The 57,671-nt window shown below is 53.5% G+C and carries 41 protein-coding genes (2 of these 41 cut by a window edge); 28 read left to right on the top strand and 13 right to left on the bottom strand.

The window, feature by feature from the left end; genetic code table 11:
- Window positions 1–812, bottom strand: partial view of a TolC family outer membrane protein gene (locus BJJ97_RS21010; protein WP_095995229.1) — the 5' portion only. The gene continues 541 nt to the left of window position 1, outside the view; the window shows 812 of its 1,353 coding nt (coding positions 1–812); the start codon lies at window positions 810–812; the stop codon falls past the left edge of the window.
- 381 nt (window positions 813–1,193) lie between these two features.
- Here BJJ97_RS21010 and BJJ97_RS21005 point away from each other — a divergent pair, with 381 nt between their 5' ends.
- Entirely contained in the window at window positions 1,194–13,937 is a 12,744-nt protein-coding gene (locus BJJ97_RS21005) for an Ig-like domain-containing protein (protein ID WP_095995228.1), read from the top strand.
- Window positions 13,938–13,996: 59 nt separating this feature from the next.
- Complete coding sequence (locus tag BJJ97_RS21000; protein ID WP_014916239.1) at window positions 13,997–14,341, top strand: hypothetical protein; 345 nt, start codon at window positions 13,997–13,999, stop codon at window positions 14,339–14,341.
- A 183-nt stretch (window positions 14,342–14,524) separates the two neighbouring features.
- Here BJJ97_RS21000 and lapD read toward each other — a convergent pair whose 3' ends face one another.
- Together lapD and lapG are read right to left on the bottom strand one after the other, a co-directional pair.
- Window positions 14,525–16,477, bottom strand: a complete 1,953-nt coding sequence (lapD, locus tag BJJ97_RS20995) for a cyclic di-GMP receptor LapD (RefSeq protein ID WP_095995227.1) — start codon at window positions 16,475–16,477, stop codon at window positions 14,525–14,527.
- A gap of 9 nt (window positions 16,478–16,486) precedes the next feature.
- A complete protein-coding gene (gene lapG / locus BJJ97_RS20990; RefSeq protein WP_039487577.1) occupies window positions 16,487–17,176 on the bottom strand; it encodes a cysteine protease LapG in 690 nt (229 codons plus the stop codon).
- 154 nt (window positions 17,177–17,330) lie between these two features.
- Here lapG and murQ point away from each other — a divergent pair, with 154 nt between their 5' ends.
- The 3 genes from murQ to tadA all read left to right on the top strand — a co-directional run bounded on the left by murQ (window position 17,331) and on the right by tadA (window position 19,675).
- Window positions 17,331–18,257 carry an N-acetylmuramic acid 6-phosphate etherase gene (gene murQ, locus BJJ97_RS20985; RefSeq protein ID WP_095995226.1) on the top strand — a complete coding sequence of 309 codons (927 nt, stop codon included), beginning with the start codon at window positions 17,331–17,333 and terminating at the stop codon, window positions 18,255–18,257.
- A gap of 31 nt (window positions 18,258–18,288) precedes the next feature.
- A complete protein-coding gene (gene yfhb, locus BJJ97_RS20980; protein WP_095995225.1) occupies window positions 18,289–18,927 on the top strand; it encodes a phosphatidylglycerophosphatase C in 639 nt (212 codons plus the stop codon).
- A 262-nt stretch (window positions 18,928–19,189) separates the two neighbouring features.
- A complete protein-coding gene (gene tadA / locus BJJ97_RS20970) occupies window positions 19,190–19,675 on the top strand; it encodes a tRNA adenosine(34) deaminase TadA (protein WP_264372096.1) in 486 nt (161 codons plus the stop codon).
- A 41-nt stretch (window positions 19,676–19,716) separates the two neighbouring features.
- Here the strand turns inward: tadA and mltF are convergent, their stop codons facing one another.
- Window positions 19,717–21,225, bottom strand: a complete 1,509-nt coding sequence (gene mltF, locus BJJ97_RS20965) for a membrane-bound lytic murein transglycosylase MltF (RefSeq protein ID WP_095995223.1) — start codon at window positions 21,223–21,225, stop codon at window positions 19,717–19,719.
- 216 nt (window positions 21,226–21,441) lie between these two features.
- Between mltF and purL the strand changes: the two genes are divergently transcribed.
- From purL to glnB, 5 genes are all read left to right on the top strand, one after another.
- Window positions 21,442–25,329 carry a phosphoribosylformylglycinamidine synthase gene (purL, locus tag BJJ97_RS20960; protein ID WP_095995222.1) on the top strand — a complete coding sequence of 1,296 codons (3,888 nt, stop codon included), beginning with the start codon at window positions 21,442–21,444 and terminating at the stop codon, window positions 25,327–25,329.
- 705 nt (window positions 25,330–26,034) lie between these two features.
- Window positions 26,035–27,471 (top strand): sensor histidine kinase, encoded by a 1,437-nt coding sequence (locus BJJ97_RS20955; protein WP_095995221.1) that lies wholly within the window; start codon window positions 26,035–26,037, stop codon window positions 27,469–27,471.
- Window positions 27,472–27,489: 18 nt separating this feature from the next.
- Window positions 27,490–28,341, top strand: coding sequence for a two-component system QseEF-associated lipoprotein QseG (gene qseG / locus BJJ97_RS20950; RefSeq protein WP_095995220.1), 852 nt, complete (start codon window positions 27,490–27,492; stop codon window positions 28,339–28,341).
- Entirely contained in the window at window positions 28,338–29,675 is a 1,338-nt protein-coding gene (gene glrR / locus BJJ97_RS20945; protein WP_010280116.1) for a two-component system response regulator GlrR, read from the top strand. The genes qseG and glrR overlap by 4 nt, the downstream gene beginning before the upstream one ends.
- A gap of 107 nt (window positions 29,676–29,782) precedes the next feature.
- The gene (gene glnB / locus BJJ97_RS20940; protein WP_005970202.1) at window positions 29,783–30,121 is read left to right on the top strand and encodes a nitrogen regulatory protein P-II; all 339 of its coding nucleotides are present in this window, start codon (window positions 29,783–29,785) and stop codon (window positions 30,119–30,121) included.
- Between the two features lie 78 nt (window positions 30,122–30,199).
- Here glnB and pemA read toward each other — a convergent pair whose 3' ends face one another.
- From pemA to hmpA, 3 genes are all read right to left on the bottom strand, one after another.
- Window positions 30,200–31,306 (bottom strand): pectinesterase PemA, encoded by a 1,107-nt coding sequence (gene pemA, locus BJJ97_RS20935; RefSeq protein WP_095995219.1) that lies wholly within the window; start codon window positions 31,304–31,306, stop codon window positions 30,200–30,202.
- A 95-nt stretch (window positions 31,307–31,401) separates the two neighbouring features.
- Window positions 31,402–33,060, bottom strand: a complete 1,659-nt coding sequence (gene paeY / locus BJJ97_RS20930) for a pectin acetylesterase PaeY (protein ID WP_095995218.1) — start codon at window positions 33,058–33,060, stop codon at window positions 31,402–31,404.
- A gap of 358 nt (window positions 33,061–33,418) precedes the next feature.
- Complete coding sequence (gene hmpA, locus BJJ97_RS20925; RefSeq protein ID WP_095995217.1) at window positions 33,419–34,609, bottom strand: NO-inducible flavohemoprotein; 1,191 nt, start codon at window positions 34,607–34,609, stop codon at window positions 33,419–33,421.
- A gap of 360 nt (window positions 34,610–34,969) precedes the next feature.
- Between hmpA and glyA the strand changes: the two genes are divergently transcribed.
- From glyA to BJJ97_RS20890, 7 genes are all read left to right on the top strand, one after another.
- On the top strand, window positions 34,970–36,223 hold the full coding sequence (gene glyA, locus BJJ97_RS20920) for a serine hydroxymethyltransferase (protein WP_014916229.1): 1,254 nt from the start codon (window positions 34,970–34,972) through the stop codon (window positions 36,221–36,223).
- Between the two features lie 309 nt (window positions 36,224–36,532).
- Complete coding sequence (locus BJJ97_RS20915; protein ID WP_095995216.1) at window positions 36,533–37,693, top strand: 3-phenylpropionate MFS transporter; 1,161 nt, start codon at window positions 36,533–36,535, stop codon at window positions 37,691–37,693.
- Between the two features lie 43 nt (window positions 37,694–37,736).
- Window positions 37,737–38,396, top strand: coding sequence for a DUF1007 family protein (locus BJJ97_RS20910; protein ID WP_095995215.1), 660 nt, complete (start codon window positions 37,737–37,739; stop codon window positions 38,394–38,396).
- Complete coding sequence (locus BJJ97_RS20905) at window positions 38,387–39,487, top strand: nickel/cobalt transporter (protein ID WP_095995214.1); 1,101 nt, start codon at window positions 38,387–38,389, stop codon at window positions 39,485–39,487. The genes BJJ97_RS20910 and BJJ97_RS20905 overlap by 10 nt, the downstream gene beginning before the upstream one ends.
- Window positions 39,488–39,605: 118 nt before the next feature.
- Window positions 39,606–40,733, top strand: coding sequence for an ABC transporter substrate-binding protein (locus BJJ97_RS20900; protein ID WP_095995213.1), 1,128 nt, complete (start codon window positions 39,606–39,608; stop codon window positions 40,731–40,733).
- A 448-nt stretch (window positions 40,734–41,181) separates the two neighbouring features.
- A complete protein-coding gene (locus tag BJJ97_RS20895; protein ID WP_095995212.1) occupies window positions 41,182–42,849 on the top strand; it encodes a methyl-accepting chemotaxis protein in 1,668 nt (555 codons plus the stop codon).
- Between the two features lie 84 nt (window positions 42,850–42,933).
- Entirely contained in the window at window positions 42,934–43,257 is a 324-nt protein-coding gene (locus BJJ97_RS20890; RefSeq protein ID WP_095995211.1) for a hypothetical protein, read from the top strand.
- Between the two features lie 125 nt (window positions 43,258–43,382).
- On the opposite strand, the gene BJJ97_RS20885 is transcribed toward BJJ97_RS20890, so the two are convergent.
- The 4 genes from BJJ97_RS20885 to suhB all read right to left on the bottom strand — a co-directional run bounded on the left by BJJ97_RS20885 (window position 43,383) and on the right by suhB (window position 47,363).
- Window positions 43,383–44,183 carry an ABC transporter ATP-binding protein gene (locus tag BJJ97_RS20885; RefSeq protein WP_095700243.1) on the bottom strand — a complete coding sequence of 267 codons (801 nt, stop codon included), beginning with the start codon at window positions 44,181–44,183 and terminating at the stop codon, window positions 43,383–43,385.
- Entirely contained in the window at window positions 44,180–45,163 is a 984-nt protein-coding gene (locus tag BJJ97_RS20880) for a FecCD family ABC transporter permease (protein ID WP_370529541.1), read from the bottom strand. The genes BJJ97_RS20885 and BJJ97_RS20880 overlap by 4 nt, the downstream gene beginning before the upstream one ends.
- A 105-nt stretch (window positions 45,164–45,268) precedes the next feature.
- Window positions 45,269–46,387, bottom strand: coding sequence for an ABC transporter substrate-binding protein (locus BJJ97_RS20875; protein ID WP_095995210.1), 1,119 nt, complete (start codon window positions 46,385–46,387; stop codon window positions 45,269–45,271).
- A gap of 172 nt (window positions 46,388–46,559) precedes the next feature.
- On the bottom strand, window positions 46,560–47,363 hold the full coding sequence (gene suhB, locus BJJ97_RS20870) for an inositol-1-monophosphatase (protein WP_039486077.1): 804 nt from the start codon (window positions 47,361–47,363) through the stop codon (window positions 46,560–46,562).
- A gap of 135 nt (window positions 47,364–47,498) precedes the next feature.
- Between suhB and trmJ the strand changes: the two genes are divergently transcribed.
- From trmJ to sseB, 11 genes are all read left to right on the top strand, one after another.
- The gene (gene trmJ, locus BJJ97_RS20865) at window positions 47,499–48,224 is read left to right on the top strand and encodes a tRNA (cytosine(32)/uridine(32)-2'-O)-methyltransferase TrmJ (protein ID WP_095700240.1); all 726 of its coding nucleotides are present in this window, start codon (window positions 47,499–47,501) and stop codon (window positions 48,222–48,224) included.
- Window positions 48,225–48,343: 119 nt separating this feature from the next.
- Window positions 48,344–48,838: a Fe-S cluster assembly transcriptional regulator IscR gene (iscR, locus tag BJJ97_RS20860; RefSeq protein ID WP_039306127.1), complete on the top strand. Its 495-nt coding sequence runs from the start codon at window positions 48,344–48,346 to the stop codon at window positions 48,836–48,838.
- Window positions 48,839–49,088: 250 nt separating this feature from the next.
- Entirely contained in the window at window positions 49,089–50,303 is a 1,215-nt protein-coding gene (locus BJJ97_RS20855; RefSeq protein WP_095995209.1) for an IscS subfamily cysteine desulfurase, read from the top strand.
- A 24-nt stretch (window positions 50,304–50,327) separates the two neighbouring features.
- The gene (gene iscU, locus BJJ97_RS20850; protein ID WP_005970177.1) at window positions 50,328–50,714 is read left to right on the top strand and encodes a Fe-S cluster assembly scaffold IscU; all 387 of its coding nucleotides are present in this window, start codon (window positions 50,328–50,330) and stop codon (window positions 50,712–50,714) included.
- 80 nt (window positions 50,715–50,794) lie between these two features.
- On the top strand, window positions 50,795–51,118 hold the full coding sequence (gene iscA, locus BJJ97_RS20845; RefSeq protein WP_014916217.1) for an iron-sulfur cluster assembly protein IscA: 324 nt from the start codon (window positions 50,795–50,797) through the stop codon (window positions 51,116–51,118).
- A 71-nt stretch (window positions 51,119–51,189) separates the two neighbouring features.
- Window positions 51,190–51,708: a co-chaperone HscB gene (gene hscB, locus BJJ97_RS20840; RefSeq protein ID WP_095995208.1), complete on the top strand. Its 519-nt coding sequence runs from the start codon at window positions 51,190–51,192 to the stop codon at window positions 51,706–51,708.
- A 75-nt stretch (window positions 51,709–51,783) separates the two neighbouring features.
- Entirely contained in the window at window positions 51,784–53,634 is a 1,851-nt protein-coding gene (hscA, locus tag BJJ97_RS20835) for a Fe-S protein assembly chaperone HscA (RefSeq protein ID WP_095995207.1), read from the top strand.
- Between the two features lies 1 nt (window position 53,635).
- Window positions 53,636–53,971, top strand: coding sequence for an ISC system 2Fe-2S type ferredoxin (fdx, locus tag BJJ97_RS20830; protein WP_095700236.1), 336 nt, complete (start codon window positions 53,636–53,638; stop codon window positions 53,969–53,971).
- Window positions 53,972–53,992: 21 nt separating this feature from the next.
- Complete coding sequence (iscX, locus tag BJJ97_RS20825) at window positions 53,993–54,193, top strand: Fe-S cluster assembly protein IscX (protein WP_095995206.1); 201 nt, start codon at window positions 53,993–53,995, stop codon at window positions 54,191–54,193.
- Window positions 54,194–54,407: 214 nt separating this feature from the next.
- Window positions 54,408–55,715 (top strand): aminopeptidase PepB, encoded by a 1,308-nt coding sequence (gene pepB, locus BJJ97_RS20820; protein ID WP_095995205.1) that lies wholly within the window; start codon window positions 54,408–54,410, stop codon window positions 55,713–55,715.
- A 52-nt stretch (window positions 55,716–55,767) separates the two neighbouring features.
- The gene (gene sseB, locus BJJ97_RS20815) at window positions 55,768–56,562 is read left to right on the top strand and encodes an enhanced serine sensitivity protein SseB (protein WP_095700234.1); all 795 of its coding nucleotides are present in this window, start codon (window positions 55,768–55,770) and stop codon (window positions 56,560–56,562) included.
- Window positions 56,563–56,598: 36 nt separating this feature from the next.
- Here sseB and BJJ97_RS20810 read toward each other — a convergent pair whose 3' ends face one another.
- Together BJJ97_RS20810 and sseA are read right to left on the bottom strand one after the other, a co-directional pair.
- On the bottom strand, window positions 56,599–57,387 hold the full coding sequence (locus BJJ97_RS20810; protein ID WP_095995204.1) for a MurR/RpiR family transcriptional regulator: 789 nt from the start codon (window positions 57,385–57,387) through the stop codon (window positions 56,599–56,601).
- A 40-nt stretch (window positions 57,388–57,427) separates the two neighbouring features.
- Window positions 57,428–57,671, bottom strand: partial view of a 3-mercaptopyruvate sulfurtransferase gene (gene sseA / locus BJJ97_RS20805; protein WP_095995203.1) — the 3' end only. It continues 626 nt past the right edge of the window; the window shows 244 of its 870 coding nt (coding positions 627–870); the start codon falls outside the window, past its right edge; it ends in the stop codon at window positions 57,428–57,430.

The following is a 57,671-nucleotide window of genomic DNA, read 5'->3' as shown; positions in this document are numbered from 1 at the left end:
AACGTTGATTTTGAAGTCTCATATTGCTGCTGAGTGGCTTCAATATCTGACTCCGCGGATTTCAATGCCGGGCTGTTAGCCAGCATGATGCGCAGCGCGTCTTCCAGCGAGGCGGGGAGTTTTATCGCAGACGCATCGGGCATCACCAAATTCTCTGGTACCTTACCCACAATGCTCATGTAGTTGGTTTTGGCGTCGTCCAGATTGGTTTTTTCTGTCAGCACGTTGTTACGGGCCTGTGCAAGACGTGCTTCAGCCTGGTCCAAATCGGCCAATCGCCCAACGCCTTGTTCGCTGCGCAGCCTGATTTGATCGTAAATGCGCTCATGGCTTGCAAGGTTGGCTTCCGCCAGACGGACAAATTCCTGACGTTGCAGCACACTAAGATAAACCTGAACGGTATCTAATGCCGTTGCCTCACTGGTATTTAATACTTTATAGGCGCGTGAATTGACCGTAGCGCGTTGTCTGCCCACTTCGCTGGAGGTGGCGAAACCATCAAACACCGTCTGGCTTAGATTGATACTTGATTCCTGGCGGCTGAGCTCAACGCGCTTATTGGTGCTGGCGCGTGTTGAGGGGCTATCGGTCTCTTCGCGTCCAACGCCTGCACTTAGCGTGATGGAGGGGAGATATCCGCCTTTTGCCGCACGTAAATCATGTTCGGCAGAAAAACGACTATTAATAGAGGCGCTTACTTCAGGATGCGTATAAAGCGTACTTTTTATGGCGTCCTGAATTGTCTCGGCATGCGTCGCTGTGGAAAAAATGGTAATAAAAGGTAATAAAGCAAAATGGTATCTACGCATCATCAGCAGTTTTCCTTCACAAAAACTTTATTTGTGATTATTCCTATTAAAGTGTTTGAGTGTTATATAAACGCTTAACGAATTGATTTGTTTTTATTCCTTTTATATCAATGTGTTAATTTCATTCCTGACGTGCCTTAATGCGGTAAAAATAAGGCTTACTCTAAATGAGTAAAGTTCTGGAAAGAATATTCCGAATTTTTTATTATATCGGTCATTGAGTCAAGCGTTTGACGCATAACGACAGCACTATCGTAACGCTTTTTTTCATAAAATGTCAGGACGACACACAGCAAATCAACCTTATCAGGATGATAGCAAAAATCTATAGCCGCAATATCGCCACATTATAAAAATAATTATAGATATCAAGGAGAAAGTATTTTGAATGGTGTGATTGGTGTCATTAAGTTCGTTATTGGACAAGTATTTATCGTCGCGCTTGATGGAAGCCAGAGACTGCTAGTTGCTGGCGATCGCGTTTACAGCGGTGAAGAAGTGGTAACTGGCGCTAACGGCGCGGTTTCAATCACATTACCGGATGGCAAAACATTGGATTTGGGGCGTGATAGCCGCTGGAGCGATGTTAGCAATGCGTCCTCTCAGTCCAACGCGGATGTCGCCGATGATGTCGCGGCTATACAAGATGCTATCGCTCAGGGCGCCGACCCAACGCAAGTATTAGAAGCGACTGCCGCTGGTAATGACGACACTGGAGAAGCCGGTGACGGCGGCGGTGGGCATTTCAATCCAACGGTCGTTCTGAATTTGACGGCCGAGGTCGTGACTACTCCGATTGGCTATGATACCGCGGGCTCATCGTTTACTGACCGAGCCTCGTCCGTTCTGGATGGCGTAGATTCATCCACGACGTTGCTGGCTGCGGCAACGGATACTACCGATACCACTCCGCCTTCTGTCACCATTGTCATAAACAGTGATGGCATAGTAAGTTTTGTCTTCACAACACCGCCCGTTGGTTTTGACCTCAGTGATATCACCGTAACAAACGGCTCAGTAACGAATCTGGTGCAGGATCCTAACGATCCAACTCGCTGGACGGCGACATTGACGCCAGCCGCCAATTTTGAGGGAGAAGTCCGCCTCAGCATTCCTGACGGTAGCTACACTAATGCTGCGGGCATTCCTGGCACGGGCGGAAGTGAAGCGATCACAGTCGATACTTTGCCTCCCGTTGCTTCGATCTCTATCGACAATATCACGTCAGATAACGTGGTTAATGCTACTGAGTCTGGTCAGACCATTGCAGTCACCGGTCAGGTCGGTAATGAAGTGAAAGCGGGCGATGCGATCACCGTTACTGTTGGCACCGAAACGTACCAGACGACGGTGAATACCGATGGTAAAACCTGGAGCGTCAACATACCAGGCTCGGTACTTGCTGCGAATGGGGGTATCTCGGCAACGGTCACTACCCGTGATACCGCAGGCAATGTCACCACTGTCAATACGAGTCACACTTACGGTGTGGACACCGTTGCGCCAGTAGCGTCGATCTCTATTGATGATGTCACGTCGGATAACGTGATCAATGCGACTGAGTCCGGTCAGACAATTGCCGTCACCGGTCAGGTGGGCAATGAAGTCAAAGCGGGTGATGCCGTTACCGTTAAAGTCGGTACCGAAACCTATCAGATCACGGTGAATACCGACGGCAAGACCTGGAGCGTTAACGTTCCGGGATCGGTGTTGGCAGCAAACGGTGATGTGAGCGCTACGGTCACGACGCGCGATACTGCGGGTAACTCTACTACTGTCAACACGAATCACACTTATGGCGTCGATACGGTTGCGCCAGTGGCGTCCATCTCTATTGATAATGTCACCAGCGATAACGTGATTAACGCCAGCGAGTCGGGCCAGACGATTGCCGTCACCGGTCAGGTGGGCAATGAAGTCAAAGCAGGTGATGCCGTTACCGTTAAAGTCGGTACCGAGACCTATCAGACCACAGTGAATACCGACGGCAAGACCTGGAGCGTCAACGTTCCGGGATCGGTGCTGGCGGCGAATGGTGATGTGAGTGCGACGGTTACGACGCGTGACACCGCAGGTAACATCACGACAGCCAATACCTCGCACGCTTACGGTGTCGATACCGTTGTGCCGATTGCGTCTATCTCTATCGATGATGTCACGTCCGATAACGTGATCAATGTGACCGAATCCGGCCAGACGATTGCAGTGACGGGTAAAGTCGATAACGACGTCAAAGCGGGTGATGCGATCACGGTTACCGTTGGCACGGAAACGTACCAGACCACCGTGAATACTGACGGTAAAACCTGGAGCGTGAATGTTCCCGGTGCGGCGCTGGCCGCGAATGGCGATGTCAGTGCAACCGTCATCACGCGCGATACTGCAGGCAATGTCACCACGGCCAATACCAGTCACGCTTACGGTGTGGATACGGTTGCACCTGTTGCTTCGATTACTATCGATAACATCACGTCGGATAACGTCATCAACGCCAGCGAGTCCGGTCAGACCATTGCCGTGACGGGTCAGGTCAGCAACGAAGTCAAGGCGGGTGACGCCGTTACGGTGAAAGTCGGTACCGAAACGTACCAGACGACGGTGAATACCGATGGCAAAACCTGGAGCGTCAACGTTCCGGGGGCGGTGCTGGCAGCGAATGGTGATGTGAGTGCGACCGTCACCACGCGTGACACCGCAGGCAATGTCACCACTGCGAATACCAGTCACACATACGGCGTGGATACGGTTGCACCTGTGGCGTCTATCTCTGTTGATAACGTCACATCCGATAACGTGATTAATGCCAGCGAATCCGGCCAGACCATTGCCGTCACGGGGCAGGTCGGCAACGAAGTCAATGCGGGCGATGCGATCACCGTTACCGTCGGCACCGAGACGTACCAGACCACGGTGAATACCGATGGCAAGACCTGGAGTGTGAATGTTCCCGGTTCTGTGCTGGCGGCGAATGGTGATGTGAGTGCGACGGTTACGACGCGTGATACCGCAGGTAATGTCACTACCGCGAACACCAATCACACTTACGGGGTCGATACCGTTGCGCCGGTCGCTTCAATTTCAATTGATAACGTTACCGCTGACAATGTCATCAATGCCAGCGAGTCAGGCCAGACGATCGCCGTTACTGGTCAGGTCGGCAATGAAGTCAAAGCGGGCGATGCGATCACTGTTACCGTTGGCACCGAAACCTACCAGACGACAGTGAATACCGATGGCAAAACCTGGAGCGTCGATGTTCCCGGTTCGGTGCTGGCCGCGAATGGCGATGTGAGTGCGACCGTCACCACGCGCGATACGACTGGTAACGTCACCACCGCCAATACCTCTCATGCTTACGGTGTGGAGACCGTCGCACCAACGGCGTCTATCTCTATCGATAATGTCACGTCAGATAACGTGATTGACGCGAGCGAATCCGGGCAGACCATTGCCGTGACGGGTCAGGTAGGCAACGAAGTCAAAGCGGGCGATGCGGTTACTGTGAAAGTCGGTACCGAAACCTACCAGACGACGGTGAATACCGACGGCAAGACCTGGAGTGTGAATGTTCCAGGATCCGTACTGGCAGCGAATGGTGATGTGAGTGCGACCGTCACCACGCGTGATACCGCGGGCAACGCCACCACGGCCAATACCAGTCACACTTATGGCGTGGATACGGTTGCGCCAGTCGCTTCGATCTCTGTCGATAACATCACCAGCGATAACGTGATTAACGCCAGCGAATCGGGTCAGACCATTGCCGTCACCGGTCAGGTCGGCAACGAAGTCAAAGCGGGCGACGCTATCACCGTCAAAGTCGGCACCGAAACCTACCAGACGACGGTGAATACCGACGGTAAGACCTGGAGCGTTAACGTACCGGGATCGGTGTTGGCCGCTAACGGTGATGTGAGTGCGACGGTCACCACGCGTGATACCGCAGGCAACGCCACCACAGCCAATACGAATCATACTTACGGTGTCGATACCGTCGCACCAGTTGCCTCGATCTCTGTAGATAACATCACATCAGATAACGTGATTAACGCCAGCGAGTCCGGTCAGACGATTGCGGTCACGGGTCAGGTGGGCAACGACGTGAAAGCGGGCGACGCGGTTACCGTTACCATCGGTACCGAGACTTACCAGACGACGGTCAATACCGATGGCAAGGCCTGGAGCGTCAACGTGCCGGGTTCTGTGCTGGCAGCAAACGGTGATGTGAGTGCCACGGTCACGACACGTGATACCGCAGGTAACGCCACCACGGCGAACACCAGTCACGCTTACGGTGTGGATACCGTTGCACCTGTGGCCTCGATCTCTGTCGATAATGTCACGTCGGATAACGTGATTAATGCTACCGAGTCCGGTCAGACCATTGCCGTCACCGGTCAGGTGGGCAATGAGGTCAAAGCGGGCGACGCGATCACCGTTACCGTTGGCACGGAAACCTATCAGACGACCGTCAATACGGACGGCAAAACCTGGAGCGTCAACGTTCCGGGATCCGTGCTGGCAGCAAACGGTGATGTGAGTGCGACCGTCACCACGCGTGACACCGCAGGCAATGTGACTACGGCTAACACCAGTCACGCTTATGGCGTCGATACCGTTGCGCCAACGGCTTCGATCTCTATTGATAACGTCACGTCGGATAACGTGATTAATGCGACCGAGTCCGGTCAGACGATTGCCGTCACCGGTCAGGTCGGTAATGAAGTTAAAGCGGGCGACGCCGTTACCGTCAACGTCGGTACCGAAACGTACCAGACCACGGTGAATACCGACGGCAAAACCTGGAGCGTGAATGTTCCGGGATCGGTGCTGGCCGCCAATGGTGATGTGAGTGCCACGGTCACCACGCGTGATACCGCAGGCAACGCCACCACCGCCAATACGAATCATACTTACGGTGTCGATACCGTCGCACCAGTTGCCTCGATCTCTGTAGATAACATCACATCAGATAACGTGATTAACGCCAGCGAATCGGGTCAGACGATTTCCGTCACCGGTCAGGTCGGCAATGAAGTCAAAGCGGGTGACGCCGTTACCGTCAACGTCGGTACCGAAACGTACCAGACCACGGTGAATACCGACGGCAAAACCTGGAGCGTGAATGTTCCGGGATCGGTGCTGGCCGCCAATGGTGATGTGAGTGCCACGGTCACCACGCGTGATACCGCAGGCAACGCCACCACCGCCAATACTAGTCACGCTTACGGCGTGGATACCGTCACGCCAACCGCATCGATTACTATCGATAACGTCACCGCTGACAATGTCATCAATGCCAGCGAATCGGGTCAGACGATTTCCGTCACCGGTCAGGTCGGCAATGAAGTCAAAGCGGGTGACGCCGTTACCGTCAACGTCGGTACCGAAACGTACCAGACCACGGTGAATACCGACGGCAAAACCTGGAGCGTGAATGTTCCGGGATCGGTGCTGGCCGCCAATGGTGATGTGAGTGCCACGGTCACCACGCGTGATACCGCAGGCAACGCCACCACCGCCAATACTAGTCACGCTTACGGCGTGGATACCGTCACGCCAACCGCATCGATTACTATCGATAACGTCACCGCTGACAATGTCATCAATGCCAGCGAATCGGGTCAGACGATTGCGGTGACGGGTCAGGTCGGCAATGAAGTCAAAGCGGGTGATGCTATCACCGTTACCGTTGGCACCGAAACGTACCAGACCACGGTGAACACCGATGGCAAGACCTGGAGCGTGAACGTTCCGGGGGCGGTGCTGGCAGCAAACGGTGATGTGAGTGCCACGGTCACCACGCGCGATACCGCAGGTAACGTGACCACCGCGAATACCAGCCATGCCTACGGTGTGGATACCGTCGCGCCAACCGCATCGATTACTATCGATAACGTCACCGCTGACAATGTCATCAATGCTACCGAATCGGGTCAGACGATTGCCGTCACCGGTCAGGTCGGCAACGAAGTCAAAGCGGGCGATGCGGTTACCGTCAAAGTCGGCACCGAAACCTATCAGACGACGGTGAACACCGACGGCAAGACCTGGAGCGTGAATGTTCCAGGTTCTGTTTTGGCCGCTAATGGTGATATCTCGGCGACGGTCACCACGCGTGATACGGCAGGTAACGTCACCGCCGCCAATACCTCGCACACTTACGGTGTCGATACGGTTGCGCCAGTAGCCTCGATTGCTATCGACAGTGTCACGTCCGATAACGTAATTAACGCGGCCGAATCCGACCAGACGATTGCGGTCACCGGTCAGGTGGGTAATGAGGTGAAAGCCGGTGATGTGGTCACCGTTAAAGTCGGCACCGAAACGTACCAGACGACGGTGAATACCGATGGCAAAACCTGGAGCGTGAATGTTCCGGGAACCTTGTTGGCCGCCAATGGCGATATCTCGGCAACGGTCACTACCCGTGATACCGCAGGCAATGTCACCACTGTCAATACGAGCCACACTTACGGTGTGGACACCGTTGCGCCAGTAGCGTCGATCTCTATTGATGATGTCACGTCGGATAACGTGATCAATGCGACCGAGTCCGGTCAGACGATTGCCGTGACCGGTCAGGTCGGTAATGAAGTCAAAGCGGGTGACGCTATCACCGTCAAAGTCGGCACCGAAACCTACCAGACGACGGTGAATACCGACGGTAAGACCTGGAGCGTTAACGTACCGGGATCGGTGTTGGCCGCTAACGGTGATGTGAGTGCGACGGTCACCACGCGTGATACCGCAGGCAACGCCACCACAGCCAATACGAATCATACTTATGGTGTCGATACCGTCGCACCAGTTGCCTCGATCTCTGTAGATAACATCACATCAGACAACGTCATCAACGCCACTGAGTCCGGCCAGACGATTGCGGTGACGGGTAAAGTCGATAACGACGTTAAAGCGGGTGATGCGATCACCGTTAAAGTCGGTACCGAAACGTACCAGACCACGGTGAATACCGATGGTAAGACCTGGAGCGTGAATGTTCCAGGCACAGTGCTGGCGGCGAACGGTGATGTGAGTGCGACAGTCACCACCCGTGATACCGCAGGCAACGTCACCACGGCCAATACCAGCCACACTTACGGCGTGGATACTGTCGCGCCTGTTGCTTCAATTTCAATTGATAGCGTCACATCCGATAACGTCATTAATGCTACCGAATCCGGTCAGACGATTGCGGTGACGGGGAAAGTCGGCAACGAAGTCAAGGCGGGTGACGCCGTTACGGTGAAAGTCGGTACCGAGACCTACCAGACGACGGTGAATACGGACGGTAAAACCTGGAGCGTCAACGTTCCGGGCTCTGTATTAGCGGCCAATGGTGATATCTCAGCAACCGTCAGCACGCGCGATACCGCAGGCAATGTCACCACCGCGAATACCAATCACACATACGGCGTGGATACGGTTGCGCCGGTCGCGTCGATTACTATCGATAACGTCACATCCGATAACGTAATTAATACCAGCGAATCCGGCCAGACCATTACGGTGACGGGGCAGGTGGGCAATGAAGTCAAAGCGGGTGACGCCGTTACCGTCAAAGTCGGTACCGAGACATACCAGACGACCGTCAATACCGATGGCAAGACCTGGAGCGTGAATGTTCCTGGCTCTGTGCTGGCAGCGAATAGCGATGTGAGTGCAACCGTCACCACGCGCGATACGGCAGGCAATGTTACGACCGCGAACACCAGCCACGCCTACGGTGTCGATACGGTTGCGCCTGTGGCGTCGATTGCTATCGACAATGTCACGTCGGATAACGTCATTAATGCTACCGAATCCGGTCAGACGATTGCTGTGACGGGGCAGGTTGGCAATGAAGTCAAAGCGGGTGACGCGGTTACGGTCAAAGTCGGCACGGAAACGTACCAAACGACGGTGAATACCGATGGTAAGACCTGGAGCGTGAACGTTCCGGGCGCTGTGCTGGCCGCCAATGGCGATGTAAGTGCAACCGTCACCACGCGCGATACGGCAGGTAACGCCACCACGGCGAACACCAGTCACACTTACGGTGTGGACACCGTTGCGCCAGTGGCGTCGATTGCTATCGATAACGTCACGTCGGATAACGTGATTAATGCCAGTGAGTCCGGCCAGACCATTGCGGTGACGGGCAAAGTCGGCAATGAGGTCAAAGCTGGCGATGCCGTTACCGTTAAAGTCGGTACCGAAACCTATCAGACGACGGTGAATACCGATGGCAAAACCTGGAGCGTCAACGTGCCGGGTTCTGTATTGGCCGCCAATGGTGATGTCAGTGCAACCGTGACCACGCGCGATACCGCAGGTAACGTCACTACTGCGAACACCAATCACACTTACGGTGTGGACACCGTCGCGCCAACTGCATCGATTACTATCGATAACGTCACCGCTGACAATGTCATCAATGCTACCGAATCCGGTCAGACCATTGCCGTGACCGGTCAGGTCGGCAATGAAGTCAAAGCGGGTGATGCGATCACCGTTACCGTTGGCACCGAAACGTACCAGACGACGGTGAATACCGACGGCAAAACCTGGAGCGTGAATGTTCCGGGCACTGTATTAGCGGCCAATGGGGATCTCTCTGCCACTGTCACGACACTTGATGCGGCGGGTAACGTCACCACGGCGAACACCAGTCACGCTTACGGTGTGGATACCGTCGCACCGGTGGCGTCTATCTCTATCGATAATGTCACGTCGGATAACGTCATCAACGCTGCTGAGTCGGGTCAGACCATTGCGGTGACGGGTAAAGTCGATAACGACGTTAAAGCGGGTGATGCGATCACCGTTACCGTCGGCACGGAAACCTATCAGACGACGGTGAATACCGATGGCAAGACCTGGAGCGTCAATGTTCCGGGATCGGTGCTGGCAGCGAACGGTGATGTGAGCGCCACTGTCACCACGCGCGATACGGCGGGCAACGTCACCACCGCCAATACCAGCCACGCTTACGGTGTCGATACGGTTGCACCGGTGGCGTCGATCGCTATCGACAATGTCACGTCGGATAACGTGATCAATGCCAGCGAATCCGGTCAGGCGATTGCGGTCACGGGACAGGTTGGCAATGAAGTGAAAGCGGGTGACGCCGTTACCGTTACCGTCGGTACCGAAACCTACCAGACGACGGTGAACACCGACGGCAAAACCTGGAGCGTGAATGTTTCGGGGTCGGTACTGGCCGCGAACGGTGATGTGAGCGCCACTGTAACCACGCGTGATACCGCGGGCAACGCCACGACCGCGAATACCAATCACACTTACGGTGTGGATACGGTTGCGCCGGTTGCTTCAATTTCAATCGACAACGTCACGTCCGATAACGTGATTAACGCCAGCGAATCCGGTCAGATCATTGCGGTCACGGGACAGGTTGGCAATGAAGTGAAAGCGGGCGATGCGGTTACCGTCAAAGTTGGTACGGAAACCTATCAGACGACCGTCAATACCGACGGCAAGACCTGGAGCGTCAACGTTCCGGGGGCGGTGCTGGCGGCGAATGGCGATGTGAGTGCCACGGTCACCACGCGCGATGCGGCAGGCAATGTTACGACCGCGAACACCAGCCACGCTTACGGCGTGGATACCGTTGCGCCAGTGGCCTCAATCTCTATCGATAACGTCACATCGGATAACGTCATCAATGCTAGCGAATCCGGTCAGACGATAGCCGTGACGGGGAAAGTCGGCAACGAAGTCAAGGCGGGTGACGCCGTTACCGTCAACGTCGGTACTGAAACGTACCAGACGACGGTGAATACCGATGGTAAAACCTGGAGCGTGAATGTTCCGGGCTCGGTGCTGGCAACTAATAGCGATGTGAGTGCCACGGTCACCACGCGCGATACCGCGGGCAACGTCACCACCGCCAATACCAGCCACGCTTATGGTGTCGATACGGTTGCGCCGGTGGCGTCGATTTCTATCGATAATGTCACCAGCGATAACGTGATTAACGCCAGCGAGTCCGGTCAGACGATTGCGGTGACGGGTAAAGTTGGTAATGAAGTGAAAGCGGGCGATGCGGTTACCGTCAAAGTCGGCACCGAGACCTACCAGACCACGGTGAATACCGACGGTAAAACCTGGAGCGTGAATGTTCCCGGTTCGGTACTTGCTGCTAACGGTGATGTCTCTGCTTCGGTCACCACTCGTGATACGGCGGGTAACGCTACTACCGCCAATACCAGCCACACTTACGGTGTGGACACCGTTGCGCCAACCGCATCGATTACTATCGATAACGTCACCGCTGACAATGTCATCAATGCTACCGAATCTGGTCAGACGATTGCGGTCACCGGTCAGGTTGGCAATGAAGTGAAAGCGGGCGATGCGGTTACCGTCAAAGTTGGCACCGAAACGTACCAGACGACCGTGAATACCGATGGCAAGACCTGGAGCGTCAACGTTCCGGGGGCGGTGCTGGCCGCGAACGGTGATGTGAGTGCGACGGTTACGACGCGCGATACCGCAGGTAACGTCACCACCGCGAACACCAATCACACTTACGGCGTCGATACGGTTGCGCCAGTGGCGTCGATCTCTATTGATAACGTCACGTCAGATAACGTGATTAACGCTAATGAATCCAGACAAACGATCTCTGTTACCGGAAAAGTCGGCAATGAGGTTAGGGCGGGCGATAGCGTTACGGTAAAAATTGGCACCGAGACCTACCAGACCACCGTCAATACGGATGGTAAAACCTGGAGTGTGAATGTTCCCGGTTCGGTACTGGCGGCTAACAGTGACATTAGTGCCAGCGTGACCACGCGTGATGCGGCGGGGAATGCCACCACGGCGAATACCCATCATGCATACAGCGTAGATACGACTGCACCAGAAATTGATATTACGAATTTCGCGGGTAACGATGGCTATGTCAGCCAGAGTGAGTCGAAAAACACCCTAGTCAGCGGCACCAGCAACGAGAAGAAGGTCGATCTGGTCTTTACCGATGTTAATGGTAAGTCGGTTACGCTGCATGACGTGCCCGTGACGAACGGAAAATGGCAGACGAATGTCGATCTGAGTACGTTAGCGGAAGGCAAGATTACTGCAGGGGCGACGGCAACCGATGCGGCAGGTAATCAGGCACATGATAACAGTCAGGCCATCATGGATGTTACGCCGCCAGCCGCACACAACAACACGGTGTCTGGTACGGAAGACACGCCGTTGCACATTGGCTGGAGCGATTTGGGTGTATCGAGTGATACCACCAGCATCGTGATTTCTTCTCTGCCGCCTGCTGCCGCTGGCACGCTCTATTTTAATGATAACGGGAGTTGGAAAGCGGTCACCGCTGGACAATCCTTTACGGCTGGCAACACCGATCTACGCTTTACGCCTGCGAGTAATGTTTCTGGCGCAGTGCTGGGGGACATCGCTTACCGACCTGTCGATAGCGCAGGGAACACGGGCGATAAAGCCGCGCTGCATATTGGTATTACGCCAGTCGCCGATGCGCCAGTCGTAAGCCTGAGCACGACCAGCGTTACCACGGCGCCAGCTTCTGCGGAAGTCATTAAGGTGAATGGCGGAAGCGCGAACGGTGGTTTTGACGTACAGAACGGAAAAATCGTCGCGGTGGGCAACGGTGTCCGCGTCTGGCTGACCGAGGGGGATTCGGTCCCTACCGTAGTCGGCAACGGGAAGGTGGCGTACTACAGTCAGGGCAATACCAGCGGGGATGGCAATTACAGCGATATCTTCGTTGTGCACTCCAACAGCGGCTATTTTTATCGTCAGAGCGACTGGGCGGCCGATCGTAAGGATCACCGCGATCTGGATTCATTCAACGGTAACCGGACCAATAATGGCAGCAACGCGCACTCTGACTATGTTTTCGTCATCAAGGAAACGGGCTACACCTATAACGCGACCTATAGCACCAACAACAACGCGAATACGTCGGTCAACACGCTGGATGGGCTGAAGGTTAATTATACCGATAGCAGTGGCAAGTCAGGCTCGTTTACGAGGCAGGTTAGCAACAATATCGAAGGCGTGATCTACAGCGATGGATCGACATATACCCCCGGTACCAATAGCGCAACGGTGGAAAAAGTCCCCGGTCAGGCGGGAAAACAGACCTATACGCTCGATGTTTCAGCGGCATTGACCGACCGCGACGGTAGCGAAACGCTGTCGGGGATTAGGTTGACGGGGATCCCGACGGGAACGGTGCTGACCGACCAGATTAATAACGTGAAGTATACCGTCGGTGCTGATGGTTCATACCTGATTCAAAATGCGCACAACGCCATGACGTTAGCCGGGAAAATCACGCTTGAGGTGCCGGCCGATGCGGGTAAATTGAATGTCGTGGCGCAGGCGACATCGACAGAAATGGGCAACCACGATACGGCGACCGGCTATTCGGCGGAAGGTGCTGAACAGTATGGGCTGAGTGTCGGTGCGGCGGGCAATGATACGATATCCGGCACGTATAATGATGATGTGCTGTTTGGCGATGTCGTGTCGTTCCCTAATATCGACGGTAACGGCATTGTGGCTTTACAGAACTACATCGGCAAACAATTAGGCATGCAAACGGGCGTCCCGACGACGAAAGACATGCATAACTATATTGCTGCGCACAGTTCAGAGTTTGATCTGTCGTCGTCGAAAGGGGGGAATGACATACTCAATGGCGGCGCAGGGGATGATATCCTTTTCGGCCAGGGAGGAAATGACACCCTCTACGGTGGGGCGGGGAATGACCTGCTCTATGGCGGCAGTGGAGACGACATCCTGATTGGCGGCGCGGGGGGCGATACGCTCATCGGCGGGGCGGGTGCGGATACCTTTAAGTGGCAGGCTGGCGATATCGGCAACGATGTGATCAAAGACTTTAATGCCAAAGAGGGTGACCGGATTGATTTAAGCGATCTGGTTGGCGAACTGGAGGAAGGCACTGATATCAGCCGCTATATTCGCATCACCGATAATCATGGTTCACCGACGATTGAAGTGAGCACCGCGGGGAACTTTACGGCGGATAAAGGTGGAACGGTTGCAGTGTCGATTACGTTGGAACACTATAACGGTGCATTGCCGTCGCTTGAAAGTCTGGTCAGCAAGCCAGAACCGTCGAGCTGACGAAAAGGGGGAGCCTGCCCGGCTCCCTTTTTTATCAAAAACTTAAAAGGTCTCCGAACATGTTCTATATCCAGCGCGACAGTGATGGCCACCTGATGAAGGTAGAAAAGAGTCCTTTTCCTGAAATGAACGGCGAACTGTCCGACGATTCGCGTGAGGCGCAGGCTTGGTTCCGCAGTCATCAGGCAGCGATGTCCAGTCTCCAGCAGTTACGGCAAAGCGATCTGGAAATGGTGCGCGTGCTGGAGGATTTAATTCAGGTTTTGATTCAGAAAGGCGTGGTCAGCATTACCGACTTCCCTCAGGCGGCACAGCTGAAGCTGATCAACCGTGCGCAGGCGCGTGAAGCCCTGAATGGCGGATTGAACAAGCTGATTGGCGACGACGAAGAGACTATGTTTTGAAGAATAGTGAATGTTTTAAAAACTTACTGTTTTAACGGCTTGTGTTTTAAAGGCTTACTGCTTTAAAGACATAACGCTTTGAAGCAAAAATCATCCCTTAACGTCCCGTTCAGCCGTTCCGGCTTCTCAATATCGTAGTGAGAAGCCGGGTCGTTAAACGCCGTTAGCCAAAACGATATGGCATCAGATTCTGATCGCTGGCGCTGGTTCACCCAGCAGCCGTCCCATCGCGCCCTGTAATCCCATCTCCTGAAGCACTTTCAGCTCACCGGCGGTTTCAACACGTTCGGCGATAAGCGGCAGGGCAATACTGTTGGTGGCGCGATACAGCGCTTCGATAAACATTTGTTTATCGTCTTCCTGATCGATATTGCGGATGTAGCTGCCATCGACTTTCAGGTAAGCCAGCCCCCATTGCGACAGGTTGCCGATCATATTAAAGCGCCCGCCAAAATGCTGTAGCCCCAGCGCACAGCCATGTTCATTCAGCAGCTTGATTAAGGCTTCCAGTTGGGCGCTGTCTGGCAATTGGTTCTCGTCCAGCTCCAGAATCAATCGTCTGGCAACATCAGGCTGATGCTTCAACGGAGCAAGCAGATCGGCGAGCAGATGAAGATTCAGAACCGTAGTGCCGGACAGGCTCAGCGCCAGATTACCGTCGTGCTGACGAAGATAGTCTAGCACTTCGCGCAGCATGGTTTGATCCAGACGGGTATCCCAGCCAAAGCGTTGAATCCACGGCAGGAAGCGACCAGCGGCGATGCTGTTCCCTTGCTCATCCTGAATACGAGCCAGTACCTTGTGATGCAGTACCTGACTGGGATCGTCACACGCGACGACCGGTTGCAGGAAAAGCTGCAAGCGTTCCTGTTCCAAGATAGGATCGAGCAGGTTAAACCACATATGGCGATCGGTTTCGACCTGTTCGGTACTGACGGACGGAATCTCATGAGGCGCGGTGGTATCGGTATTGCTTTCGGCCCGCGTGAGCGCTTGATCACCCTGAATAAACAGGGATTGCGCGGTGTCGCTGGGGCGGAAAGGCACCATGCCGAATTGGGCGACAGGGGAGACGTCGGTTTCGCCTGTTAGATGCAAGGTTTCGATGTTGCGTGTCAGTTCGCCAATCAGCGCATAGGCTTCTTTATCGACCAGACCGGGGCAGAACAGCGCAAATTCCCCACCACGGATGCGTGCCAGAAGGCTCTCCGCATTGGTATGCTGTTTTTGCATTTTGCGCAGGATATGCCCGACAGAGGCTAATAGGGCATCGGTGCGCTGGCCGCCCAGCCGTTGGTTCATCCCCGCCAGATCCTGTACGCGAATCATGATCAGAAAGCCGGGGGCGGTTTCTTCGTCGGCCAGTTTGTCGTTGAACTGCATGTCAAACGCGCGGCGGTTATTCAATCCGGTTTGAGGATCCTGATAGGCGTCCTGACGTAAACGCTCGCTCCGTTCCGCCTCTTCTTCAAACAGCGTTTTGAGCTTGCTAACCATCAGGTTCATCGCCTGTGCGACGCGGCGGAATTCGGGCGTATTGGGCAAATCCGGCTGGCTAAGGAATTCACGACGGGTAATCGCCAGCGACTGATCGACAATATAATCGAGCGGACGTAGCTGGCGGCGCAGGAACAGCGCGCCGAGTAACACGCCCAGCGTGCCGCAGCCGAGCAGCCACAGGAAAGAGGCCGTACTGCTGCGCCACAGTCGGGTCACCGCGAACATCGGATGGCTGACGACTTCGACTTTTGCCGCCTGTTCCCAGCCGCGCATCACGATGGCTTCGCCCGCGCCGGGTTGCAGGTCCACTAACTGAACAAACCAGCGTGGTACATCAGGGATATCTGGTGACGCGGTGCGCTCCAGCGTGACATTGCTGGTTTTTAAATCCCGCACGCGAATACTGGAAAAATAGCCGCTGTCGAAAATCGAGCTGACCATCAGCTCTACCATTGCCGGATCATCGATATTCGGCGTCAGGGAAAGTCCCAGTGCGGTAGCGGCATCCTGCGCGTGAGAGTGAAGCTGGTTATTGTACTGTTCACGCGAATTTTCCAGGCTGACGAAAAAACTCCCGCTGAAAATAATTAGCACAAACAGGCAGATGGCTATCAGTAATTGTTTGTATAGAGACATAGCCTACCCTTACTCCTCAATTGAAAACCCTTCGGCACGCATTTTGGTTAATACATCCTGCCAGCGTGAAAGTCGTTTACTGTCACTGACTCGTTTGTTGCTGCCGCTGGCGCCCGGCAGCCAGAGACCTCCGCCATTAAAGGCGTACACCGGAACTAAATCATTGCGCTCTGTCGCCGGTTGGATCTTGTCGGTCAGATTGTCCAACACCAGCGGAATTGAGGTTGGCGTGGGATAATAGGTCAGCACCATGTGCGCTTTATTCAGGCGCAGGGCTTTAACATAGGTAATGCGTAATTTGTCCGCTGAGACGCCTAAATGGCGCAGCGTAAAATACTTGGCAAGCGCATAATCTTCGCAGTCCCCGGCACCTTTACGCAGTGCTTCAATCGGCGTAGCCCAGTAATCTTCCTGATTCCAGACGACAATATCATCGCGAAACAGCATACGATCATTGAAAAATTGGTTCACGCTGCTCAGCAGCGCCTTTTCCTCTTTATTGCGGGAATTGACCAACAGCGTCTGCCATTCATCTATTCGGCGGCGAGCATCGGGCGTTGCCGGGCCATAAAGCTGCTCGGTTCGCTGATTAATGGTAATAAAATCCCAGTCCGCACGTAGGGAACCCGCCAGCAGAAACAGCAGACAGCTAATAAAGAAAAGCGTGTAACTGGAGAGTCTGAACCCGGAGAGTCGCACTGAGGTTTCTCTGTTTACCTTGCGAGATGAATATGGAGGGTTAATTCGATGCAGAATAGCGTACTTTCATCGGTCTCAAAAGCAGTATAGTGGTGAAAATGGTTGTTTGTCATAGGCGTGTAGAAAGCGCTGGCACAAAGCATGAGGTAGCAGAATGCGTTCAGATGTGACGGATGGAGAGAACCTTAATTTAGGGAAGCTGGTTTCCGAAACGAGAAACCCGGCGACGATGGTGCTGGATCAGCTCTCTACGCTGGAGATGATGCACGCGTTTAATCAGGAAGATCGGAAAGTACCCGAAGCCATTGCGCAGGTTTTACCCGCGATTGCCGAGGCTGTCGATCTAGCGACGGCGTCGTTGCAGGAAGGCGGGCGGCTGATCTATCTGGGTGCAGGGACCAGCGGCCGTTTGGGCGTGCTGGATGCCTCAGAGTGTCCGCCAACGTTTGGCGTGCCGCACGGGCTGGTTATCGGCCTGATTGCGGGTGGGCCGGGTGCACTGCTGAAGGCGGTTGAAGGTGCGGAAGACGATCCTGCACTCGGTGAGGCGGACTTAAAAGCGCTGAATTTAACCGCAGTGGATATGGTTGTCGGCCTTGCGGCATCAGGCCGGACGCCGTATGTGATTGGTGCCTTGCGCTATGCGCGTGACGTTGGCTGCCGGACGGCGGCGATCTCCTGTAATCCGCATTCACCCATCGCGCAAGAAGCGCAGGTGGCGATTTCTCCGGTGGTTGGCCCGGAGGCGTTAACGGGGTCGACGCGGTTGAAGTCAGGAACGGCGCAAAAACTCGTCCTGAATATGATTTCTACTGGCGTAATGGTTAAGCTGGGAAAGGTGTACCAGAATTTGATGGTCGATGTGAAGGCAACCAACGTGAAGCTGTTGGACCGGGCTTGCCGCATCGTGGTTGAAGCAACGGGGGCCGAGCGGGAAAAGGCGCGGCAGGTGCTGGTACAGGCTGATAATGAAGTTAAGCCTGCGATTCTGATGCTGCTGGCTAATATTGATGTGACAGCTGCGCGTGAGCGCCTGAAACAGCACAACGGTTATCTGCGTGAGGCGCTGATTGGTGGATAAGATTTTCTTGGTGTAAGTCGGGAGAAATGTTTTGAGTGATAAGCGAGAGCAACGCATTGTTTTTTTTGATCTGGATGGCACGTTGCATCAGCAGGACATGTTTGGCAGCTTTTTACGTTTTTTACTTCGTCGGTTGCCGTTAAATCTCGTTCTGGTTGTCCCGCTATTACCGATTATCGGGCTGGGGTTATTGATTCGCGGCCGTGCGGCCCGGTTGCCGATGAGCTGGCTGCTGTGGGCGATTACGTTTGGGCGTGATGAAGACGAGTTGGTTCAACTGGAAAAGCAGTTTGTCGGCGCGTTTCGTCATGATGTCATTCCGTTTCCGCAGGTTCAGCAGCGGCTGAAAACCTACCTTGAAGACAGTGATGCACAGGTCTGGCTGGTGACCGGATCGCCGCAGCGGCTGGTGGAACAGGTCTATCATGATTCGCCTTTTCTGCCCGGCGTTCGCCTGATGGGAAGCCAGATTACACGCCGCTACGGCGGTTGGGTATTAACGCTGCGTTGTCTCGGACATGAAAAAGTAACGCAGATGGAGCAGCGTCTCGGCGCACCGCTCAAGCTCTACAGCGGTTACAGCGACAGCAAACAGGACAATCCGCTACTCTATTTTTGCGAACACCGCTGGCGAGTCACCCCCGACGGTAGCCTGCAACAGCTGGAATAATTTTTTCATTCCTTCATCTGATTTTTTCATCTCTTCATATAGGTATAATGCGCCGCCAAAATATGAATAATAAGGGCCTATTCCAGTAGGCGTTTATTGGCGCAGCCAGTTTGGACTCGGACAGCGCGGAAAAACCGGAGCGTACACGTAGTACGTGAGGATTTTGAGCACTGCCCAGGTTCAAAATGGCAAGTGAAATAGCCCTAATGGGATAGGTTCTAAGTGAGGAAACGTGGGCAACCTGCGTAACGATGAATACTGGATGCGCCATGCATTAGCGCTGGCTCAGCGTGCTCAGGATGAAGGCGAAGTGCCGGTTGGTGCGGTGCTGGTGCTGGATAACGATGCGATCGGCGAAGGGTGGAATCGGCCGATTGGGCATCACGATCCTACCGCGCACGCTGAGATTATGGCGCTGCGGCAGGGAGGGCAGGTGTTGCAGAATTACCGCCTGCTGGAGACGACGCTGTATGTCACGCTGGAGCCGTGCATCATGTGTGCGGGCGCGATGATACACAGCCGTATTGGCCGTTTGGTTTACGGTGCGTCAGATGAGAAAACGGGGGCTGCGGGGTCGCTGGTGGATATTCTGCGCCATCCTGGCATGAATCATCAGATTGTGATTGAATCCGGCATTCTGGCTGATGAATGTTCTGCAACGCTCAGCACGTTCTTTCGCCTACGTCGTGAACAGCATAAAGCCCGTCGTGCCGCAGAAAAAAGCGAGAAAAACGCCGCGCAGGACTAGCGGGGCGTTTTTCCTTCCATACGGATCTATTCCAGTTCTTTTTATTCCGGTACCTTGCTGAGAGGCACGGCCGGATAGCCTTGCGCGATCTGGGTTTGCTGCTGCACTTTGGCTTCTTTTTCTATCAGATAGCCTTCGAGACTCACCATATAACGCCGAATGTTTTCCACGTAGTTATAGGCTTCATGTCCGCGCGCGTAGCCGTAGGTGGTTTGAGTGTAATAGCGCTTCTGGCTCAGCATTGGCAGGCGCATCTTCACATCGACCCAGCTGTCGGGGTTACCCTTCTGTTTCTCGGTCAATTTACGCGCATCAAGCAGATGGGCGTATCCCATATTGTAAGACGCCAGCGCAAACCAGATTTTTTCATCTTCTGGAATAGTGTCCGGCATTTTCTGCATCATGTGCGACATATATTGCGCACCGCCGCGGATACTCTGTTCCGGATCGACTCGGTCGGTGACGTTCAGGCTTTCTGCCGTGTTGCGTGTGAGCATCATCAGCCCGCGCACGCCAGTAGGAGAAGTCGCCAGCGGGTTCCAGTGTGATTCCTGATAAGAGATGGCAGCCAGCAACTTCCAGTCAATATCGGTGGCGTATTTTTCAAATAGCGGGCGCAGATCCGGCAGCGTTTCATCAATCGCGCTCAGGAACGTGGTGGTATCGACATAGTCAAATTCGCCAACGTGACCGAGATACTTCTCCTCCAAACGTGCGAGCGTACCGTCTTCGACAATCTGGCTGAAGAAATCCAGCAGCGCGGCGGACAGGCTGTCATCGTGTGAACGGCGCATATACCAGGTAACTGGCTCTTCATCGCTGAGATCGAAGGCGACGGCAAGCTGCGGATGAATTCGCTGCATCAGGCCGATGGTGACCGAATCACCCAGCGTATAGTCCAGTTTGCCATCGGCAACCTGCTTCAGTAATTCCTGCGTGCTCTGATCGGAAGCTGATTCCCAGCTTAGCTGCGGGTATTTCTCTGCTTTTAGATCGCGCAGGGTAGCAGCATGGGCGGAACCGGATGTGACGACGAGGCGGCCTTGCAGTTTATCCAGCGTTTTTGGGCGGGGTGAACCGAGGCGGTACACCATCTGTTGTGAAATGGAATAGTAGGTTGGGCCGGCACGGAAGCGTTCCAGACGCTCGTGGTTGTAGATCAGCCCGGCAGCCAGCAGGTCGGCATCGTCACCGTCCAGATCGTCGAACAGCTCGTCAAGATTCTTGCGTGACGAGACCACCAGCTTGACGCCGAGGTAATCGGCGAACCGTTTTGCCAGTTCATAGTCCAGACCTGTCGGGGATCCGTTGCTCACGGCATAAGTCAGCGGTGAGTTGACCGTGCTGATACGCAACTCACCGCGTGAGAGGATCTGCCTGAGCTGTACATCCTGACTACTGCGCCAGGGAATGCTAGGCCATAGCGCTAACGCCAGCAGTAACGTGATAATCCCGATGAAAAAATAATTTAATTTTAACGGCTTCAAATAGTTATCTCTCGGCGGCCGTGTGGCCAGGCTGTCTGTAACGGCAGTTTTTTTATACGTCATTTCCCAGAGTGGGGGCATTTTGCTTAACAAACCGCCAGTGTGCAACTTTTATTGATTTGGTCACCGATTAATCACTCGTCGGAAGCGAAGTGAAATTATCGCCACGCAAACGGTTTCGTCCGAGGGAAGGATTCTCTATAATATGCGCGTTTCCCCCCTGTTGTGCCCCATGGCTGTATCGCAGCCAGTGCATCGAAGACGAGAGAACTTTAGATTATGGAAATACTGCGTGGTTCACCTGCTTTATCGGCTTTTCGTATTAATAAATTGCTGGTCCGCTGCAAAGAGCACGTTTTGCCGGTCAGTGATATCTATGCTGAATACGTACATTTCGCCGATGTCAGCGCCCCGTTGAACAACGATGAACAGGCCAAACTGACACGTTTGCTGAAGTATGGTCCTTCTCTCGCGGAGCACGAACCGCAAGGCCATCTGTTACTGGTCACGCCGCGTCCCGGCACGATTTCGCCGTGGTCTTCCAAAGCAACGGATATCGCCCATAATTGTGGACTAAGCAAAGTACTGCGCCTGGAGCGCGGCCTGGCTTTCTATATTCATGCGCCTACGCTGAGCGATGAACAGTGGCAGCAACTGGGGGCACTGCTGCATGACCGGATGATGGAAAGCGTATTTAGCGACCTGAAACAGGCCGAAGCGCTGTTCTCTCATCATCAACCTGCACCTTTCAAACGTATCGAAATTCTGCTGCAAGGGCGTCAGGCACTGGAAGAGGCGAACGTCCGTCTGGGACTGGCATTGGCAGAAGATGAAATTGATTATCTGCTGGAAGCCTTCACCAAACTGGGCCGTAACCCAACCGATATCGAACTGTACATGTTCGCACAGGCTAACTCTGAGCACTGCCGCCACAAGATTTTTAACGCTGATTGGGTGATCGATGGCGTCACTCAGCCGAAGTCACTGTTCAAAATGATCAAAAACACCTTTGAACACACCCCCGATCACGTTCTCTCTGCCTATAAAGATAACGCCGCCGTCATGGAAGGCTCCGCCGTCGGCCGTTTCTACACCGATCCCAACGGGCAATACACTTACCATCAGGAAGATGCACACATCCTGATGAAGGTTGAAACGCATAACCACCCAACCGCCATTTCACCGTGGCCGGGCGCTGCAACAGGATCCGGCGGTGAAATTCGTGACGAAGGCGCGACAGGCCGTGGCTCCAAGCCGAAAGCGGGTCTGGTGGGCTTCTCTGTATCGAACCTGCGCATTCCTGGCTTTGTTCAGCCGTGGGAAGAAGAAGAGTTCGGCAAGCCAGAGCGTATTGTCAGCGCGCTGGATATCATGACCGAAGGCCCATTGGGCGGCGCGGCATTCAACAACGAATTCGGCCGTCCTGCACTGACGGGTTATTTCCGTACTTATGAAGAGCGCGTCGATAGCCACAATGGCACAGAGCTGCGCGGCTACCATAAACCGATCATGCTGGCGGGCGGCATTGGTAACATCCGCGCCGATCACGTCCAAAAAGGCGAAATTATCGTCGGTGCCAAACTGATTGTATTGGGCGGACCGTCCATGAATATCGGTCTGGGCGGCGGTGCAGCCTCTTCTATGGCATCGGGTCAGTCTGATGCGGATCTGGATTTTGCTTCTGTACAGCGCGATAACCCAGAAATGGAACGCCGCTGTCAGGAAGTGATCGACCGCTGCTGGCAATTGGGTGAAGCCAACCCGATCCTGTTTATTCACGATGTTGGCGCGGGCGGTCTGTCCAACGCGATGCCAGAACTGGTGAGTGATGGCGGTCGCGGCGGTCGCTTTGAACTGCGTGATATTCTGAATGACGAGCCGGGCATGAGCCCGCTGGAAGTCTGGTGTAACGAATCGCAGGAGCGCTACGTTCTGGCCGTTGCGCCAGAGCAACTGGCACTGTTTGATGAAATCTGCCGTCGTGAACGTGCGCCTTATGCGGTGATTGGTGAAGCGACGGAAGAACTGCATCTGACGATGAACGATCGTCACTTCAACAACCAGCCTATCGATCTCCCGCTGGATGTGCTGTTAGGCAAAACGCCGAAGATGCTGCGTGACGTTGAGCGCAAACAGGTAGAAGGCACGCCGTTACAGCGTGATGAAATCTATCTGGCAGAAGCGGTCGAGCGCGTGCTGCACTTGCCTGTTGTCGCCGAAAAAACCTTCCTGATCACCATCGGTGACCGCTCTGTTACCGGTATGGTAGCCCGCGATCAGATGGTCGGTCCGTGGCAGGTGCCGGTGGCTGACTGTGCGGTGACCACCGCCAGCCTTGATAGCTATTATGGCGAGGCAATGTCTATCGGTGAACGTGCGCCAGTCGCGCTGCGTAACTTCGCCGCCTCCGCGCGTTTGGCGGTGGGTGAGGCGCTGACGAACATTGCGGCCACGCATATCGGCCCGCTGACTCGCGTGAAGCTGTCTGCGAACTGGATGGCAGCAGCAGGCCACCCGGGCGAAGATGCCGGACTGTACGATGCGGTGAAAGCCGTGGGTGAAGAGCTGTGCCCAGCGCTGGGTCTGACGATTCCGGTGGGTAAAGACTCCATGTCGATGAAAACCCGCTGGCAGGAAGAGGGCGAAGATCGCGCGGTAACCTCGCCGATGTCGCTGGTGATCTCTGCGTTTGCCCGCGTGGAAGACGTACGTAACACGGTAACGCCACAACTGCGTATCGGACAGGATAATGCACTGCTGCTCATCGATTTGGGCGCTGGTAATAAAGCACTGGGCGCTACAGCGCTGGCACAAGTTTATCGTCAGTTGGGTCGTAAAACGGCAGATGTTCATAGCCCTGAGCAGTTGGCAGGCTTCTTTAACGCCATGCAGCAGCTGGTCGCAGATAAAGCGCTTCTGGCCTACCACGACCGTTCAGACGGTGGCCTGCTGGTTACGCTGGCAGAGATGGCGTTTGCTGGCCATTGCGGCGTGACTGTCGATATCGCGTCTCAGGGTGAGGATACGCTGGCGACGCTGTTTAACGAAGAGCTTGGCGCCGTCATTCAGATCCCTGCGGCACGTCGTGCGGAAGTGGAAGCGGTTCTGGCACTGCATGGTCTGGCAGATTGCGTGCATTACCTTGGTCATGCTGAAGAAGGCACGCGTTTCACCATCAATCAGGGTGCAGAAGCGATCTATCAGGAAAGCCGTTCAACGCTGCGTCGCTGGTGGGCTGAAACCAGCTGGCAGATGCAGCGCCTGCGTGATAACCCGCAGTGTGCCGATCAGGAACACATCGCCAGACAGGATGATAACGATCCTGGCCTGAACGTGTCGCTGACCTTCGATCCGAAGGAAGATATTGCTGCACCTTATATCGCTAAGAATGTCCGCCCTAAAGTGGCAGTGCTGCGTGAGCAGGGTGTGAACTCTCACGTAGAAATGGCGGCGGCGTTCCACCGTGCGGGCTTTGATGCCATCGACATCCATATGAGTGACCTGCTGGCGAATCGTCGTAACTTGCAGGATTTCCAGGCGCTGGTTGCATGTGGCGGCTTCTCTTATGGTGATGTGCTGGGCGCGGGTGAAGGCTGGGCTAAATCCATTCTGTTCAACTCTCGCGTTCGTGATGAATTCGCTGAATTCTTCCTGCGTCCTCAGACGCTGGCGTTAGGTGTCTGTAACGGCTGCCAGATGATGTCTAACCTGCGTGAGCTGATTCCGGGTGCCGATCTCTGGCCGCGTTTTGTCCGCAATAAATCCGATCGCTTTGAAGCGCGCTTCAGCTTGGTCGAAGTGGAGAAAAGCCCGTCGCTGTTCATGAATGACATGGCCGGATCGCGCATGCCGATTGCCGTTTCACACGGTGAAGGACAAGTCGAAGTCCGCGACGATGCGCATTTGGCGGCGATTGAAGAACACGGTCTGGTGGCACTGCGTTATATCAACCACTACGGTCAGGTAACCGAGAACTATCCGGCTAACCCGAATGGCTCGCCAAACGGTATTACGGCAGTAACCAGCACCAGTGGTCGGGCAACCGTCATGATGCCGCACCCTGAGCGTGTGTTCCGTACCGTCAGTAACTCCTGGCACCCGGAAGAATGGGGCGAGGATGGCCCGTGGATGCGTATGTTCCGCAATGCGCGTAGACAGCTGGGCTAAGTTAAGGTCAGTGAGATAAAGGGGCTTCGGCCCCTTTTTTACGTCTATTTTCTCAGTTTGTCGTTTTTTTGCGACGGACAGACTTTTTGCTGTCTCTAATTGGTGACATTTAACTATTTGATTTATATGAGTGGTGTGATGGCATCATAAAGCTGTCTGTTTTTAGCGACATAAAGCGTCTCTTTTGCGCGTATTTTCGTTATTTGTATTTCGGGTCATTTGTTTCTTGGTTGGATTTAAAATAAAAATCAATAATAATCATTATCTTAATTTGTTTGTTTTAAGGTTGGCATCATAAGTGCATATTAAGTGTAGTTGCTCATTCAACTGGTTATGATTGCGTTGCTAACTGGCAAACATTTTCGCTCATAACATCTGGAATGATGCCAAAAGAAAGGGTGCCTATCGTCCACCAGACCGATAATCGGGCGTGAAAACGAACGTTATCAAGCATCGGGCGACACGTTGAGTGAGGCACCGCCTATTCAGTTACGCGGCCAGAAGGAGTGATTCTTCTGGCCGCGTGACGTTTTAACCCCGCCACGTCTCCCCAGAGAATCCCCCTGATTGTTTTTACGGCGTGATTTTTGCCGTCCTTACATTGGTATTCATGCCACATTGCGAAGCGTTGCGCATGTCGTAAGGGAAAACGTTGAACTTTTATAAGACTCAGTTAGCATCAGAGCGGATTCGATAGGTAACGAGATGATTTCTTTGAAACGATGGCGTTTATTTCCGCGTTCCCTGCGGCAATTAGTAATTATGGCGTTCTTGCTGGTGTTGCTGCCGCTGTTGGTGCTGGCCTATCAGGCTTATCAAAGCCTGAACATGCTGAGCGAACAGGCTGCGGATATTAACCGGACAACGCTGACGGATGCCCGCCGCAGCGAGGCAATGACCAGCGTCGCGCTGGCGATGGAGCGTAGCTACCGGCAATACTGCGTATTGGACGATCAGACGCTGGCGACGCTCTATCAGAACCAGCGTAAACAGTATTTGCAAATGCTGGATTCTCACGCGCAGGTCCTGCCCGATCCCCGTTATTACCAGACGCTACGTCAACTCCTGACTCAGCTCGGCGAAATACGCTGCCATAACAGCGGCCCAGAGCAAACGGCATCCAGCCTGCTGGAAGGATTCTCCCGCGCTAACGGACAGATGGTGCAGGTGACGCGTGACGTCGTTTTCTCCCGCGGGCAACAACTTCAGCAGGCTATTTCCGAACGAGGCCAGTTCTTTGGCTGGCAGGCGTTGCTCTTGTTTCTGGTCAGCGTGCTGCTGGTGGTTCTCTTTACTCGGATGATTATCGGCCCCGTTAATGGCGTCGAGCGAATGATTAACCGCCTTGGAGAAGGGCGCTCGCTGGGTAACACCAGCACCTTTAAAGGGCCGCGTGAGATTCGGACACTGGCGCAGCGCATTATCTGGCTGAGCGAGCGTCTGTCCTGGCTCGAATCACAGCGACATGAGTTTTTACGGCATATCTCCCATGAACTGAAAACACCGCTGGCTAGTCTGCGTGAAGGCACCGAATTGCTGGCCGATGAGGTGGTTGGTCCGCTGACTACCGATCAAAAAGAAGTCGTCGCTATTCTTGATAGCAGCAGTCGCCACCTGCTACAGCTGATCGATCAACTGCTGGACTACAATCGCAAGCTGGCGGATACGCCGACCGAACTGGAGCGAGTGGAAATCGAAGAAATCGTCGATATTGTCGTGGCCTCTCACAGTTTGCCTGCCCGCGCCAAAATGATTCATACCGATGTGACGCTAGCCGTTGAGCACTGTTGGGCGGAGACGACGTTATTGATGCGAGTGATCGACAATCTCTATTCCAATGCGGTGCACTACGGTAAGGAATCCGGTAACATTTGGATTTATAGCCGTCAGATTGGCAATCGCGTTCAGATTGATGTCGCCAACAGTGGTACGCCCATTCCCGATGCAGAGCGGAGCATGATTTTTGAGCCCTTTTATCAGGGCAGCCATCAGCGCCGTGGTGCAGTCAAAGGAAGCGGGTTGGGGTTGAGCATCGCGCGTGATTGCATTCGTCGTATGCGTGGTGAGCTTAGCCTAATTACCGTGGACTATGCTGATGTGTGTTTCCGCATCGAGCTGCCCTTATTGTCCGATAACGAATAGTCCGAGAATGAATAGATAATGAATGTAGGATTTATGAAGGGATGGCTGGCGAGTAGAAGATTTTCCCGTCTGTTGAAAGTGGTGGCGATGTCGTCACCGCTCGTTTTGGCTGCGTGTAATAGCCATGTAATCAGCGGCACGGCGTTGCTGGAGACGGAGGCGACACCGCCGAAAGAGCAGGTTGCCGATTTCCGTATCGCGCAATGTGAGCATCTGTGGCAGATAGACGATCGTGAATCTATGAACAACGCGCTGTACTGGCTGCGGGCGATGGACTGTGCCGGGCGTTTGACACAGTTCCAGGCCCGTGAGGAAGCCGGGCAGGTTGCGGGTGATAGCTGGGATAGCGTGTTTAAGCAGGGCATCCTGCTGGATAATGCTGGCATTACTCAGGCTGAACGCCGTCAGGTGCTGGAACAGATCAATTTATATCGTCTGGCTTTCCCGGCGGCACTGCGCCCGCTGATGCAAACCTGGCGTGACAGACAAACGTTGTTCTTGGCGCTGTCGGATGAGCGTCTGCGCTATAAGCGTTTGCAGGAATCCAGCGACAAACAGCTAGACACCTTGCGTGTACAGCAAAGTCATCTGCAATATCAGTTAGAAACAACCACGCAGAAACTGGAAAATCTGACGGATATTGAGCGCCAACTGTCGTCTCGTAAGCAGCTATCGGGGGAAATGCCGGATAACGACGGCGATCGTCGTGGTAGTTCTGGTGCGAATAGCGGTAGTGCAAATAAAGACGGTTCGCGCAATTTGGCAACGAAATCCAGAAATGAGCCAGTTGATGCGGATGACACCTATACGCCGCCGATGGAATCACATACGGACAACGCGACGACGAAGAAGGAGTCAACAAGACAATGACAGCCCGAAAAACGGCGAGTTTGTTGCTCGTGGATGATGACCCCAGCCTGCTGAAACTGTTGGGTATGCGGCTGACCAGCGAAGGATTTAGCGTGATGACGGCGGAGAGCGGCCAAGAGGCGCTGCGGCTGTTAACGCGCGAGACGTTCGATCTGGTGATCAGCGATCTTCGTATGGATGAAATGGATGGCATGGCGTTGTTTGCCGAAATTCAGCGCTATCAGCCGGGGATGCCGGTGATCATTTTAACCGCTCACGGTTCCATTCCCGATGCGGTCGCGGCTACACAGCAGGGCGTATTCAGCTTCCTGACGAAGCCCGTTGACCGTGATGCGCTCTACAAAGCGATAGACGAAGCACTGGCATTGTCCGCCCCAGCGGGTGATGAAAGCTGGCGTGAAACTATCGTGACGCGCAGTCCGATTATGCTGCGTCTGCTAGAGCAGGCCAGAATGGTCGCGCAGTCGGACGTCAGCGTGCTAATTAACGGTCAGAGCGGCACCGGGAAAGAGGTGCTGGCTCAGGCGATTCATGCGGCAAGCCCACGTGCGAAGAAAGCCTTCATTGCGATTAACTGCGGTGCGCTGCCGGAGCCATTGCTGGAATCGGAGCTGTTCGGCCATGCGAAAGGGGCCTTTACCGGTGCGGTTAGCAGCCGTGAAGGGCTTTTTCAGGCGGCGGAAGGCGGCACGCTGTTTTTAGATGAAATCGGCGATATGCCGCTGTCCTTACAGGTTAAGTTGCTTCGTGTTTTGCAGGAGCGAAAAGTCCGCCCGCTGGGTAGCAACCGCGATTTGGACATTGACGTGCGGATTATTTCCGCCACGCACCGTGATTTGCCGAAGGCGATGGAGAAGAACGAATTCCGCGAAGATCTCTATTATCGACTCAACGTGGTGAATATGAAGCTGCCAGCGCTGCATGAACGTGCTGAAGATATCCCGATGCTGGCAAACCATCTGCTGCGTGAATCTGCTAATCGTCACAAGCCTTTTGTGCGCACCTTTTCAACCGATGCGATGAAGCGCTTGATGACGGCAAGCTGGCCGGGTAACGTGCGTCAACTGGTGAATGTCATCGAACAGTGTGTGGCACTGACCAGCGCACCGGTGATCAGCGATGCGCTGGTTGAACAAGCGCTGGAAGGTGAAAATACCGCCCTGCCAACGTTTGTTGAAGCACGACATCAGTTTGAGCTTAATTACCTGCGAAAATTATTACAGATCGCAAAAGGTAACGTGACGCAGGCTGCGCGAATGGCCGGGCGTAACCGAACGGAATTTTATAAACTGTTGGGCCGCCACGAGCTGGATGCCAACGATTTTAAAGACTAGCGCTGAGAGTGCCGTGCGGGTGTAGATTGTCCGCCTGAGTTCTGACATGCTGTTCACTTGCTGATGCTCGGCTTTGGCCGCAACATAGATAACACAAAGGTTCCTCCATGAAGAAAATTGATGCGATTATTAAGCCGTTCAAACTGGACGATGTGCGTGAAGCGTTAGCTGAAGTGGGCATCACAGGGATGACGGTAACAGAAGTTAAAGGCTTTGGTCGTCAGAAAGGCCACACAGAGCTGTATCGTGGTGCAGAATACATGGTCGATTTTCTGCCAAAAGTAAAAATCGAAATTGTCGTGTCAGATGACATCGTCGATACCTGCGTAGAAACCATCACGCAGACCGCGCAGACGGGTAAAATCGGCGACGGTAAAATTTTCGTCTTTGATGTGGCGCGCGTTGTCCGTATTCGTACCGGTGAAGAAGACGAAGAAGCGATTTAATCTTTTCGCTTCCCCGCTAATACCGCTTAGAAGCCAGCCTTTATCAATCAGGCTGGCTTCGTCACATTTACTTCTACTCTACTTCCCTTTAGGCGCGGTAGGAACCCAACCCGCTAACACTTTGTCTGCGGTGTATTCTGCTGCTTCCGCGTCGCTTAACTGACGGCGCTGATCGTTTTTCTCTGCTCCTTTACCGCTGGATTTATACTCGAAAAAGCGTGAGTCCTGCGGATGGAACCAGATTTTCTCGCCTTGTTTATCTTTGCCTGACATTTTGTCCCAGCCATAAATGTGGTCATCCATGGTGGTGTTCAGGAAGACGGTCTGGCCGATCGCGTTAGGATCGGCATAGCGCCCATCGTCAAAGGTGGTCGTTGGGTGCCACGGGCGACCCAGGCCATAGCTGTTCGCTGGGACGTCTTGTTCTTTCGTCACCCGGCTATTGATAATGACCAAACCATATTTTTGTTTAATGTCGGTGCTGGGCGCGGTGAGATAGCCAATCGGCTGATCTTTCACGTCGGTACGGTTACGCGCGACAATATCGCAGTCGTCAAACAGCGCAGTACCGTTACCAAAGATGAAATCAACGGTGCCGCTGATTCGGCATTGTGAGAAGAAGCTGCGTCCCCCTTTCACATAGAGCGTGTCCTGATAGCCCGTCAGGCTGACATCATGGAACCACGCCCGATCGCTATTTTCAGCAACCAGCAGCGCAACGGCCTGTGAGTCTTTTAATTTGGTGTGATCGTCGTTGGCTTTAGCCTGATTGGCCGGATAATCAAAACCATTGTTGATGGTCAGTGAACGAGCGCTGAAATCGGGCGCATCGACTTTCACCGTGTTACTGCCATAGGTTCCCCACTTGCTGCCATCGGGTTTGAGCATCCCAGCGGCGGTGGTCGCGGTGATCACGGTGCCGTCACGGCTTTCGCCCTGTAAGTGAATGTTGGGGCGCGTAATCGTCAGGCGTTCGTGGTACACGCCATTTTTCACATAGATAACAAACGGCGAGCTGTCCGCCGGGGCGCTGGCGATAGCTTCAGAGATGGTTTTGTAGGCTTTGGCGTCCCCTGCGTTGCTGGAAACCAGCGCATTGTAGTCGGCAGCCTGCGCTAGCGCCCAGGGTGAGGAAATCAACATGGCTAAGGTCAGCGTTTTGCAGAGGTGTGAGGCGTTTATCATGTCCAGAGTCCTGTAATCGGTAAGGGAAAGGTATATAACGCGCGGCGGTGTAACGCCGCGCGCGGTTCTGTCTTATTGTTTTGCCTGACTGATAACTACTTGTGCTTGCTGACCGTTTTTTCCGCCAGCGACGCTAAAGCGGGTTCCTGCCGAATGGCGTCAGCGACAATCCCTGCCACAGCGATAGCGCCTTTTTTCTGAAAATGGGTGGTATCCGGTTTGCTCAGGCTACCCGCCTGATCGCGATAGTAAGGATATTGCTTAGGATCGATCACCAGCCAGTATTGTTTCCAATGGTCGCTGTTGCCCTGATTCGCCAGCGCGATAGTGGCGGGTTCAACGTCCAGTAAAATCACCTTGTTATCGGCAGCTGTATTCTTGATGGTCTGGCTGTAATCGCCGATGAAAGCATAACCATTTTCTGAATTTTGCTTGGTGAAGTGGCTGTGTACCGCAGGCGTGCCATTTTTCCCGTCAGCCGTTTTTACTCGGGTGGTAGGGGTCAGCAGAACTGGTGTGAGTTTGTGCTGGCGGGCGAAAGTGATGTAGCGCTCCAGCGATGTCTGGAATGACATATCGGCTTTCCCCTGCGGTGCCTGCTTTTTCCCTGCCGCATCGTTCGGGTAAGTACAAAGGTTAGCAACATCCGCTGGGCCACGCACCGCTTTTGCACTGTTGCAATTTTGATCGTTGTGCCCCATTTGAATAAACAGGAAATCACCCTCTTTCATCAGCGGCTGCATCTGGCGGAACCAGCCTTCGTAGAAATAGTCGCGTGAGCTACGGCCTGCACGTGTGCCATTTACCACTTTTACGCCGCTATTTTTACTGAACTGTTGTTCAAAAACCTGACCCCATCCCATGCGCGGGAAGCGCATTTTTTCATAGGTTGCCGCGGTTGAGTCGCCGACCATGAAAATGCGGGTTTGCGCTTTCTGGATCGCGTCCAGACTCTGGCGGGCAGAACGGTAATCCAGCGGTTCATAATCGCCTTTATTATTCAGGCCAACAATGGGATGGAATGCACTGTCGGTCAGTACCGTATGGCCGGAATAGCCGGTGTCGTTGTGATAATTGCGGTTATGGTTAATGACGTTGACGATTTTGGTGACTGCATCCTGCTGGGTTGCGGGGTAAGTCAGAGGATCGAAACGCTTGGGCGCACTGACGCCTACCTGTTTTAGCGCGTCATTAAAGCCTGCATGAAAATCGGCGTAGGCTTTTTTCCATGCTGCGGCGTCCAGTTTCGGTGATGCCGTGTCGTCCGTTAGCTGCTGTGGACCAATGTAGCCTGCTGCTACCGCAATATCTGAGGTAATACGGTCAGTCAGCGGGTTGATATTGGCAATATTCTCTTTGCCGTCATGCAATGACGGAGCGACAGCGGACAGGCAGATTGCACGGGAAATATTATTCAGCAGGCAGTTATTGCCGCCAGATTCGATGGCTAACAGACGTAGCGGCGGTGTGAGGCCAGAGACATCGAGATGATATTTTCCTTGCTCATCGGTCTGTGTCTGCCGCTTCTGACCCTGCTGGTCTCTGATAATGATGGTGGCAGGCAGATGAATATCCCGTGCGGTGACATTACCGGATAAGCCGGTTTTTTCATCCAGCGTTGAACCCGACAGTAAGTTAACGCTGTCCGGCGCGGCAGTCTGGTGTGCCGCAGCGGGCGTTTTAGCGTGTACGAGTGTGAAAGGGGCGGAAAGTATCAGCGCTAAAGCTACACTTTCTGAAAATCGTTTTGCCATGGTCAGACATATCCCTTGTTGGTTAGTCGAAAACGGTTAATGAACACAGGCGTTATCAAAGGAAGGTCGCTGTTTTTTATCGCTCTTGTCACGGCCTTTAGCGAGAACGTCGGGCTTTTATTGTGCACTCAAGCCGATGCCTAAACGAGGTCTCTTTGATGAAATAACTATTCATTAAAAATGAAATGTTATTTTAATAAGGTCTTGTTTTTTGTGACCCACCTCTTTTTTAGCGGAGTGCTGCCGTATTGGCATATAAATTTGTGATCAATAAGGTGTTTTACAGACGGCGGTTTTCTGAAAGATGAAAAAAAGGCCGCAAAAGCGGCCTTTGGGTTTGATCCGTTATCAATGAGGGTTAGACAACTTTATGCGGACCAAAACATTCGTAATGTAGCTGCTCTGCGGGGATACCCATAGCCAGCAACTGCTGTGCGATAAACTGCATGAAAACCACAGGGCCGCACAGGTAATAGTGCATATCCGGCGTGGTTAATTCATCTTTTAACGAGGCCAACTGCATCAGCCCGCTGTGGTGGTAGTCTTCGCCCGGACGATCGGCCTGCTGCGGTTCCCGATACCAGATGTGGTGCTGGAACTGCGGCAGAGACTGTCCCGTTTTACCGATTTCATCCGCAAACGCATGCGCTGTGCCATTTTCTGCTGCATGCAGCCATAGCACCTTCGCCTGATGCTCCTGCTGCTTGAGCGTATGCAACATACCTAACATGGGGGTTTGCCCCACGCCGCCAGAAATCAGGGCAACTGGCGTGGAAGCGGGAATATCAAGGAAGAAATCGCCGTGCGGAGCCGCCAGATGAATGATATCGCCTTCACGCGCGGTATCATGCAGATAGCCGGAAACGGTGCCCTGTGCTTCACGTTTCACCGCAATCCGGTAGGATTTTCCATTTGGCGCGTGAGTCAGAGAGTATTGGCGAATCTCCTGATTGGCAAAACTGTCATGCTTGATATAAACCGCCAGATACTGGCCCGGTTGAAAATCAGCAATAGGCTGTCCGTCGGTGGGTTCCAACGTGAAGCTGGTAATCACCGAGCTTTGCGGCTGCTTGTTCACAATACGGAAAGGTCGCACACCGCTCCAGCCGCCGTTTTGCGCTTCGGTACTGCGGTAGATATCGCCTTCGCGCTGAATGAAGACATTCGCCAGTACGCCATAGGCTTTACCCCAAGCATCCAGTACTTCTTGCCCTGGGCTAAACAGTTCATCCAGCGTTGCCAATAAGTGATTACCCACGATCTGATACTGATCGGCCTGAATGTTAAAGCTGGCATGCTTCTGGGCGATACGCTCAACCGCAGGCAGCAGCGCGGCCAGATTTTCAATATTCGTTGCATAAGCACAGATGGCATTGAACAACGCTTCACGCTGATCGCCATTGCGCTGGTTGCTCATGTTAAAAATATCTTTGAGCTCAGGGTTGTGCGTAAACATGCGATCGTAAAAATGCGCGGTCAGTTTCGGGCCTGTTTCCGCCAGCAGAGGAATGGTTGATTTAACGATTGCGATAGTTTGATTATCCAGCATGGTGACTCCTTATTTATTGGCATGACTTATAAGTTGTATTTTATATGCATCTTATTGGGTTTGTCCGCCGCTGTAAATTACCTTTTTGGTGGTAGGGGTTTTTAGGCGGAGCCAAAGGGAATAACATGAAGAAATAGCAGGTTGAGAATGAAGAAAAATCCGTTTACCACTGCGCAGCAGATAGTTGCTGAAGCCTTGTGCTGCCTGTAGCTAATCGTTTGCGTAAAAACCTCTGTCAAGACCTATCTTCATTAGGGAAAAACGGTTTACACTATACGCCATTCCCCAAAAGGGTAGCCCAATTCCCAAATGGGCCATTAATTCCCAGTATATTTATGTTAGCTGAGTCAGGAGATCCGGATGTTAAAGCGTGAAATGAACATTGCCGATTATGATGCCGACCTGTGGCAAGCAATGGAGCAAGAAGTGGTGCGTCAGGAAGAGCACATTGAACTGATTGCGTCAGAAAACTACACCAGCCCACGCGTTATGCAGGCTCAAGGGTCTCAGCTGACGAACAAGTATGCTGAAGGTTATCCGGGCAAGCGTTACTACGGCGGCTGTGAGTACGTTGACATTGTTGAGCAGTTGGCGATCGATCGCGCGAAAGCACTGTTCGGTGCAGATTATGCCAACGTGCAGCCACACTCCGGCTCTCAGGCTAACTTTGCCGTTTACACCGCGCTGCTGCAGCCGGGCGACACCATTCTGGGTATGAACCTGGCGCACGGTGGTCACCTGACGCACGGTTCTCCGGTTAACCTGTCAGGTAAACTGTATAACGTCATTCCTTACGGCATCGACGAAAGCGGCAAGATTGATTACGACGAAATGGCTGAACTGGCGCGTACGCACAAGCCAAAAATGATCGTCGGCGGTTTCTCTGCTTACTCTGGCGTTGTTGACTGGGCGAAGATGCGCGAAATTGCTGACAGCATCGGTGCTTACCTGTTTGTTGATATGGCGCACGTTGCTGGTCTGATCGCTGCTGATGTTTACCCTAACCCGGTTCCTCATGCTCACATCGTGACTACCACCACGCACAAAACGCTGGCTGGCCCACGCGGTGGCCTGATTCTGGCGAAAGGCGGCGACGAAGAGCTGTACAAAAAACTGAACTCTGCGGTATTCCCTGGCGGTCAGGGCGGCCCGTTGATGCACGTTATCGCCGGTAAAGCGGTGGCGCTGAAAGAAGCGATGGAGCCTGAATTCAAGGTTTACCAGCAGCAGGTTGCGAAAAACGCTAAAGCAATGGTTGAAGTCTTCCTGTCACGTGGTTTCAACGTCGTTTCTGGTGGAACCAGCAACCACCTGTTCCTGCTGGATCTGGTGAGCAAAAACCTGACTGGTAAAGAAGCTGATGCTGCGCTGGGCCGTGCAAACATCACCGTGAACAAAAACAGCGTGCCTAATGATCCGAAGAGCCCGTTTGTGACTTCCGGTATCCGTATCGGTACGCCAGCGGCAACTCGTCGCGGCTTTAAAGAAGCGGAAGTGCGTGAACTGGCTGGCTGGATCTGTGATGTGTTGGACAACATCAACGACGAAGCGACCATTGAGCGCGTGAAACAGAAAGTTCTGGAGATCTGCGCCCGCTTCCCGGTTTACGCATAATTCGGCATTTTCTCTGACATCACTGTCGGAACACGTCCTAAACGCCAGCCTGAGTGCTGGCGTTTTTTATGGCGGCCATCCGGCCGCCACCCTTCGGGTCGTCGCAAGCGACGTTGAAAAACGTTCCTCACGTTTTTTTATGGCGTGCCATCTCTGGTCGCCACTCTGCGGGCCGATACTTCCGTTCACGTTTAATGGTGAATAACGCGTTGCGCGACCGCATGCACTCTGACACAGTAACTGGCAAAAAAGAGTAGCCAGCAAAAAAGTGCTGAAGCTAGGAGAGTTGGTCATCGAAAGGGAGGAATCATGGTTTTGCAATCGACGCGCTGGTTAGCGCTGAGCTATTTCACCTACTTTTTTTGCTATGGCGTTTTCCTGCCGTTTTGGGGCGGGTGGCTGAAAGGTGAGGGGCTGTCCGCTGAGTCGATCGGCATGCTGCTGGGCGCGGGGCTCGTGGCGCGCTTCGTCGGCAGTCTGGTCATCACGCCCAGCGTGAAAGATCCGTCCAAATTGATTACGGTGCTACGTGGGTTGGCGTTGCTGTCATTGGCGCTGGCTGTTGGTTTCTGGCTGGGGAATGCCTGGCTGTGGCTGATGATAGTGATGATCGGGTTTAACCTGTTTTTTGCACCGCTGGTGCCACTGACGGATGCATTAGCGGCGACGTGGCAGCGACAGGTCGTGATGGATTACGGCAAGGTACGCGTCTGGGGTTCGATCGCGTTTGTTATCGCTTCTGCCGCAACGGGTGAATTGGTCGCTATCTGGGGACACCCCGCGATTCTGGCAATCCTCAGCGCGGGGCTGGTTGTGATGCTGTTAGGCATGCTGCTTCGCCCCAGCGTGATGCCGCAAGCGGCAACGTCGACAGCGCAGTCGGTTAGCGTCACGCCGTGGAAACGATTGCTGACCGAACCTGCGGTATGGCGCTTCCTGCTTTGCGTGTCGCTGCTGCAAGGCGCACACGCGGCGTACTATGGTTTCAGCGTCATTTATTGGCAGGATTCGGGCTATTCCGCCTCGATTATCGGCTATCTCTGGTCATTGGGCGTGGTCGCGGAGATTGTCATTTTTACCTTCAGCCAACGGCTGTTCCGACGTTGGAGCGCCAGGCAACTTTTGCTGCTCTCTGCCGTATGCGGCGTGGTGCGCTGGGGCTTGATGGGCGCGACGGTGGCTCTGCCGTGGCTGATTGTGATACAGATATTGCACTGTGGAACCTTCACCGTCTGCCATCTGGCTGCCATGCGTTTTATCGCGGCACGCAGCGATGGGGACGTATTGCGGTTACAGGCGGTGTATTCCGCGCTGGCAATGGGCGGGAGTATCGCGGTGATGACGATGGTGTCCGGTTTCCTGTTTGAACATCTACAGGGCGGTACGTTCTGGGTGATGGCGCTGTTGGCAGTTCCGGCTCTGTTTATCCGGCCTTCCGTCAGTCACCATGCTGTGGTCGGAAAGGCGTAAGCAATGGCACGCATTGTCAATATAACGTAGTGTGGTAAAAATAATGTTACATTATAACGCTTTGAAACGGTGGTGCGGACGGATAACGTTGCTGATAACAGGTCTGGCATTCGGCCAGCCCGTTTTCGCTCACCCACACAGTTTTATTGATATGCAGACGACAGTTGAGAGCCAGAACGACAACATCACCGGTTTACGTATGCTGTGGACGATGGATCCCATCACGTCTGCCGACCTGTTGTATGACGCAGGGAAAGCGAAGAAGGATTCTGAAGTCTGGAAAAAGCTGGCAGCGGAAGTGATGGCGAATGTATTAGGGCAGCACTATTTCACCGATATTTATCGTGATGGTCAGCCCGTGAAATATGCGCCGATGCCAACCGAATATCACCTTTCCCGCAAAGGCAATCAGGCGGTATTGGAGTTTGTGCTGCCGCTGGCACATCCACAGCCGCTGGTCGGCAAGCCTTTGCTGATTTCTACTTACGATCCTACCTACTTTGTCGATATGTCCTACCAGAACGACAAGGCCGTTAAACTGGCACCTGCGCTGGCTTCACGTTGTAAAACCTCGCTCGTCACGCCGGAACCCAATACTGAACTGCAATCTTATGCGCTATCGCTGGATAAGAACGATGCGCCGGATGAAGACATGGAGCTAGGGAAACAGTTTGCACAGCGGGTGACGTTACAATGTCAGTGAACCTCGGCTCACTGCAGCGTCAGCGCTCGTTGTTGAGTCGGCTGTACGATCTGTGGCCGCTGTGGCTGTTCTTGGCGTTGCTGGCCTCGGCGTTGCATTACATCGTGGGGTACTGGCCGCAAATCGTGCTGCAAAGCGCGATCTGGCAGAAATCGCTGCATCAGCAGATGTCGCACCTGTTGCAGATGGTAGAACAGCAACCGCATCAGGCGGGGCTGAGTCTGATGATGTTCAGTCTGGTCTATGGCGTGCTTCATGCCGTCGGGCCGGGGCACGGTAAAGTCGTCATCATGACCTATCTGGCGACGCACCCGTCGAAGCTGAAAAGCAGCCTGAAGTTGACGCTTGCCGCGTCGTTGGTTCAGGGTCTGATGGCGGTAGCGTTGGTGACCGTGGTATTAGGAATCTTGCAACTGTCGAGCCGAACGCTGCATAGCAGCAGCTTCTGGATGGAAAAGGGGAGCTTTGTGCTGGTAGCGGGGCTGGGGCTACTGCTCTGTTTCCGCGCGTTGAAACAGCTGTATATCGCCCTTGTGCGGCAGCCTAAGCCCGCGACGATTTTGCGCGTGACGCCTTTGCACGTAACGACTTCTCACGTCACCCAATTTAACGTACCAACCGATGGACGCATGGTGCTTCGTCCGACGCCTGCGCTTTTTTCTCCTCATCAGCACGATGCCGACTGCGGCTGCGGGCACCGCCATCTCCCGAGCAATGAAGAACTTGAGCGCGATAGTAGCTGGCGTACGCGCTTGATGATTGTGCTGGCAATGGGTATGCGCCCGTGTTCCGGCGCTATTCTGGTGCTGCTTTTCTCTAAAGTGATCGGCGTGTATTGGTGGGGCGTCGCCTCTGCGCTGGTAATGGCTGCTGGAACGGCGATCACGATCTCGGCGCTGGCCGTGTTGGTTTTTTACTGCCGTCGCGTGGTTGAGCGCTTAGGTGCAAACCGTGCCTCGCCCGTGTGGCAGCGTGCGACGTTTTCTCTTCTAGCTTTTGCCGGCGGGCTGATTTTAGTTGGCTCCGGCGTCCTGCTTTACCTCAGTGCACAGCCCGCGATGATGGGCGGCATTCGGCCATTCTCCGGCTAATTTTACCTTTTATTAGCGCTGCGCTAAAAACCCATTGCTTCGGATAATCACGGCAGGATATCATTTCAATAATGATAACTATTATCATTTATAACCATAATCGCAGAAGGGAATAATAATGAAGAAATGGCTGTTTTCAGTCGTTGCTCTGTTGGGGCTGAGTGTGAGCGTTGCCGCCAGCGCTAACCCGATTGTTATTGAAGACGTTAGTGGCAGGAAAGTAGAAATCAAATCCGAAGTGAAGCGGATTATCTTAGGGGAAGGTCGACAGATTTATCTGCTGGCTGCCTTTGATACCGAGGCACCGTTCCAGCGCGTCGTTGGCTGGCGCGACGATCTGCCGAAAGCCGATTATGACGGCTATATGGCTTATGAAAAGCAATACCCGGAAATCAAAAAGCTGCCGACCTTTGGCGGAGCGAAAGACGGCACCTTCAACGTCGAGCAGGCATTGACGCTGAAGCCGGATTTGGTACTGATGAATCTGGAGTCAAAAGCGGCGACGGATGAAGGCAAACTGATCGAGAAACTCAGTTCGCTGGGGATTCCGGTGGTGTTCATCGATTTCCGCGAGAAGCCGTTTGAGAATGCAGAAAAAAGCATTCACATCATGGGCCAGCTGGTTGGCAAACCACAGCGTGCGGAAGAGATTATTAAATTCCGTCGTGAGCAGATTGAGCTCGTCACCGATCGGTTGAAGAACTATCAGGGGCCACGCCCGAAAGTGATGATCGACCGTGCAGGCGGCTATGACGAAGAGTGCTGCATGTCATTTGGTGATGAGAACTTTGGCCGTATGGTTGAGGCCGCTGGCGGTGACAACATTGCCAAAAACATTATCCCCGGCACGTTTGGTACGCTGAACCCAGAGCAAATTATCAGTTCTCGCCCGGATGTGGTGGTGGTGACCGGAGCTAACTGGAAAAACTACAACACGGCGAATGGCTGGGTTGGCGTTGGACCAGGAGCCGATCAGAAAGAAGCGCTGCAACGCCTGCAAAAACTGATGGAACGCTCAGCATTCAAAACGCTGCCGGTAGCAACTGATGGCAACGCCCATGCAATCTGGCATCAGTTCTATGATAGCCCGTATCAGTTTGTGGCGATCCAGGTATTAGCAAAATGGATGCACCCGGAACTGTTTAAGGATATCGATCCTGATGCAACGTTCCGTACCTTCCACGAGAAGTTCCTGCCGCTGACATATCAGCCAGGCTACTGGGTTACTCTGCCAGCGAAGAAATAACGCCGTCAGGCAGTAAGCCAGATGATGCAGTAAACCAGATAATAGAAAAGCACTGAACCTCATCGGTCAGTGCTTTTTTTTGTGCTTTTTCACCGATTTTATCGTCTATCAACCGCAGCGCTGGCGATGTTCATGTCACCACATTTTTTATCCTGCCGGAAAATAAAGTAAACGTTTTCTTTCCAGTTTTCCCCATTGCCGGATCGTTAGATGTTTGTGACGATCAATTATCTTATTTTGATAGCTAGTAACTATCGTTTTGGGATTATTAAGTGATTTTAATGATCGATGCTATCAAGCTGTCTGCTTCTGTGGCGATAATTGAACGTGGTAAAGGTATGTCTGACTTTTACGCAAAACGCCACGTAGGGAGGGAAATTCGGTTTATTTGACATACCGGAATCAGGAAAAAAATACGGTATAAAAATTCAAAAAAAATGGAGCGGTTATGAATATCACGCAACGCCTGCTGTTGACGTTTTCGCTAATGTCGCTGGCGCTTATTTCATTAGTTATTGTTACTTTATCATTGTTATCAGGGTTCCAATCTCGTTTTGAATATGTTCAGGATAATGCGATTCCGAGCATTAAAGATTTAAATAGTTTGGTGGATAAAAGCAATTCGCTGGTGCTTTTTTTGTATCGTCATCAGACCACGGATGACGATCGCAAGCTGCCCGCGATTGAGCAGGATATTAATAGAACCATCGAGGAAATAAAGACGCTCAATGAGTATTACCTGATCAATGATGCCTCCAGTGAGGAGGATCGCCAACTGACCCATACGGCGATTGATCTGACCAAAAAATTACAGGTATCGCTACCTGTTTTTCTTAACGCATCAAAGTCGAACCAAAACGAGATCGCGCTTGGCCTGTTGCAAGGAGCAAACGGACCTGGAGAAGCGGTACGTGAGTTACTCGCCAATTACCGTAAGCAATTCGATCTGAATGTTGAAATGGGCGACGAACTGCGTCAGCTGAATAAACGGATTTATGACCAAACGTGGTTTGGCCTGTTGTCTGGTACGTTATTGATCGTGTTGTTGATCGGCTTTTTCGCGGTGAGAACCATTCTGGGCATTAGAAAAAGTTTGAATAACATGAGTCAAACGATGGAAAGCGTTAGCACCCATCTCGACCTGACGATTCAAGCGGACGAGCGACGCAAGGATGAAGTGGGAAATACCGCCCGTGCCTTTAACAGCCTGATGCAGCGGGTATCCTCAGCGCTGGCTTCGGTGAGTGCTTCATCGCAATCGGTGAGCAGCGCGGCGACGCAGATTGCGGCGGGGAATGAAGATCTGTCATCCCGCACCGAGGAACAGGCTGCTTCGCTGGAACAAACGGCGGCCAGTATGACGGAAATCAGTGAGACGGTGCGCCAGAACGCGGAGAACACGCAACAGGCGAGCCTGCTGGCGGGGAATGCCAGCAAGATCTCCATCAATAGCGCGGATTCCGTCAACACGATGCTGAATACGATGGAACACATTCGCACCAGCTCAGGCAAGATCACCGACATCATTGCGCTTATTGAAGGTATTGCGTTTCAGACTAATATCCTCGCCCTGAATGCGGCGGTAGAAGCTGCGCGTGCCGGCGAGCAGGGGCGTGGTTTTGCGGTGGTGGCGGGAGAAGTGCGTACGCTGGCACAGCGGTCGTCTACCGCGGCGCGCGAAATCAAGGATCTGATTGATGCCTCAAACTCGCTGGTGTCGGCGGGCGTCGATCAAGCCAGCGATGTAGGGAAAAACATGTCGGCGATGAAGGATGCGATCCAGCAGGTAACGGATTTAGTCAATGAAATCGCGGCGGCGACCGAGGAACAAACCCAGGGGATCAGCCAGGTGCATCAGGCGGTTAACCAGATGGATGATGTGACTCAGCAAAACGCCTCATTAGTGGAAGAGGCGTCTGCGGCGTCGCAGTCGTTGCAGGAACAGGCAAGTACGTTGAGCCAGCTGGTGGGGCAGTTCATTGTGGGGCAGGTTACCCCTCTGGCGCTGGCCTCCGCTTCTGCATCCGCGCTACCTGGAATATCCGCGCCGCGTCTTTCTCCCGTAAGGAAAAAAGCTGTTATTGCTTCGGATGAAGCAGACTGGCAGCGTTTCTAATCTATCGCGCCGTATGCTGCGCAGTAAGGCGGTATGCGGCTATAGGTTCGATTGACCAGTGCGAAAGCCAAGGGAGATGACGGTATGGAATCGACTGAGCACAGTGCGGAAAATCTGGGGGATTATGCGTCGCTACTGACGGAATTCGAGCATATGACCGCGTTGCTTACTCAGCTAATGAAAAGTGATTACCGCACGCTTGATCTCTATCTCAATAATTGCAGCCACCTTATTTTGCGATTTACTGCAATTTATAAACTGCTCGATAAACCCGAGTTTGAACATTATCTGAAGCATAATGACGCGGCGCTCTACTACAACGTAAACAGCGTGGGTTTGGCATTGCGTCTGTTTGAGAACATGCTGACGAACATGCGCGATGGGCTTGCCTCTGCGCGTTTGTACTGAATAGCGGCAACGTGAGGTATAGCGCGTACGGTGTATGGTTCTGGTGCGGTGAATCAGCGCCGTCGCGTTTGGTAAGCTAAGGAAGACGGTGAGGGAACTCACCGTCTATCCGTACAGAGAAAAGCTTAGACGGTGGGTTCGCTGACCAGCCCGTCGATAATCACCTGCGGCACGCCCTGCGAACAGCGTTCGATGCGTCCGCGTACACCATAGACTGCTGACAGGCTTTCCGGGCTAATCACCTCGGCTGGTGCACCATCGGCAATCAGATTACCGTTTTGCAGCATCAATACATGGTCGCCGTGACGTAGCGCGATATTGATGTCATGCACCACCACGACGGTGATGATGTTGCGCTTGCGCGTTTCCTTGCGTACCAAATCCATCACGTGGAACTGATAGTTCAGATCCAACGCACTGAGCGGTTCGTCCAGCAGGAGCAGCGAAGGTTGACGGATCAGCGATTGCGCTAACCCGACCAGCTGTTTCTGTCCGCCAGAGAGCTGATCGAGATAGCTCAACGCCAGATGTTCAATGCCTAACTGACGCAGCAGGTTCATCACTTCATCCTGCTTTTCGGCGTTGTGCATGCCGCCAGACGCGCGCTGTGCGACGATAATCGATTCCAGCACGTGCAGGTGAACGCCCGCCGGCAACGATTGCGGCAGATAAACAACTTTTTCCGCCCGCTGAGTGAAAGGTAACGCCATCAGGTTGGTGTCATCCAACCACAGTTCACCTTCGGAAGCATTCAGACCTGCCATTGCACGCAACAGCGTGGATTTACCGCTGCCGTTAGGGCCGAGCAGCACGGTAATTTTCCCGCGCGGCAGCTGTGGTACGGACAGATCGCGAATCACCTGACGCTTGGGGTAACCGGCGCGAAAGTGGGAAAGGCGTAATCCAGAAGAGGTTTGCTGGTTCATACGTTTCCTCTGTGGCGCAGGATGATGCTCAGGAAGAAGGGGACGCCAACCAGTGATGTGACGATCCCGACCGGGATAATGACGCCGGGGATGAGATTTTTCGAGGCAACGGACGCCATCGACAACACCAGCGCGCCAGTTAACGCACTGGCAGGCAGATAAAAGCGATGATCTTCACCGAAAATCATACGTGCGATATGCGGAGCAACCAGGCCGATAAAGCCGATGGGGCCAACAAACGCGACTGAAATAGCGGACAAAATACTGATGCGCAGCAGCGTCGCCAGACGCAGGCGGCGAACGTTAATGCCAAAACTCACGGCGCGATCTTCACCCAACCGCAGCGCGGTCAGTTTCCATGAGCTCATCAGCGAAATGGGCATCACGATAGCGAGCACCAACAGCAGAATTCCCAATTTTTCCCACGAGGCTCGGGCCAGACTGCCCATCGTCCAGAACACCAGACCTTGCAGCGTGTCTTCGTTGGCGATGAACTGGAGCATGGAAACCAGCGCATTAAAGGTGAACACCAGCGCGATACCGAACAGCACGACGCCGGAGGTAGCGACCTGCGTCCAGCGCGTAATACCATCAAGCAGCAACGCTGCCAGCAGCGCAAAGATAAAAGCGTTTGCGGAGATAAACCACTGAGCCGGAATACCGGGGATGCCGATACCGAGGACGATAGCCAGCGCAGCACCGAATGCAGCAGCGGAGGAAACGCCGAGCGTAAACGGGCTGGCCAGTGGGTTGTTCAGGATCGTCTGCATTTCTGCACCGGCCAGACCCAGTGACAGTCCAACCACGATAGCCATCAGCGCGTAAGGCAGACGAATATCCCAGACGATCACGCGTGTACCCGCATCGGCGCTGGCCGGATCGGTCAGCGTCTGCCAAAGTACATCAAGCGTCAGCCCTGAAGGCCCCATCGTAAAATCCAGCAACAACGAGCCGATGATGATCAACAGCAGTATCGCCATAACACCCACACGGCGTCGAATGATGCCGCGATAGTTGTCCATAATGGTGTTGGCATCCGCGGCAGTATTGCGGATACCCGGTTCAGTGGTTGTACTCATGAAAAATTACTCACCTTGTTTCCAGGCAAAGATAAACTCACTGTCAGGCAGCGAGGTAAAATTCTGAATGATATGGCGATACGTATCATCAGGATTCAGGCTGGTAAAGGCCTGAGGATAAATGTCCTTTGACAAATATTCCATACCGACAATGTTGTAGGGATGGTTGTAGAAATGGTGGTAAACGCCGTAAACGTGTTTCGCCTGTACTGCTGGGATCTGGCTAATGCCAGTGCGATTGAGCAGCGTAGTGGCCTGATTGCGCACGTCTTCTACGCTGGCGCCATAGCCTAACGGCAGGACCTGGCTGTTACCACGCTTAGAGCCTGTCATAATGTAGACGTCAGGTTTCATGCTGATAATTTTTTCCAGCGAGACAAAGCCTGACGCGCCCGGCAGCAAATCTGAACCAATATTTTTCGCGCCGACCGCTTCTACCAATCCGCCCCAGCCGCTGTTGCTGTGTGTGAAGCAGCAGGAATCCGAGTTACCGGCAATCGGCTCAACAAAGACGCTAGGTTTTGGGGTGATTGCCGCGGTTTTCTGCTGAATGGCATCGAAATGTTGACGATAGAAATCGGTATACGCTTTGGCATTGGCTTCACGGTTCAGAACTTGACCCAACAGGTCGATGCTCGGAGCGGTATCTTTAGCCGGATTCACTTCATAATCGACGAACAGTACGGGAATATTCAGAGCGCTAAGCTTGTCGATCACGCCGCTTTCCTTCAGCGCTGCCTTGGCACGCAGCTGGGCAATCATCAGATCCGGCTGTTTTGACAGCACGCTTTCCAAATCGACGTTACCTTTGTCACTGAAGCCCATATCCAGAATGCCAACGGACTGAGGCCATTTTCCTTTCAGCATATCCCAGGTTGCGGTGTCCTGTTTTTTCGCCAGATTGTTCCAGGCGACCAGACGCTGAAAGGGATTATCGCGGTCAAGCAATGCCATCGTCATAATATCGCGCCCATCTTGCAGAATGATGCGCTGTGGCTCTTGTTTAATGGTCACACTTCTTCCGTCGAAATCGGTGACGGTAAGAGGATATTGGGTGGCATAGCTGAAAAGCGGAGTGGTGAGGAGTGCAGTCAGAAAGAGTGATCTTACTGATTTTCTTAACATGGTGGCGATCCTAATTCACAGTTTATCAATGTGATGAAGTTATCAGTGTAATGAGTTTGATAATTATTATCGTATAAGGATAAACAATGCGTATACAGGATTCATATGTAAAGAAAAATAACAACTCCGGCCCAATTTCGTTTTTATGAGGGTGAGCCGGAGTGGGTCGGAATTAGCGTTTCAGTGCGTCGCTCAGTTCTTCACGGATGGTGCCCAGAATGGATTTCACCACACGTGGGTTACCTGCAACCAGATTGCCGGATGCCAGATAGTTATGGCCGCCAACGAAATCTGTCACGATCCCGCCAGCTTCACGTACCAGCAGCTCGCCACCGGCAAAATCCCACGGCTTCAGGCCGATTTCAAAGAAACCGTCAACGCGACCCGCGGCCACATAAGCCAGATCCAGTGCAGCAGAACCCGTACGGCGGAAATCCGCACAGTGGGTGAACAGCGCGCCGATGACGTTGATATAGCTTTTGCTGTGTTGTTTTAATTTGAAAGGGAAACCTGTTGCCAGTACGGTGCCGTCCAGATCGCGGGCAGTGCTGCTGCGCAGACGGTAGCCGTTCAGCTGTGCGCCTTGACCGCGAGTCGCGGTAAACAGTTCATTACGCATCGGATCGTAAACAACGGCAACTTCGGTACGGCCTTTAATGCGGACCGCGATAGAAACAGCGAAGTGAGGTAAACGTTTGATGAAGTTGGTGGTGCCATCCAGAGGATCGATAACCCATTGTACTGCCGGATCTTCGCCAACCAGCTCGCCACACTCTTCACCAATAATGGTGTGCTGTGGGTAAGATTTACGGATGACTTCAACGATCAGACGTTCTGCATCCCGATCAACGTTGGTCACAAAATCGTTGCTGCCTTTCTGGCTAGCTTCGACGGCGTCTGGCGTTTCATAGTTCTTGGCAATTAAATTACCGGCTTTACGCGCAGCGCGTATAGCGATGTTGAGCATCGGATGCATGGTATCGGTCCACTGGAATGTTAAAGAACGGAAAGCGGCGCAGAGTATAGCAGCAGAAAAGTAAAATAGCTAAGTCTGTGTTAAGGTATGTCGGTTTCCTTTTCGCACGACTTCCTTTCGCACAATAGAGTACATATGTTAGACAATATTCGCATTGTTCTGGTTGAAACGTCGCACACTGGCAATATGGGCTCAGTGGCCAGGGCGATGAAAACCATGGGATTAAGCAAACTTTATTTGGTCAACCCATTGGTGAAGCCTGATTCGCAGGCAATTGCGTTGGCGGCAGGCGCCAGCGATGTTATCGGCAATGCCACCATTGTGGATTCGTTCGATCAGGCGCTCGAAGGCTGTGGTCTGGTCGTTGGCACCAGCGCACGTTCTCGAACCTTACCTTGGCCGATGCTGGAACCGCGCGAGTGCGGCGTTCGCAGCGCGCAGGAAGCGGAACACGCGCCGGTCGCGCTGGTGTTTGGGCGTGAACGCGTAGGGCTGACGAACGAGGAACTGCAGAAATGCCATTACCATGTGGCGATTCCCGCTAACCCGGAATACAGCTCGCTCAATCTGGCGATGGCGGTACAGATCATTGCTTATGAAGTGCGCATCGCGCATTTGGATCGCTTACAGGCTGGGCAGCCGGCACATGAAGAGTCGCCATACCCGCTGGTCGACGATCTGGAGCGGTTTTATCAGCATCTTGAACAGACGCTGCTGCAAACCGGATTTATCCGGCCAGCACATCAAGGGCAGGTAATGAACAAGCTGCGTCGCCTGTTTACCCGCGCCAGACCTGAAAGTCAGGAACTTAATATTCTACGTGGGATACTCAGTTCGGTACAAAAAACACACGGCGAATAATACTTGAGTAATTTACTCGGTTAAATAGTTGACTAAAATACTCGGGAATGTCAGACTCACGTTATGTTCTGCCAATACATGTTTTCATAATACATGTTTTATCTACAGGTACCACTATCATGAGACTGACATCCAAAGGCCGTTACGCCGTTACCGCCATGCTCGATGTGGCTCTGCACTCCCAGGAAGGACCGGTTCCATTGGCGGATATTTCTGAACGCCAGGGTATTTCACTGTCTTATCTGGAGCAGCTATTTTCACGCTTGCGTAAGAACGGACTGGTTGCCAGTGTTCGTGGCCCGGGCGGCGGTTACCTGCTGGGTAAAAACGCGAATGAAATCGCTGTTGGTATGGTCATTTCGGCCGTCGATGAATCTGTTGATGCAACGCGTTGCCAGGGCCGCGAAGGCTGCCAAGGTGGCGATCGCTGCCTGACGCACACGCTGTGGCGCGATCTGAGCGACCGTATTACCGACTTCCTGAATAACATCACGCTGGATGAGCTGGTGAACAATAAGGAAGTACTGAACGTTGCGGATCGTCAGGATGCTGACACGCGTCGCACCGCCAATGGACGTATCCAGGAAACGATCAACGTTAACCTGCGCGCCTAATATACCTTCAACGTGACGAGTACCTTTACTCGTCACGTTTTGCCTTTCTGATAGCCGCATAATCCTGACCACATTGCCCAATGTGGCATTGGCGTTAGTCCGACTGTCACGGCGTGTTCTGACGATAAATTGTTCCACGATAACATCGCCAGATTTTTTGCATTGGCCCGAGAGGTTGCGGGTATAAACAGCCTGTCAATAAAACAAAACGCATTGTACGTTTTGAAGTGATGCACGGAGTTTATGAGCAATGAAGTTACCTATCTATCTCGATTATTCAGCTACCACGCCGGTTGACCCGCGCGTCGCTGAGAAAATGATGCAGTGTTTGACGTTGGACGGTACGTTCGGTAACCCGGCTTCCCGTTCCCACCGTTTTGGCTGGCAAGCGGAAGAGGCGGTTGATATCGCCCGTAACCAAATTGCTGAACTGGTCGGTGCCGACCCGCGTGAGATCGTCTTCACGTCAGGCGCGACCGAAGCCGATAACCTCGCGATTAAAGGTGTTGCCAACTTCTATCAGAAGAAGGGTAAGCACATCATCACCAGCAAGACCGAGCACAAAGCCGTGCTGGATACCTGCCGTCAGCTTGAACGCGAAGGCTTCGAGGTCACTTATCTGGCCCCGCAGCGTAACGGCATTATCGATCTGGCTGAACTCGAAGCGGCAATGCGTGAGGACACCATTCTGGTTTCCATCATGCACGTCAATAATGAAATCGGCGTTGTGCAGGATATTGCCGCTATCGGTGACATGTGCCGTAGCCGCGGTATCGTGTTCCATGTTGATGCCACACAGAGTGTAGGCAAACTGCCTATCGATCTGAACCAGTTAAAAGTGGATCTGATGTCTTTCTCCGGCCATAAAATCTATGGACCGAAAGGGATCGGGGCACTGTATGTTCGTCGTAAACCCCGTATTCGTCTCGAAGCGCAGATGCACGGCGGCGGTCATGAGCGCGGCATGCGCTCTGGCACCTTGCCTGTGCACCAGATTGTCGGCATGGGTGAAGCCTACCGCATCGCGAAAGAAGAGATGACCGCAGAAATGAATCGCCTGCGTGCGTTGCGCGATCGTCTGTGGAACGGCATTAATGATATTGAAGAAGTCTATCTGAATGGTGATATCGAGCAGGGCGTGCCCAATATCCTGAATGTCAGCTTCAACTATGTTGAAGGTGAATCGCTGATTATGGCGCTCAAGGATCTGGCGGTCTCGTCCGGTTCTGCCTGTACGTCGGCCAGTCTGGAGCCCTCCTACGTGTTACGTGCGCTGGGCATGAATGATGAGCTGGCACATAGCTCGATCCGCTTTTCGCTGGGACGTTTTACTACCGAAGAAGAGATCGACTACACCATCGAGCTGGTACGTAAATCCATCGGTCGTCTGCGCGATCTTTCTCCGCTGTGGGAAATGTTCAAGCAGGGCGTGGATATCAGCAGCATCGAGTGGGCGCATCATTAATTCACCAGTTCGGGGACGACTATCATGGCTTACAGCGAAAAAGTAATTGATCACTATGAAAATCCACGCAACGTGGGTTCATTTGACAACGCCGATCCTTCTATCGGCAGCGGCATGGTCGGCGCGCCAGCGTGCGGCGATGTGATGAAGTTGCAGATAAAAGTCAACAATGAGGGTATCATCGAAGATGCCCGCTTCAAGACATACGGTTGTGGTTCTGCCATTGCCTCCAGCTCGCTGGTTACAGAGTGGGTAAAAGGCAAATCGCTGAATGAAGCTGAAGCGATTAAGAACACGCAGATTGCCGAAGAGCTTGAGCTACCGCCAGTGAAGATTCACTGCTCCATTCTGGCGGAAGACGCTATCAAGGCAGCGATTGCGGATTACAAAAGTAAACGCGACGCGCAGTAATCTCTGCGGCTGAACTCGTCGGGGCACCGTTTCTTGCGGTGCCTGATACCGTCGAGGTGGCGAACGATCGAGGTAACAGTATGTCGATTTCTCTGAGCGAAAGTGCGGCACAACGCGTGAACGCTTTCATCGCAAACCGGGGCAAAGGCCTTGGGCTGCGTCTTGGCGTACGGACATCCGGCTGTTCCGGGATGGCGTACGTGCTGGAGTTTGTTGATGATTTGAACGACGGTGATACGGTCTTTGAAGACAAAGGCGTAAAGGTCATCGTGGACGGCAAAAGTCTGGTCTATCTTGACGGAACCGAGTTGGATTTCGTCAAAGAAGGGCTGAACGAAGGCTTTAAGTTCAATAATCCGAACATTTCCGGCGAATGCGGTTGCGGCGAAAGTTTCAACGTCTGACCCCTCTTGGGTAGTGAGCGTGCGATTGGTTAATGGCCTGCATTGCTACCCAGAACTCCCAGAGTACCACTATGGATTACTTTACGTTATTCGGGCTGCCGATTCGCTATGCTGTGGATGGCGGCCTGCTTGCATCCCGTTTTCAGGATTTGCAGCGGCAGTTCCATCCTGACCGTTATGCTGCCAGCCCAGAGCGCGAGCGCATGCTGGCGGTGCAGCAGGCGGCGACGATCAACAATGCCTATCAGGCGCTCAAGCATCCGCTGAGACGCGCGGAGTATATGTTGTCGCTGCACGGTTTTGATGTGAACAACGAACAGCATACGATGAAGGACACGGCATTCCTGATGGAACAGCTGGAACTGCGCGAAGAGCTGGACGCGATCTCACAGCGGTCGGATGCCGATGAGGCACTGACGGCCTTCGCCGAGCGGTTGCAGGCAACGATCGCTAAGCGCCGTTCGCATATGTGTGATGAACTCGATAATGAGACGTGGACAGACGCCGCAGATACCGTGCGCAAGCTACGCTTTTTAGACAAGCTCCAGCAACAGGTTGAAGAACTCGAAGAACAATTGCTGGACAGATAACTGGTTAATCCGGCGGGTAACCCGATGGTGATTGCCATACCGGGTTTCTCGCCAGCCAATTGATGGAAGCTCAATATGGCCTTATTACAAATTAGTGAGCCTGGCCTTAGCGCCGCACCGCACCAGCGTCGTCTGGCTGTCGGTATTGATTTAGGCACCACCCATTCTCTTGTTGCCACCGTACGCAGCGGTGAAGCTCAGACGCTGGCAGATAGCGATGGGCGTGACTTGCTGCCCTCGGTTGTTCACTATCGTCACGATGGTCACAGCGTCGGCTGGGATGCGCGCGACAATGCTGCCCACGATCTGGAAAATACCGTCAGCTCAGTCAAACGCCTGATGGGGCGTTCTCTGGACGACATTCAGCAGCGCTACCCGCATTTACCGTATCACTTTCATGCCAGCGATAACGGCCTGCCGCTGATTCAGACCTCGGCTGGCAACCTCAATCCTGTACAGGTATCGGCGGATATTTTGTCCGCGCTGGCTGCGCGTGCGGAAGCGGCGTTAGGCGGCGTGCCGGATGGCGTGGTGATTACCGTTCCTGCCTATTTCGATGACGCACAGCGTCAGGGCACCAAAGACGCAGCACGTCTTGCCGGGCTGCACGTATTGCGCCTGCTGAACGAACCGACTGCGGCCGCCATTGCCTACGGGCTGGATTCCGGTAAAGAGGGCGTGATCGCCATTTACGATCTGGGCGGCGGCACCTTTGATATTTCCATTCTGCGCCTGAGCCGTGGCGTCTTTGAAGTGCTGGCGACGGGCGGCGATTCTGCGTTGGGCGGTGATGATTTCGATCATCTGCTGGCGGAGTGGCTGCGTGAGCAGGCGGGCATTCACGATCGTGACGATCGTCAGTTAGATCATGCCTTTCGCCACGCGGCGGTGAAGGCTAAAGTTGCACTCAGCAGCGCCGAGTCGGTGCGTATGGATGTCGCTGACTGGCAGGGTGATATCACCCGCGAGCAGTTTGATTCGCTGATTGCTTCTCTGGTGAAACGCACGCTGCTGTCCTGCCGTCGCACGCTGAAAGACGCGGGGCTGATGCCAGAAGACGTGCTGGAAGTCGTGATGGTAGGTGGATCGACTCGCGTTCCGCTAGTGCGCGATCACGTCGGAACGTTTTTTGGCCGCACGCCGCTGACGTCGATCGATCCAGACAAGGTCGTGGCTATCGGTGCGGCGATTCAGGCGGATATTCTGGTGGGTAACAAGCCAGACAGCGAAATGCTGCTGCTGGACGTGGTCCCGTTGTCGCTGGGGCTAGAGACGATGGGCGGGCTGGTGGAAAAAATCATTCCGCGCAATACCACGATCCCAGTTGCCCGCGCACAGGAATTCACCACCTTCAAAGACGGCCAGAGCGGCATGATGATTCATGTCTTGCAAGGTGAACGCGAAATGGTCACGGATTGCCGATCGCTTGCGCGCTTCTCACTGCGTGGTCTGCCGCCGCTGCCTGCCGGTGGGGCTCACATTCGCGTGACCTTTCAGGTTGATGCAGATGGCCTGCTGAGCGTCACGGCGATGGAGAAATCGACGGGCGTCGAGGCATCCATTCAGGTTAAACCGTCATACGGTTTGAGCGATACGGAAATTGCCACGATGATCACCGATTCGATGCTGAATGCGAAAGAAGATGTCGGTGCGCGTCGTCTGGCAGAGCAAAAAGTGGAGGCTTCACGCGTGTTGGAAAGTTTGCAAAGCGCGCTGGTGGCTGACGCAGAGTTATTGAGCCATGACGAAAAAGGCATCATTGTCGCGGCATCCGAACACCTGCATACGATGATGCAGGGAAGCGATCCCGTGGCGATTGAAGCCGCGATTAAAACAGTCGATCAACAAACCCAGGAATTCGCCGCCCGTCGCATGGATGCCTCTATCCGTCGCGCGCTGGCAGGCCATTCTGTGGATGAGGTGTAACATGCCTAAGATAGTCTTTTTACCGCATCAGGATCTGTGTCCTGAAGGCGCGGTTTTGGAAGCGGAACGCGGTGAAAGCATTTTGGAAGTCGCCCTGCGTAACGGTATTGACGTTGAGCACGCCTGCGAGAAATCCTGTGCCTGCACTACCTGCCATTGCATCGTGCGCGAAGGTTTCGACTCGCTGGCAGAAAGTACGGAAGATGAGGACGACATGCTGGATAAGGCCTGGGGGCTGGAGCCGGAAAGTCGTCTGGGCTGTCAGGCGCGTATCGCCGGGGACGATCTGGTTGTCGAGATCCCGCGCTATACGATCAACCACGCGCGCGAGCATTAATCTGCATAGGGAGTAACCGTTATGGGATTAAAATGGACAGACAGCCGGGCTATCGGCGAAGCGCTTTACGATAAGTTTCCCGATCTCGATCCGAAAACCGTACGTTTCACGGATATGCATCAGTGGATCTGCGAGCTGGATGAATTTGACGATCGGCCGGACGCCTCCAATGAAAAAATTCTGGAAGCGATCCTGCTGGTCTGGTTAGATGAAGCTGAATAACACGATGACGGGGCTGCCTTTGGTGGCCCGTTTTATTCTCGTGCCAACATTCGTAACATTTGCATGTCATGATGCACCGTTTATTTGTCTGCAAACCGAGTATTTATAAGCGAAAGCGTTTATAAACACGCATTGATAAGCAGAACGTCTGCAACTATGAACATCACCTGCAAACATGAAAAGTGGCAGGAATACCTATTATCGGAGAAGCACTATGACGAACAATACCATGCTGATTTCACTCTCCACTCAACCTGCTGACGCGCGCTGGGGAGAAAAAGCGACGCTGAGTGTGAATGAGCAGGGTTTTACCATTCATGTCGGGGCGTCCCTGAATGGCAAAGCTGCACTGGCGGTGATCCAACGTGCTGCCCGCAAAATTGATGGGCAGGGGATTAAACACGTTAAGCTAGCCGGTGAAGGCTGGGATCTGGCAAACAGCTGGGCATTCTGGCAGGGATATCGCGGGCCGAAAGGGCAAAGAACGGTTGAATGGGCGGAACTGAATGACGCTGACAAGAAAGAGCTGAACGATCGCCTGAAGATTGTGGACTGGGTGCGTGACACCATCAACCTGCCTGCTGAAGATCTGGGGCCAGAGCAGCTGGCGACCCGTGCAATCGATCTGCTGTGTGACGTCGCCTGTGACGCTGTCAGCTACCGCATCACCAAAGGTGAAGATCTGCGTGAGCAGAATTATGCTGGCCTGCATACGGTGGGACGCGGTTCTGAACGTCAGCCGGTGCTGCTGGCGCTGGACTATAACCCGACGGGTAACGCGGATGCACCCGTGTTCGCCTGTCTGGTCGGTAAAGGTATTACGTTTGATACCGGCGGCTACAGCCTGAAACCGAGCAGTTCTATGGATTCCATGAAATCGGACATGGGCGGTGCGGCCACTCTGACGGGCGCGCTCGCGCTGGCAGCTGCGCGCGGTTTGCAACAGCGTGTGAAGCTGTACCTGTGCTGCGCAGACAACATGGTGAGCGGCAATGCATTCCGACTGGGCGACATCATTCGTTATCGCAACGGTAAAACGGTTGAGGTAATGAACACTGACGCGGAAGGGCGTCTGGTGCTGGCGGATGGCCTGATCGATGCTTCCGAGCAGAATCCACAGTGGATTATCGACTGTGCAACGCTGACGGGCGCGGCAAAAACGGCGCTGGGCAACGACTATCACGCGCTGTTCAGCTTTGATGATGAGCTGGTGGCGGCATTGCAGGAAAGTGCGAAAGAAGAAAGCGAACCGTTCTGGCGTCTGCCGCTGGAAGAGTTCCACCGCAGCCATCTGCCGTCCAGTTTTGCCGATCTGAACAACATTGCCAGTGGTGCACACACCGCTGGTGCCAGCACGGCAGCGGCTTTCCTGTCGCACTTTGTGAAAAATTACCAGCAGGGCTGGCTGCACATTGACTGCTCCGCGACGTACCGTAAAGGCGCGGTAGATCAGTGGGCGACGGGCGCAACGGGACTCGGTGTACGTACGCTGGCGAATCTCCTGCTGAGCAACGCCAAGTAGTCGGTTCAGGTCTTAACGCGTCAGTTTTTAACGTAATCATGTTGAGGAAAGTATGGAGTTTTCGCCACGTAATAAACTGGAAGAAGTGCTGATTCTGGCTGCAACAGAGCCAGCGCATCGTCCTGAATTTTTCAGTGAACTGATGGAAGCCACGGTGTTTGTGCTGGGCAGTACCGATGACGGGGATGAATCCGGTGAGGTGGTATTGCATGCGGGCAGTAATGTGAACATTCAGCACTGGGAAAAAGACGATGGTTCATCCGCCATTCCTTTCTTCTCTTCTCTGGAAGCTTTGCAGAGCGCGATTGCGGAAGAAGCCGCTTTTCTGGCCCTGCCGACACGTTCGCTGTTTGAAATGACGCAGGGCGTCACGCTGTTCCTCAACCCTAAGCTGCCGTATGGCAAAGAGTTTTTGCCACAGGAAATTGAACATATCCTGTCTGGCGAAGGTAACGGTTTTGTTCAGCAGCGCGTTGTTGAAGAAGAGATGCAGGTCATACTGAGCCAGCCAGCCGAGATGCCAGCACAGATGATTGATTCCCTGACGCAGCTGTTTACCAAACATCGCCATGTAAAACGGGCGTTTTTGGCACAGATTCAGGAACCGGGTGAAGAGCAGCCGCACCTGCTGATTGGGATTGATGCCGATCAGGATGAAGAAATCATCATCCGTGAAGCGGGCAGCGTTGCCAGTGACACCTTGCCGGACGAGCGTCCTGTCGATCTGTGTCTGGTGAAGGAAGGCGAATCGGGCATCAGCCATTATATGATTAAGCACACCACGCCGTTTTACGAGCGCAAGTGGGGGAGTTTCCTGAGAGAGTTTAAGGGAAGCGGTAACGCTTGATACCGGATAGGTAAATTTGATACAGGCGACAGCGGATTACGATTTTTCCGCTGTTGCCTGCAATAGCAGTAGATCGATCAACATCACCAGATTCGATTCAAATGAGCTAATCTCACCAGCTTCCGCCGCATAGTGAACCGCATCATCGTAAAGCCGGAAGTGCAAATCGGCTAACTCGCCTAATGAATTCAACGACGCTCGAGTAAACGCGATTACCTTCATGCCAATGTTTTTGGCGATACGCGCCTTATCTAGCACTTGCTCAGTTTCCCCGCTGCGGGAGATCGCGATAAACACCCGATACTTCGGCGCATTATTGAGAAAAATGCCTCGACTGTCTCCTAACCCGGAAGAGAAGGCATCTTTCCCCAGCACCTGCAGTTTCTTCGCCAAATATTCAGCAAACAGATGGGAAAACCCTGCGCCATAGAGGAAAAAGTGGCTTTCCTGTCGCAGGATAGCGCTGAAAGCGGCTCTATCCTGATGGCTAATGTAGGCAAACGTGCGCTGATAATTGTCGACAAAATGCTGGAAAGCATCAGGAAGCGAAGCGTCATTGGGCGTAACGACAGGCGAGGGTGCCAGACGCGGATGCTCCGTGAGCAACGTTTTGCAGTGATAAATGAATTCACTGTAGCCGCTAAAGCCGATTTTCTGGCACAGCCGCATGATCGTCGCCGTGGAAACATAGGTCTTCTGCGCCAGCTCCCGCACCGTGATTTTGCCTATCAGTGATGAATGGTCGGCGATAAAAGCCAGCACGCGGTATTCCGCGCGCGTCAGCACCTGACCGTGCTGCATTAAGGACGTCAGCCGATTATCCACCTGCTACCCCTGATTGACGGCAATAAAATACCGAACGGAACTAATCTCGCTCAATTGGGACATCATCGCGGCTCCCCCAATCGCTCCACGATCCGTCGTACAGCGTCACATTCGGGACATTTAACTGCGTCAGCGCCAGCACGACGACAGAGGCCGTTACACCGGAACCGCAGCTGGCGACGATGGGGCGAGTAAAGTCTACACCGTGTTTATGCAGAATGGTCGCCAGCTCGGCATTAGGCTTCAGCGCACCGTTACTCACCAAATCAGTCCACGGTACGTTG

The organism is Pectobacterium polaris, from assembly GCF_002307355.1.
Classification (GTDB): Bacteria; Pseudomonadota; Gammaproteobacteria; order Enterobacterales; family Enterobacteriaceae; genus Pectobacterium; species Pectobacterium polare.
This window is presented reverse-complemented; position numbering and strand designations above follow the sequence as displayed.

Bases quoted from the DNA above. Each gene is read 5' to 3' on its own strand.
- BJJ97_RS20875 (WP_095995210.1), bottom strand. From the start codon at position 46,387: ATGTTAAGAAAATCAGTAAGATCACTCTTTCTGACTGCACTCCTCACC.
- BJJ97_RS20890 (WP_095995211.1), top strand. From the start codon at position 42,934: ATGGAATCGACTGAGCACAGTGCGGAAAATCTGGGGGATTATGCGTCG.
- glrR (WP_010280116.1), top strand. From the start codon at position 28,338: ATGACAGCCCGAAAAACGGCGAGTTTGTTGCTCGTGGATGATGACCCC.
- paeY (WP_095995218.1), bottom strand. From the start codon at position 33,060: ATGGCAAAACGATTTTCAGAAAGTGTAGCTTTAGCGCTGATACTTTCC.
- BJJ97_RS20910 (WP_095995215.1), top strand. From the start codon at position 37,737: ATGTTACATTATAACGCTTTGAAACGGTGGTGCGGACGGATAACGTTG.
- BJJ97_RS20880 (WP_370529541.1), bottom strand. From the start codon at position 45,163: ATGGCGATACTGCTGTTGATCATCATCGGCTCGTTGTTGCTGGATTTT.
- purL (WP_095995222.1), top strand. From the start codon at position 21,442: ATGGAAATACTGCGTGGTTCACCTGCTTTATCGGCTTTTCGTATTAAT.
- BJJ97_RS20900 (WP_095995213.1), top strand. From the start codon at position 39,606: ATGAAGAAATGGCTGTTTTCAGTCGTTGCTCTGTTGGGGCTGAGTGTG.
- BJJ97_RS21000 (WP_014916239.1), top strand. From the start codon at position 13,997: ATGTTCTATATCCAGCGCGACAGTGATGGCCACCTGATGAAGGTAGAA.
- pepB (WP_095995205.1), top strand. From the start codon at position 54,408: ATGACGAACAATACCATGCTGATTTCACTCTCCACTCAACCTGCTGAC.
- iscA (WP_014916217.1), top strand. From the start codon at position 50,795: ATGTCGATTTCTCTGAGCGAAAGTGCGGCACAACGCGTGAACGCTTTC.
- iscX (WP_095995206.1), top strand. From the start codon at position 53,993: ATGGGATTAAAATGGACAGACAGCCGGGCTATCGGCGAAGCGCTTTAC.
- hmpA (WP_095995217.1), bottom strand. From the start codon at position 34,609: ATGCTGGATAATCAAACTATCGCAATCGTTAAATCAACCATTCCTCTG.
- BJJ97_RS20885 (WP_095700243.1), bottom strand. From the start codon at position 44,183: ATGAACCAGCAAACCTCTTCTGGATTACGCCTTTCCCACTTTCGCGCC.
- BJJ97_RS20905 (WP_095995214.1), top strand. From the start codon at position 38,387: ATGTCAGTGAACCTCGGCTCACTGCAGCGTCAGCGCTCGTTGTTGAGT.
- glnB (WP_005970202.1), top strand. From the start codon at position 29,783: ATGAAGAAAATTGATGCGATTATTAAGCCGTTCAAACTGGACGATGTG.
- tadA (WP_264372096.1), top strand. From the start codon at position 19,190: ATGCGCCATGCATTAGCGCTGGCTCAGCGTGCTCAGGATGAAGGCGAA.
- fdx (WP_095700236.1), top strand. From the start codon at position 53,636: ATGCCTAAGATAGTCTTTTTACCGCATCAGGATCTGTGTCCTGAAGGC.
- sseB (WP_095700234.1), top strand. From the start codon at position 55,768: ATGGAGTTTTCGCCACGTAATAAACTGGAAGAAGTGCTGATTCTGGCT.
- iscR (WP_039306127.1), top strand. From the start codon at position 48,344: ATGAGACTGACATCCAAAGGCCGTTACGCCGTTACCGCCATGCTCGAT.
- BJJ97_RS20855 (WP_095995209.1), top strand. From the start codon at position 49,089: ATGAAGTTACCTATCTATCTCGATTATTCAGCTACCACGCCGGTTGAC.
- trmJ (WP_095700240.1), top strand. From the start codon at position 47,499: ATGTTAGACAATATTCGCATTGTTCTGGTTGAAACGTCGCACACTGGC.
- BJJ97_RS20915 (WP_095995216.1), top strand. From the start codon at position 36,533: ATGGTTTTGCAATCGACGCGCTGGTTAGCGCTGAGCTATTTCACCTAC.
- hscB (WP_095995208.1), top strand. From the start codon at position 51,190: ATGGATTACTTTACGTTATTCGGGCTGCCGATTCGCTATGCTGTGGAT.
- lapD (WP_095995227.1), bottom strand. From the start codon at position 16,477: ATGTCTCTATACAAACAATTACTGATAGCCATCTGCCTGTTTGTGCTA.
- suhB (WP_039486077.1), bottom strand. From the start codon at position 47,363: ATGCATCCGATGCTCAACATCGCTATACGCGCTGCGCGTAAAGCCGGT.
- mltF (WP_095995223.1), bottom strand. From the start codon at position 21,225: ATGACGTATAAAAAAACTGCCGTTACAGACAGCCTGGCCACACGGCCG.
- iscU (WP_005970177.1), top strand. From the start codon at position 50,328: ATGGCTTACAGCGAAAAAGTAATTGATCACTATGAAAATCCACGCAAC.
- murQ (WP_095995226.1), top strand. From the start codon at position 17,331: ATGCGTTCAGATGTGACGGATGGAGAGAACCTTAATTTAGGGAAGCTG.
- hscA (WP_095995207.1), top strand. From the start codon at position 51,784: ATGGCCTTATTACAAATTAGTGAGCCTGGCCTTAGCGCCGCACCGCAC.
- pemA (WP_095995219.1), bottom strand. From the start codon at position 31,306: ATGATAAACGCCTCACACCTCTGCAAAACGCTGACCTTAGCCATGTTG.
- BJJ97_RS20955 (WP_095995221.1), top strand. From the start codon at position 26,035: ATGATTTCTTTGAAACGATGGCGTTTATTTCCGCGTTCCCTGCGGCAA.
- glyA (WP_014916229.1), top strand. From the start codon at position 34,970: ATGTTAAAGCGTGAAATGAACATTGCCGATTATGATGCCGACCTGTGG.
- BJJ97_RS20895 (WP_095995212.1), top strand. From the start codon at position 41,182: ATGAATATCACGCAACGCCTGCTGTTGACGTTTTCGCTAATGTCGCTG.
- qseG (WP_095995220.1), top strand. From the start codon at position 27,490: ATGAATGTAGGATTTATGAAGGGATGGCTGGCGAGTAGAAGATTTTCC.